General features: G+C 65.3%; 55 protein-coding genes and 1 tRNA gene. 35 read left to right on the top strand and 21 right to left on the bottom strand.

Annotated elements, in window-relative coordinates; translation table 11 throughout:
- Nucleotides 1-45 precede the first annotated feature (45 nt).
- The 10 genes from zapE (at nucleotide 46) to AC3WQZ_RS15690 (ending at nucleotide 9342) form a co-directional block, all read left to right on the top strand.
- Nucleotides 46-1143: a cell division protein ZapE gene (gene zapE / locus AC3WQZ_RS15645; protein WP_010809467.1), complete on the top strand. Its 1098-nt coding sequence runs from the start codon at nucleotides 46-48 to the stop codon at nucleotides 1141-1143.
- 105 nt (nucleotides 1144-1248) lie between these two features.
- The gene (locus AC3WQZ_RS15650; protein WP_492300849.1) at nucleotides 1249-3816 is read left to right on the top strand and encodes a heavy metal translocating P-type ATPase; all 2568 of its coding nucleotides are present in this window, start codon (nucleotides 1249-1251) and stop codon (nucleotides 3814-3816) included.
- 3 nt (nucleotides 3817-3819) lie between these two features.
- Nucleotides 3820-3966 carry a cbb3-type cytochrome oxidase assembly protein CcoS gene (gene ccoS / locus AC3WQZ_RS15655; protein WP_010809469.1) on the top strand — a complete coding sequence of 49 codons (147 nt, stop codon included), beginning with the start codon at nucleotides 3820-3822 and terminating at the stop codon, nucleotides 3964-3966.
- 155 nt (nucleotides 3967-4121) lie between these two features.
- The gene (gene ccoN, locus AC3WQZ_RS15660) at nucleotides 4122-5570 is read left to right on the top strand and encodes a cytochrome-c oxidase, cbb3-type subunit I (RefSeq protein WP_010809470.1); all 1449 of its coding nucleotides are present in this window, start codon (nucleotides 4122-4124) and stop codon (nucleotides 5568-5570) included.
- Between the two features lie 18 nt (nucleotides 5571-5588).
- On the top strand, nucleotides 5589-6251 hold the full coding sequence (gene ccoO, locus AC3WQZ_RS15665; protein ID WP_010809471.1) for a cytochrome-c oxidase, cbb3-type subunit II: 663 nt from the start codon (nucleotides 5589-5591) through the stop codon (nucleotides 6249-6251).
- Between the two features lie 3 nt (nucleotides 6252-6254).
- Nucleotides 6255-6419 carry a cbb3-type cytochrome oxidase subunit 3 gene (locus AC3WQZ_RS15670; RefSeq protein ID WP_010809472.1) on the top strand — a complete coding sequence of 55 codons (165 nt, stop codon included), beginning with the start codon at nucleotides 6255-6257 and terminating at the stop codon, nucleotides 6417-6419.
- Nucleotides 6420-6421: 2 nt separating this feature from the next.
- Entirely contained in the window at nucleotides 6422-7339 is a 918-nt protein-coding gene (gene ccoP, locus AC3WQZ_RS15675) for a cytochrome-c oxidase, cbb3-type subunit III (RefSeq protein WP_010809473.1), read from the top strand.
- Between the two features lie 49 nt (nucleotides 7340-7388).
- Nucleotides 7389-8861 carry a cytochrome c oxidase accessory protein CcoG gene (ccoG, locus tag AC3WQZ_RS15680; RefSeq protein WP_010809474.1) on the top strand — a complete coding sequence of 491 codons (1473 nt, stop codon included), beginning with the start codon at nucleotides 7389-7391 and terminating at the stop codon, nucleotides 8859-8861.
- Between the two features lie 29 nt (nucleotides 8862-8890).
- Nucleotides 8891-9100, top strand: coding sequence for a membrane protein (locus AC3WQZ_RS15685; protein ID WP_011615606.1), 210 nt, complete (start codon nucleotides 8891-8893; stop codon nucleotides 9098-9100).
- Nucleotides 9097-9342, top strand: a complete 246-nt coding sequence (locus AC3WQZ_RS15690) for a hypothetical protein (protein ID WP_010809476.1) — start codon at nucleotides 9097-9099, stop codon at nucleotides 9340-9342. The genes AC3WQZ_RS15685 and AC3WQZ_RS15690 overlap by 4 nt, the downstream gene beginning before the upstream one ends.
- Before the next feature lie 63 nt (nucleotides 9343-9405).
- On the opposite strand, the gene fnr is transcribed toward AC3WQZ_RS15690, so the two are convergent.
- On the bottom strand, nucleotides 9406-10131 hold the full coding sequence (gene fnr / locus AC3WQZ_RS15695; protein ID WP_010809477.1) for a fumarate/nitrate reduction transcriptional regulator Fnr: 726 nt from the start codon (nucleotides 10129-10131) through the stop codon (nucleotides 9406-9408).
- Nucleotides 10132-10209: 78 nt separating this feature from the next.
- Between fnr and AC3WQZ_RS15700 the strand changes: the two genes are divergently transcribed.
- The 8 genes from AC3WQZ_RS15700 to truB all read left to right on the top strand — a co-directional run bounded on the left by AC3WQZ_RS15700 (nucleotide 10210) and on the right by truB (nucleotide 21004).
- Nucleotides 10210-10968, top strand: coding sequence for a sulfite exporter TauE/SafE family protein (locus tag AC3WQZ_RS15700; RefSeq protein ID WP_492300851.1), 759 nt, complete (start codon nucleotides 10210-10212; stop codon nucleotides 10966-10968).
- Between the two features lie 568 nt (nucleotides 10969-11536).
- A complete protein-coding gene (scpB, locus tag AC3WQZ_RS15705) occupies nucleotides 11537-12391 on the top strand; it encodes an SMC-Scp complex subunit ScpB (RefSeq protein ID WP_010809479.1) in 855 nt (284 codons plus the stop codon).
- Between the two features lie 5 nt (nucleotides 12392-12396).
- Nucleotides 12397-14286, top strand: coding sequence for a 23S rRNA pseudouridine(2605) synthase RluB (gene rluB / locus AC3WQZ_RS15710; protein WP_492300853.1), 1890 nt, complete (start codon nucleotides 12397-12399; stop codon nucleotides 14284-14286).
- Between the two features lie 301 nt (nucleotides 14287-14587).
- Nucleotides 14588-15076 carry a ribosome maturation factor RimP gene (gene rimP / locus AC3WQZ_RS15715; RefSeq protein ID WP_010809481.1) on the top strand — a complete coding sequence of 163 codons (489 nt, stop codon included), beginning with the start codon at nucleotides 14588-14590 and terminating at the stop codon, nucleotides 15074-15076.
- A complete protein-coding gene (nusA, locus tag AC3WQZ_RS15720) occupies nucleotides 15073-16548 on the top strand; it encodes a transcription termination factor NusA (RefSeq protein WP_010809482.1) in 1476 nt (491 codons plus the stop codon). Before rimP ends, nusA begins: the two co-directional genes overlap by 4 nt.
- A gap of 91 nt (nucleotides 16549-16639) precedes the next feature.
- The gene (gene infB, locus AC3WQZ_RS15725; RefSeq protein ID WP_010809483.1) at nucleotides 16640-19528 is read left to right on the top strand and encodes a translation initiation factor IF-2; all 2889 of its coding nucleotides are present in this window, start codon (nucleotides 16640-16642) and stop codon (nucleotides 19526-19528) included.
- A gap of 60 nt (nucleotides 19529-19588) precedes the next feature.
- Nucleotides 19589-19957, top strand: coding sequence for a 30S ribosome-binding factor RbfA (gene rbfA / locus AC3WQZ_RS15730; protein WP_010809484.1), 369 nt, complete (start codon nucleotides 19589-19591; stop codon nucleotides 19955-19957).
- A 99-nt stretch (nucleotides 19958-20056) separates the two neighbouring features.
- A complete protein-coding gene (truB, locus tag AC3WQZ_RS15735; protein WP_058697174.1) occupies nucleotides 20057-21004 on the top strand; it encodes a tRNA pseudouridine(55) synthase TruB in 948 nt (315 codons plus the stop codon).
- A 37-nt stretch (nucleotides 21005-21041) separates the two neighbouring features.
- Here truB and AC3WQZ_RS15740 read toward each other — a convergent pair whose 3' ends face one another.
- From AC3WQZ_RS15740 to AC3WQZ_RS15780, 9 genes are all read right to left on the bottom strand, one after another.
- A complete protein-coding gene (locus AC3WQZ_RS15740; protein ID WP_439668031.1) occupies nucleotides 21042-22034 on the bottom strand; it encodes a Bug family tripartite tricarboxylate transporter substrate binding protein in 993 nt (330 codons plus the stop codon).
- An 84-nt stretch (nucleotides 22035-22118) separates the two neighbouring features.
- Entirely contained in the window at nucleotides 22119-22817 is a 699-nt protein-coding gene (locus tag AC3WQZ_RS15745) for an AroM family protein (RefSeq protein WP_010809487.1), read from the bottom strand.
- Entirely contained in the window at nucleotides 22814-23737 is a 924-nt protein-coding gene (locus tag AC3WQZ_RS15750) for a DUF1177 domain-containing protein (protein ID WP_058697172.1), read from the bottom strand. Before AC3WQZ_RS15750 ends, AC3WQZ_RS15745 begins: the two co-directional genes overlap by 4 nt.
- Nucleotides 23738-23797: 60 nt before the next feature.
- Nucleotides 23798-24502, bottom strand: a complete 705-nt coding sequence (gene pepE, locus AC3WQZ_RS15755) for a dipeptidase PepE (protein ID WP_010809489.1) — start codon at nucleotides 24500-24502, stop codon at nucleotides 23798-23800.
- An 18-nt stretch (nucleotides 24503-24520) separates the two neighbouring features.
- The gene (locus tag AC3WQZ_RS15760; protein ID WP_011615600.1) at nucleotides 24521-25303 is read right to left on the bottom strand and encodes an IclR family transcriptional regulator; all 783 of its coding nucleotides are present in this window, start codon (nucleotides 25301-25303) and stop codon (nucleotides 24521-24523) included.
- Nucleotides 25304-25504: 201 nt separating this feature from the next.
- Complete coding sequence (locus AC3WQZ_RS15765) at nucleotides 25505-27118, bottom strand: DHA2 family efflux MFS transporter permease subunit (RefSeq protein ID WP_011615599.1); 1614 nt, start codon at nucleotides 27116-27118, stop codon at nucleotides 25505-25507.
- A 2-nt stretch (nucleotides 27119-27120) separates the two neighbouring features.
- Nucleotides 27121-28377 (bottom strand): HlyD family secretion protein, encoded by a 1257-nt coding sequence (locus tag AC3WQZ_RS15770; RefSeq protein ID WP_011615598.1) that lies wholly within the window; start codon nucleotides 28375-28377, stop codon nucleotides 27121-27123.
- Between the two features lie 44 nt (nucleotides 28378-28421).
- Complete coding sequence (locus tag AC3WQZ_RS15775) at nucleotides 28422-29966, bottom strand: AdeC/AdeK/OprM family multidrug efflux complex outer membrane factor (protein WP_011615597.1); 1545 nt, start codon at nucleotides 29964-29966, stop codon at nucleotides 28422-28424.
- 103 nt (nucleotides 29967-30069) lie between these two features.
- Complete coding sequence (locus tag AC3WQZ_RS15780; RefSeq protein WP_492300855.1) at nucleotides 30070-30558, bottom strand: MarR family winged helix-turn-helix transcriptional regulator; 489 nt, start codon at nucleotides 30556-30558, stop codon at nucleotides 30070-30072.
- Nucleotides 30559-30746: 188 nt separating this feature from the next.
- Here AC3WQZ_RS15780 and typA point away from each other — a divergent pair, with 188 nt between their 5' ends.
- The gene (typA, locus tag AC3WQZ_RS15785) at nucleotides 30747-32567 is read left to right on the top strand and encodes a translational GTPase TypA (protein WP_010809495.1); all 1821 of its coding nucleotides are present in this window, start codon (nucleotides 30747-30749) and stop codon (nucleotides 32565-32567) included.
- A 47-nt stretch (nucleotides 32568-32614) separates the two neighbouring features.
- Here typA and AC3WQZ_RS15790 read toward each other — a convergent pair whose 3' ends face one another.
- On the bottom strand, nucleotides 32615-33478 hold the full coding sequence (locus AC3WQZ_RS15790; RefSeq protein WP_011615596.1) for a sterol desaturase family protein: 864 nt from the start codon (nucleotides 33476-33478) through the stop codon (nucleotides 32615-32617).
- A 237-nt stretch (nucleotides 33479-33715) separates the two neighbouring features.
- Here AC3WQZ_RS15790 and AC3WQZ_RS15795 point away from each other — a divergent pair, with 237 nt between their 5' ends.
- The 6 genes from AC3WQZ_RS15795 (at nucleotide 33716) to AC3WQZ_RS15820 (ending at nucleotide 40730) form a co-directional block, all read left to right on the top strand.
- Nucleotides 33716-35281 (top strand): methyl-accepting chemotaxis protein, encoded by a 1566-nt coding sequence (locus tag AC3WQZ_RS15795; protein WP_058697169.1) that lies wholly within the window; start codon nucleotides 33716-33718, stop codon nucleotides 35279-35281.
- A gap of 110 nt (nucleotides 35282-35391) precedes the next feature.
- Nucleotides 35392-36480, top strand: coding sequence for an enoyl-CoA hydratase/isomerase family protein (locus AC3WQZ_RS15800; RefSeq protein ID WP_492300856.1), 1089 nt, complete (start codon nucleotides 35392-35394; stop codon nucleotides 36478-36480).
- 129 nt (nucleotides 36481-36609) lie between these two features.
- Nucleotides 36610-37170 carry an NADPH-dependent FMN reductase gene (locus tag AC3WQZ_RS15805; protein ID WP_010809499.1) on the top strand — a complete coding sequence of 187 codons (561 nt, stop codon included), beginning with the start codon at nucleotides 36610-36612 and terminating at the stop codon, nucleotides 37168-37170.
- 1049 nt (nucleotides 37171-38219) lie between these two features.
- The gene (gene dusA, locus AC3WQZ_RS15810) at nucleotides 38220-39257 is read left to right on the top strand and encodes a tRNA dihydrouridine(20/20a) synthase DusA (RefSeq protein ID WP_439668027.1); all 1038 of its coding nucleotides are present in this window, start codon (nucleotides 38220-38222) and stop codon (nucleotides 39255-39257) included.
- A gap of 1012 nt (nucleotides 39258-40269) precedes the next feature.
- Nucleotides 40270-40548 carry a hypothetical protein gene (locus AC3WQZ_RS15815; RefSeq protein ID WP_011615592.1) on the top strand — a complete coding sequence of 93 codons (279 nt, stop codon included), beginning with the start codon at nucleotides 40270-40272 and terminating at the stop codon, nucleotides 40546-40548.
- A gap of 106 nt (nucleotides 40549-40654) precedes the next feature.
- A tRNA-His gene (locus AC3WQZ_RS15820) sits at nucleotides 40655-40730 on the top strand.
- 98 nt (nucleotides 40731-40828) lie between these two features.
- Here AC3WQZ_RS15820 and AC3WQZ_RS15825 read toward each other — a convergent pair.
- The 4 genes from AC3WQZ_RS15825 to AC3WQZ_RS15840 all read right to left on the bottom strand — a co-directional run bounded on the left by AC3WQZ_RS15825 (nucleotide 40829) and on the right by AC3WQZ_RS15840 (nucleotide 42361).
- Nucleotides 40829-41011 (bottom strand): hypothetical protein, encoded by a 183-nt coding sequence (locus tag AC3WQZ_RS15825; protein ID WP_010809504.1) that lies wholly within the window; start codon nucleotides 41009-41011, stop codon nucleotides 40829-40831.
- Nucleotides 41008-41319, bottom strand: a complete 312-nt coding sequence (locus tag AC3WQZ_RS15830) for a hypothetical protein (protein ID WP_136227780.1) — start codon at nucleotides 41317-41319, stop codon at nucleotides 41008-41010. Before AC3WQZ_RS15830 ends, AC3WQZ_RS15825 begins: the two co-directional genes overlap by 4 nt.
- 395 nt (nucleotides 41320-41714) lie before the next feature.
- Entirely contained in the window at nucleotides 41715-41933 is a 219-nt protein-coding gene (locus tag AC3WQZ_RS15835) for a DUF2188 domain-containing protein (protein ID WP_081050264.1), read from the bottom strand.
- 185 nt (nucleotides 41934-42118) lie between these two features.
- A complete protein-coding gene (locus AC3WQZ_RS15840) occupies nucleotides 42119-42361 on the bottom strand; it encodes a DUF2188 domain-containing protein (RefSeq protein ID WP_011615591.1) in 243 nt (80 codons plus the stop codon).
- 534 nt (nucleotides 42362-42895) lie between these two features.
- Here AC3WQZ_RS15840 and AC3WQZ_RS15845 point away from each other — a divergent pair.
- A complete protein-coding gene (locus tag AC3WQZ_RS15845) occupies nucleotides 42896-43246 on the top strand; it encodes a hypothetical protein (RefSeq protein ID WP_011615590.1) in 351 nt (116 codons plus the stop codon).
- Nucleotides 43247-43747: 501 nt separating this feature from the next.
- The gene (locus AC3WQZ_RS15850) at nucleotides 43748-44095 is read left to right on the top strand and encodes a hypothetical protein (RefSeq protein WP_011615589.1); all 348 of its coding nucleotides are present in this window, start codon (nucleotides 43748-43750) and stop codon (nucleotides 44093-44095) included.
- Between the two features lie 39 nt (nucleotides 44096-44134).
- On the opposite strand, the gene AC3WQZ_RS15855 is transcribed toward AC3WQZ_RS15850, so the two are convergent.
- Entirely contained in the window at nucleotides 44135-44305 is a 171-nt protein-coding gene (locus AC3WQZ_RS15855; protein ID WP_010809510.1) for a hypothetical protein, read from the bottom strand.
- 110 nt (nucleotides 44306-44415) lie between these two features.
- On the bottom strand, nucleotides 44416-45069 hold the full coding sequence (gene lexA, locus AC3WQZ_RS15860; RefSeq protein WP_013957143.1) for a transcriptional repressor LexA: 654 nt from the start codon (nucleotides 45067-45069) through the stop codon (nucleotides 44416-44418).
- A gap of 255 nt (nucleotides 45070-45324) precedes the next feature.
- Here lexA and AC3WQZ_RS15865 point away from each other — a divergent pair, with 255 nt between their 5' ends.
- The 8 genes from AC3WQZ_RS15865 (at nucleotide 45325) to AC3WQZ_RS15900 (ending at nucleotide 51342) form a co-directional block, all read left to right on the top strand.
- A complete protein-coding gene (locus AC3WQZ_RS15865) occupies nucleotides 45325-46317 on the top strand; it encodes an asparaginase (RefSeq protein ID WP_041687807.1) in 993 nt (330 codons plus the stop codon).
- Between the two features lie 118 nt (nucleotides 46318-46435).
- Nucleotides 46436-46810 carry a 30S ribosomal protein S6 gene (rpsF, locus tag AC3WQZ_RS15870; protein ID WP_010809513.1) on the top strand — a complete coding sequence of 125 codons (375 nt, stop codon included), beginning with the start codon at nucleotides 46436-46438 and terminating at the stop codon, nucleotides 46808-46810.
- A gap of 77 nt (nucleotides 46811-46887) precedes the next feature.
- A complete protein-coding gene (priB, locus tag AC3WQZ_RS15875; protein ID WP_010809514.1) occupies nucleotides 46888-47187 on the top strand; it encodes a primosomal replication protein N in 300 nt (99 codons plus the stop codon).
- Between the two features lie 3 nt (nucleotides 47188-47190).
- Nucleotides 47191-47469 (top strand): 30S ribosomal protein S18, encoded by a 279-nt coding sequence (gene rpsR / locus AC3WQZ_RS15880; protein WP_006163606.1) that lies wholly within the window; start codon nucleotides 47191-47193, stop codon nucleotides 47467-47469.
- A gap of 32 nt (nucleotides 47470-47501) precedes the next feature.
- Complete coding sequence (rplI, locus tag AC3WQZ_RS15885) at nucleotides 47502-47954, top strand: 50S ribosomal protein L9 (protein ID WP_010809515.1); 453 nt, start codon at nucleotides 47502-47504, stop codon at nucleotides 47952-47954.
- A gap of 160 nt (nucleotides 47955-48114) precedes the next feature.
- Nucleotides 48115-49503, top strand: a complete 1389-nt coding sequence (locus AC3WQZ_RS15890; protein ID WP_492300858.1) for a replicative DNA helicase — start codon at nucleotides 48115-48117, stop codon at nucleotides 49501-49503.
- 191 nt (nucleotides 49504-49694) lie between these two features.
- On the top strand, nucleotides 49695-50321 hold the full coding sequence (locus AC3WQZ_RS15895; RefSeq protein ID WP_010809517.1) for a DUF47 domain-containing protein: 627 nt from the start codon (nucleotides 49695-49697) through the stop codon (nucleotides 50319-50321).
- Nucleotides 50322-50334: 13 nt separating this feature from the next.
- Nucleotides 50335-51342, top strand: coding sequence for an inorganic phosphate transporter (locus tag AC3WQZ_RS15900; RefSeq protein WP_010809518.1), 1008 nt, complete (start codon nucleotides 50335-50337; stop codon nucleotides 51340-51342).
- Nucleotides 51343-51402: 60 nt separating this feature from the next.
- Here AC3WQZ_RS15900 and AC3WQZ_RS15905 read toward each other — a convergent pair whose 3' ends face one another.
- The 4 genes from AC3WQZ_RS15905 to AC3WQZ_RS15920 all read right to left on the bottom strand — a co-directional run bounded on the left by AC3WQZ_RS15905 (nucleotide 51403) and on the right by AC3WQZ_RS15920 (nucleotide 55328).
- Nucleotides 51403-52080 carry a C40 family peptidase gene (locus AC3WQZ_RS15905; protein WP_010809519.1) on the bottom strand — a complete coding sequence of 226 codons (678 nt, stop codon included), beginning with the start codon at nucleotides 52078-52080 and terminating at the stop codon, nucleotides 51403-51405.
- A 47-nt stretch (nucleotides 52081-52127) separates the two neighbouring features.
- Nucleotides 52128-52589, bottom strand: a complete 462-nt coding sequence (locus AC3WQZ_RS15910) for a hypothetical protein (protein WP_010809520.1) — start codon at nucleotides 52587-52589, stop codon at nucleotides 52128-52130.
- 157 nt (nucleotides 52590-52746) lie between these two features.
- The gene (locus tag AC3WQZ_RS15915) at nucleotides 52747-54450 is read right to left on the bottom strand and encodes a PhoH family protein (protein ID WP_010810471.1); all 1704 of its coding nucleotides are present in this window, start codon (nucleotides 54448-54450) and stop codon (nucleotides 52747-52749) included.
- 413 nt (nucleotides 54451-54863) lie between these two features.
- Nucleotides 54864-55328 carry a peroxiredoxin gene (locus tag AC3WQZ_RS15920; RefSeq protein ID WP_010810472.1) on the bottom strand — a complete coding sequence of 155 codons (465 nt, stop codon included), beginning with the start codon at nucleotides 55326-55328 and terminating at the stop codon, nucleotides 54864-54866.
- Between the last annotated feature and the right edge of the window lie 46 nt (nucleotides 55329-55374).

Raw genomic sequence — 55374 nt, forward strand, 5'->3', positions numbered from 1 at the left:
GGCGCCCCGTTTTCACTTGCGGCCCGTGCGCAGGAACCCGTCAGCATGAACGTCACCGAGTACTACGAGAAGGAACTGAAGGAGCGCGGCTACCAGTCCGACGAAGCGCAATTGCGTGCCGTGGCCCGGCTGCAGCAGTGCTACGACGAATGGGTGGCCTACAAGAGCCGCCGCAACAATGCGCTGAAGAAGCTGCTGGTCCGTCCCGACGTGCCCAAGGGCGTCTACCTGTGGGGTGGGGTGGGGCGCGGCAAGTCCTTCCTGATGGACAGCTTCTATACCTGCGTGCCGGTGGTGCGCAAGACGCGGCTGCATTTCCATGAGTTCATGCGCGAGGTCCATCGCCAGCTCGAAGAGCTGCGCGGCCGTCCCGATCCGCTGGATGAGCTGGCCAGACGCATCGCGCGCCGCTTCCGGCTGATCTGCTTCGATGAATTCCACGTCAGCGACGTCGCCGACGCGATGATCCTGCATCGGCTGCTGCAGCAGATGTTCGAGAACGGCGTGCAGTTCGTGATGACCTCCAACTACCGCCCGGACCTGCTGTATCCGGATGGCCTGCACCGCGACCGCGTGCTGCCGGCCATCGCGCTGCTGCAGCAGAAGCTCGACGTGCTCAACGTCGACGCGGGCATCGACTATCGCAAGCGCGCGCTGGAGCAGGTGCAGGCGTACCACACGCCGCTCGGCGCCAAGGCCAGTTCCGCGCTGCGCGACGCCTTCACCTCGATCGCCGGCGTGGCCGACGAGTCGCCGCTGCTGCATATCGAGCATCGCGAGTTGCGTGCGCTGCGCAAGGCCAACGGCGTGGTGTGGTTCGACTTTGCCACGCTGTGCGGCGGCCCGCGCTCACAGAACGACTACCTGGAGCTGGCGTCCCAGTTCCACACCGTGATCCTGTCCGACGTGCCGCGCATGACGCCGCGCATGTCGTCCGAGGCACGCCGCTTCACCTGGCTGATCGATGTCTTCTACGACCACAAGGTCAAGCTGCTGATGTCGGCGGAAGTGCCCGCGGACGAACTCTACACCGAAGGCCAGATGGCCAATGAGTTCCATCGGACCGTATCGCGCATCATCGAGATGCAATCGCGCGAATACCTGGAATCCGAGCGCCGCACCATGGATACCACGCTCACCTGAGCGTTGTTTTCCGGCCCGGCGCGACGATTGCCGGGCCGCATTGACCTATATCAAGGTCGATTCGGGGGCCCGCATATACCCTCCATCGGGTAGAAAAAGGTTCCCATGTCGTCGCCCCCAGTCACCAGTCCTTCAGCCAGCTTACTGGCACCGTACCCGCCGTCCGCGCTCCGTGATGCCTTGGGCCCGGCTGCCGACGCCGGTGCGCGGCTGGCCTGCTTCCATTGCGGCCTGCCCGTCACGGACACCGAGCCGCTTGCCGCCGAGCTGGACGGCAGCCGCCGGGTGTTCTGCTGCGGCGGTTGCCAGGCATTGGCGCAGACCCTCCATGCGGCCGGCTTTGCGCACCTGTACGGGAATGAAGCCCGCTTCGCCCGCCCCATCGACGACGACGCCCGTCGCGAGGCCGAACCGATCTGGGCCGCCTACGACACCCCTGAGTTGCGCGCCCAGTTTGTCCGCCCGCTGGACAGCGGCCGCGCCGAGATCACGCTGGCGCCCGAGAACATCCGCTGTGCCGCTTGCGCGTGGCTGATCGAACAGCACCTGAGCCGCCAGCCGGGCGTTGAGTCCGCGGTCGCCAATGTCGCCACGCGGCGCGTGGTGGTGCGCTGGCGCGATGGCGCCCAGACGGTGGCGGGGCTGCTGGCCGCGCTGGCCGGCATCGGCTACATGGCCTGGCCGTTCGAAGTCTCGCGCACCGACCAGCAGGACCGCCGCGCGCGCCGCGGGCTGCTGATGCGCATGGCGGTGGCCATGCTCGGCATGATGCAGGTCATGATGTATGCGTGGCCGATCTACACGCACGAGGCCACCATCGACCCTGGCCAGCTCCAGCTGATGCGCTGGGCCAGCTTCGCCCTGACGCTGCCGGTGGTGTTCTATGCCGCCTCGCCGATCTTTGCCGGTGCCTGGCGCAGCCTGCGCCAGCGCCACATGGGTATGGACGTGCCGGTGGCGATCGGCATCGGCGCCGGCTTTGCCGCCAGCGCGCTGGCCACGGTGCGCGGAGTGGGTGAGGTGTATTTCGATTCGGTGACGATGTTCGTCGCCTTCCTGCTGCTGGCCCGCTACCTGGAACTGCGCGTGCGCCAGGCCTCGCGCAGCGGCGCCGAGATGCTGGCGCGCCAGCTGCCGGCCACCTGCGAACGGCTGGTCGCGACGGGTGAGGCCGGCGAGCGTGTGCCGGTCGCGCGCCTGCGTGCGGGCGATCTGATCCGCGTCAAGGCCGGCGAGATCGTTCCCGCCGATGGCGCCGTGGTGGCGGGCGCGAGCGAACTCGACGAATCCATGCTGACCGGCGAGAGCCGCCCGGTGCGCCGCGCCGCCGGCGAGACCGTGCTGGCCGGCAGCTTCAATACGGCAAGCCCGCTCGAACTGCGGATCACGCGCGTCGGCGCCGGCACCCGCCTGGCCGAGATCGTCGCGGTGCTGGACCGCGCGCTGGCTGAAAAGCCGCGCCTTGCCACGCTGGCCGACCGCGTCGCGGGCTGGTTCGTGGCGACGCTGCTGGGGCTGGCGGCGCTGACCGGGCTGGTATGGGGCCTCTGGATCGATCCGTCGCGCGCCTTGCTGGTGACGATTGCGGTGCTGGTGGTCAGTTGCCCGTGCGCCTTGTCGCTGGCCACGCCGGCCGCGCTGGCCGCGGCCGGTGCGGCGCTGTCGCGCCGCGGCGTGCTGCTGACACGCGGCCACGCGCTGGAGACGCTGGCGCGCGTCACCGACGTGGTGCTCGACAAGACCGGCACGCTGACCGAAGGGCGCTTTGCCGTGGCCGCGGTCGAGCCGCTGGCTGACGCCGATCGGACCCGATGCCAGGCGCTGGCCACCGCGATGGAGCGCGGTGGCGAACATCCGATCGCGCGCGCGCTGGTGGCCGCGGCGCAGGGTAACTCCGGCATGTCGCTCCAGGTGTCCGACATGCGCAACGTCCCGGGTCAGGGCCTGGAGGCGATCGTCGATGGCCAACGCCTGCGGCTCGGCCGCGCCGACTTTGTCGCGGCGCTGGCGCCCGACAGCGGCCAGGCACCGGACACCTGGCGCAGCGACGCGGACCATCCTGGCGCCACCGTGGTGTGGCTGGGCGCGCCAGCGGGTCCGCTGGCGCGCTTCGTCCTGGCCGATGTGGAGCGGACGCAGACGCCGCAGTTGCTCGCGCGGCTGCGTGAACTTGGCGTGCGCTGCCACCTGGTATCGGGCGATCACGCCGAAGCGGTCCACTGGTGGGCGTCGCACTTCGGCATAGCTTGCGTAGCCGGCGCGGTCACCCCGGAAGGCAAGCGCGACTACGTCGCGCGGCTGCAGCAGGGCGGGGCGGTGGTGCTGGCCGTGGGCGATGGCATCAACGATGCGCCGGTGCTGGCGCAGGCCCAGGTGTCGATCGCCATCGGCAGCGGCGCGCCGCTGGCCCAGGCCGGTGCGGACGCGGTGCTGACGCACGGCGGCGTGGCCGAGATCGCCACCGCACTGGCGGTGTCGCGCCGCACGCGCCGGGTGGTGCGCCAGAACCTGGGCTGGGCCTTCTTCTACAACGTCGTGGCCATCCCGCTCGCAGCGACGGGGCTGGTCACGGCCTGGATGGCCGGCATCGGCATGTCGCTGTCGTCGTTGCTGGTAGTGGCCAATGCCTGGCGCCTGCTGCGCGCCGGCAAGCCGCGCCACAAGGGAGTCTGACAGATGGAAACGCTTTACCTGCTGGTGCCGATGAGCCTGGTGCTTGTCGTGGTCATCGCGGGCGCGCTGTGGTGGGCCCTCCATGCCGGGCAGTACGACGACCTGGACCGGCCCGCCGAATCGATCCTGCTGGACAACGACAAGCCATGAACCCGCCGCGCGGCGCGCCCTCCGACCGGGGCCCAGCACGCAGGTTCCATGCATGCCCTGAGCGACTTGATAAAGATCAACGCACACGCAGCATGGTTTTTCTAAAGTCACACTGTCAGTAGGTTTTTTCTTTTCTCTAAGCTTTGGGGGTCTGAATGGATGTCACTGCCGCGTCTTCACGCGTCGACACCTTCAATTACGGCGTCGTAAGACAGTTCGCTGTCATGACGGTAGTCTGGGGGATCGTCGGCATGGCCGTCGGCGTGCTGCTGGCAGCACAGCTGATCTGGCCCGAACTCAACTTCAACACACCCTGGCTGTCGTTTGGCCGGCTGCGGCCGTTGCATACCAATGCGGTGATCTTCGCCTTCGGCGGCAGCGCGCTGTTCGCGACCTCGTACTACGTGGTCCAGCGCACCTGCCAGGCCCGCCTGTTCTGCGGCCCGCTGGCCGCGTTCACGTTCTGGGGCTGGCAACTGGTCATCGTCGCCGCCGCCATCACGCTGCCGCTGGGGATCACCAGCTCCAAGGAATACGCGGAACTGGAATGGCCGATCGACCTGCTGATCACCGCGGTCTGGGTGGCCTACGCGATCGTGTTCTTCGGCACCATCGTCAAGCGCAAGACCCGGCATATCTACGTCGCCAACTGGTTCTTCGGCGCCTACATCCTGACCATCGCGCTGCTGCACATCGTCAACAACATCGAGATGCCGGTGTCGCTGTGGAAGTCCTACTCGGCCTATGCCGGCGTGCAGGACGCGATGATCCAGTGGTGGTACGGCCATAACGCCGTGGGCTTCTTCCTGACCACCAGCTTCCTGGGGATGATGTACTACTTCATTCCCAAGCAGGCCGAGCGCCCGATCTACTCCTACCGCCTGTCCATCGTCCACTTCTGGGCGCTGAACTTCACCTACATGTGGGCCGGCCCGCACCACTTGCAGTACACCGCGCTGCCGGACTGGGCACAGTCGCTGGGCATGGTGTTCTCGCTGATCCTGCTGGCGCCGTCGTGGGGCGGCATGATCAACGGCATCATGACCCTGTCGGGGGCCTGGCACAAGCTGCGCACCGACCCCATCCTGAAGTTCCTGGTGGTGGCGCTGTCGTTCTACGGCATGGCCACGTTCGAAGGCTCGATGATGTCGATCAAGACCGTCAACGCGCTCTCGCACTACACGGACTGGACCATCGGTCACGTGCACTCGGGCGCGCTGGGCTGGGTTGCGATGATCTCGATCGGCTCGCTCTACTACCTGATTCCGCGTCTGTTCGGCGAGAAGCAGATGTACAGCGTCCGGCTGATCGAGTGGCACTTCTGGATCGCGACCATTGGCGTGGTGCTGTATATCGCCTCGATGTGGATCGCCGGGGTGATGGAAGGCCTGATGTGGCGCGCCACGCAGCCTGACGGCACGCTGACCTATGCCTTCGTCGAAGCGGTCAAGGCCAAGTACCCGTTCTACCTGATTCGCTTGCTGGGTGGCCTGTGCTTCCTGTCCGGCATGCTGCTGATGGCCTACAACGTGCTCAAGACCATCGTCGGCAAGCCCGCCGTGGATGCGCCGATTCCGGCCAGCATCACTGCCTCTGCCCACTGATCAATCCAGGATAGAAAGATGTCCGACAAACAACGCTTCTTTTCCCACGAAACGCTGGAGAAGAACATCGGCTGGCTGATCATCTGCACGATCCTCGTGGTCAGCATTGCGGGTCTGGTCCAGATCGTGCCGCTGTTCTTCCAGCACTCCACCACCGAGCCGGATCCGGGCATCACCCCGTATTCGCCGCTGCGGCTGATGGGCCGCGATATCTATATCCGTGAAGGCTGCGTCGGCTGCCACTCGCAGCAGGTCCGCACGCTGCAGGCCGAGACCGAGCGCTACGGCCACTTCTCCACGGCGGGCGAGTCGGTCTACGACCACCCGTTCCTGTGGGGCTCCAAGCGCACCGGTCCCGACCTGGCGCGCGTGGGCGGTCGCTACTCGGATGACTGGCAGCGCATCCACCTGCGCAATCCGCGCGACGTGGTGCCGGAATCCGTGATGCCATCGTACCCGTGGCTGGAAAAGGCCGAGCTGCCCACCAACGACATCCAGGCCCGCATGCGCGCGCTGGTGCGCCTGGGCGTGCCGTACACGGATGCCGAGATCGCCAAGGCGCCGGACGAGCTCAAGGGCAAGACCGAAGAAGATGCGCTGGTTGCCTACCTGCAAGGCCTGGGCACCAACCGCCGCAACGTCCGCGTGGATTCCGCCGCGGCTGCGGCACCCAAGGAGTAAGCCATGGCCATGATCACTGCCATTGCGACCGTCGTGTCGATGGTCGTCTTCCTGGGGATCTGCTGGTGGGCCTGGTCCGCCGGCCGGCAGGCCGCTAACCGGGAATCCGCCATGCTGCCGTTCGCGCTGCCTGACGAAACCACGACAACATCGAGCCGGAACACCTAGCCATGAGCGATTTCATTTCCGAATTCTGGAGTTATTACATTGCCGCTATCGCGCTCATCGGCATCGTCTGGTGCGTGTGGCTGCTGTTCTCGCAACGCAAGGTCGCCAAGACCGCCGGCGGCACTGAAGACACCGGCCATGTCTGGGACGGTGACCTGCGCGAGCTGAACAACCCGTTGCCGCGCTGGTGGATGTGGATGTTCCTGCTGGCCTGCATCTTCAGCCTGGCCTACCTGGTGCTGTATCCGGGACTGGGTTCGTATGCCGGCGTGCTGAAGTTCTCCACGCAGGGCGAACTTGCCGCGCACCGCGCGGCGCAGGAGAAAATGCAGAACGAGATCTACTCCAAGTACCTGAAGATGGACGTCAAGCAGGTGGCGGCGGATCCGCAGGCGCGCGAGATCGGCCAGCGCCTGTTCCTGAACTACTGCGCACAATGCCACGGCTCGGACGCGCGCGGTAGCCGCGGCTTTCCGAACCTGACAGACAGCGACTGGCTCTATGGTGGCGAACCCGACATCATCCAGCAGACCATCACCAAGGGCCGCAATGGCGTGATGCCGCCGTTTGCCGCGGCCATCGACGCCAAGCAGGCGGGCGACGTGGCGCAATACGTGCGCTCGCTGTCGGGCCTGTCGTCGGACCCGATCCGTGCGTCGCGTGGCGAGGGCGCCTTCAAGACGACCTGCGTGGCATGCCACGGCGCCGGCGGCAAGGGCAACCAGGCGCTCGGCGCGCCCAACCTGGCGGACAACGTCTGGCTGTATGGCAGCTCGGAAGGCAGTATCGTCGACGCAATCCTGAAGGGCCATAACAACCACATGCCTGCGCATGAGGAGATCCTGACGCCTGAACGCATCCGGATGCTGACGGCCTATGTCTGGGGTCTGTCCAATACTGGGGGCGGAGCCGGGCAATGACCGACGACTCATGTGAGCGGGCGCTGGCAGCTCGCGGGAGAGCATGCCCATGAACGCACCCGGGACCGAAGAAATGGCCCGGGCGGCCGACCTGCAACGGTCGGCCGCTGCGCCGGGCGAGACCTCTGACGAAACGCTCTACGAGGTCCGCCGCAAGATCTACCCGCGCTCGGTGACGGGCGCATTCTCCAGCTGGCGGGTCTGGCTGGTGATCCTGACCCAGCTGATCTACTACGGCACGCCCTGGCTCCAATGGAATGGCCGCCAGGCCGTGCTGTTTGACCTTGGCGAGCGCAAGTTCTACATCTTCGGGCTGGTGCTGTGGCCGCAGGACGTCATCTACCTGGCGGTGCTGCTGGTCATCTCGGCGCTGGCGCTGTTCCTGTTCACGGCGATCGCGGGGCGGCTGTTCTGCGGCTATGCCTGTCCGCAGACGGTCTACACCGAGATCTTCATGTGGATCGAGCGGCGGGTCGAAGGCGACCGCATCGCCCGCATCCGGCTCGATGGCGATCCGTGGAGCCTGCGCAAGTTCCGTCTCAAGGCGACCAAGCACTTCCTGTGGGTGCTGATTGCGCTCTGGACCGGCTTTACCTTCATCGGCTATTTCGCACCGATCCGCGAACTGGGCGGCGAGGTGCTCAGCCTGTCGCTGGGGCCGTGGCAGTCGTTCTGGATGCTGTTCTACGCGTTCGCCACCTGGGGCAATGCGGGCTTCATGCGCGAGCAGGTGTGCAAGTACATGTGCCCGTATGCGCGTTTCCAGAGCGTGATGGTGGATCGCGATACCTATGTCGTGACCTACGACGTCGGCCGCGGCGAGCCGCGCGGAAGTCGGTCGCGCAAGACCGACCACCACAAGGCGGGGCTTGGCGACTGCGTCAACTGCAGCATCTGCGTGCAGGTGTGCCCGACGGGCATCGATATCCGCGACGGCCTGCAGTACGAGTGCATCGGCTGCGGCGCCTGCATCGACGCCTGCGACCAGGTCATGGACAAGATGGAATATCCGCGCGGCCTGATCCGGTACACCTCGGAAAACGCGATGCGCAAGGGCTTGTCCGCGGCGGCATCACGCAAGCGCCTGCTGCGCCCGCGCGTGGTCATTTATTCCGTGATCTGGGTGGCGTTGCTGGCCGGGTTCATGGCTTCGATCGCGCTGCGCACGCCGCTGAAGGTCGACATCATCCGCGACCGTGGTGCGCTCGGCCGTGAAGTGGAAGGCCGCTGGATCGAGAATGTCTATCGCCTGCAGCTGATCAACACCACCGAAGCGCCGATGCAGATCAGCGTGCGCGCCGACAGCGACGAACTGAAGAACCTGACCGTGGAATACGACAAGCAGGCCGAATCGCTGGCGCCGACGTCCAACCGGTTGCTGCCGATCCGGATCCGCGTGCCGATCGAGGCCGCGGCGCAGGGCACGCACAAGATCAACGTGACGGTGACGAGCGAAGGCACGGAGCGGGGGCATGCCGAAATCCGGCAATCCACCAGTTTCATCGTGCCGCGCGATTTGTGAAGCTAGGTCGTCAAGATGAAGGGGGCAAGATGAGTCAGCAAGGCAATCCGTGGTGGAAGGAGCCGTGGCCGTGGCTGTTGATGAGCGGCCCGCTGGTGGCGATGGTGGCGTGTGGCGTGACGATCTGGCTGGCATCCACGCATCCGGACATGCCGGTGCAGGGTGCAACGCGCCATGGCCTGGTGGTCGAGAAGGCCGACGCCGCGCCGCCCAAGGCTGCCGCTGTGAGGCAGCCATGAGGTTGCGCTGGCTGATGTGGGTACTCTGGCCGGCGTTCCTGATGGCCGGGTTCGCGACCGCGACGGTGTTTTCGGTGGTGGATCCCGGTGACCTGAACTTCTTCGGCCAGCCGATCGAAGCGTCCCGCGAATCGGTCTACACCGTTGGCTTCCTGATGGCCTGGGTGTTCTGCGCGTTGTCCAGCGGACTGACGCTCTACACCATGCCGACGCGGCTCAGCGATACCGACGAACTGGAATAAGCGGATCGGTGTGAGGTCTGCGCTGCCATGTCCGCATGCGGTGCCTGGCAGCGCCTTGGCCGCTTAGCAGGAGCGGCTGTAGAGCTGCTTGATGCCGTCGATGTCCACGAGCTTGACGTGGCGCTGGCGAATCTGGATCAGGCCGGCTTCGGCAAAGCGGGAGAACAGGCGGCTGACGGTTTCGAGCTTCAGGCCCAGGTAGCTGCCGATCTCTTCGCGGCTCATGCGCATCACGAACTCGGACGCCGAATAGCCGCGTGCCGACAGGCGCTCAGAGAGGTTGATCAGGAAGGCGGCAAGCCGTTCCTCGGCGCGCATCGAGCCCAGCGTGACCAGCATCAGTTGGTCATGCGTGATTTCCTTGCCCATCAGGCGCAGGAACTGCTGCTGCAGCGACGGCAGGTCTGCCGACAGGGACTGCAACTCGCTCATGCGGACCACGCAGACTTCCGTGTCCTCCAGCGCGGCGGCATCGGAGGCATGCTGCATCTCGCCCAGCCCGTCGAGACCGACAATTTCGCCGGGCAGGTGGAAGCCGGTAATCTGCGAGCGGCCGTCTTCAGTGGTGACGTGGGTCTTGAGCGTGCCAAAGCGCACGGCATAGACCGCGGTGAGTGGATCGCCCATGCGATACAGGGTTTCACCCTTGTGCACACGGATGCGTTCCTGAACCAGCGTGTCCATCTTGGCGAGGTCTTGCTGCGACATGCCGACCGGAAGGCACAGCTGCCCCATCGCACAGGTGGAGCAGCGTGGTGACATCTCGGTAATGGGAATGGAGGTGAGCAATTGGAACCTGCTAGAAATGGCAGCGAGGGCGCGATAACGGCATTTTACCGTGCGATGTGATGTGGTAGGGAGTGAGAATTGACACTTGGCGTACTGATCAGCGTTTTTCTGCTGGCTTTGCTGGGCGGGGTCCACTGCGCCGCCATGTGCGGCGGCGTGGCGCTGGCCGTGGAGCAGCGTCACGGCGCGGCGGCGACGATCAGTCTGGTGCCCAGCCGTGCCGCCTGGCTCGGCGAGTTGCTGATAATGCACCTAGGCCGGATCTCGACCTATATGCTGCTTGGGGCCGCGCTAGGCGCGGTCGGTGCTTCGGCGTGGAAACAGGACTATCTGCCGGTGCAGCGCTGGCTGTTCGGCGCGGGCAGCGTCATGCTGCTGTGGTCGGGCTGGCGGTTGCTGCGCGGCAACACGTTTACCGTCGACTGGCTGGAGCGGCTGGCGTCGCGTGCCAGCGCAGCGGTGGCGCGCCGGCTGGGTGGCGTGGCACGCGGCATGCCGTCCTTTGTGCGCGCACGCGGCGGCCTGACGCGGCGATACGGCGTGGGCCTGGCGTGGGGGCTGGTGCCGTGCGGCATGGTCTATGGGGCGCTCACGCTCGCGCTGCTGGCGGGCAATGCGGCGTCCGGCGCACTCGTGATGGGCGTGTTCGGGCTCGGCACACTGCCTAACCTGCTGGTGCTCTCCGGCCTGTCAGGCTATTTGCGTACGCTGTCGCGACGTCCCGGCGTGCGCCTGGGGGCCGGCCTGGCGGTAATGGCGTTCGGCGGCCTTGGCATTGCGCGAGCGGTGCTGTTGCCACATTCGCTGGCCGAGCATGGATTCTGCCTGGTGTTCTGAGGCGCCGGCGCTGCGCCGGCAACGGATGATGGTTGCAGGCGGGGGCGGGAATGCCATACAATCGCCAACATTGCGGTATCGCGCGGTGTCTTGTGAGCCGCGGTAAGCAGCGGGCGAGCAGCGCCAGGCGGCCTTCATACCAGAAGGTGAGTTCAGGGCAGGGGAAGCGGAAGGTTTTCGATGCCCGTCCCGTCCCCACAGTCCATCCGGTTCAAAAGATCTGGTTCAAAAGTCCGGCTGGCACTGCGGTGTTGGCGATGCCGGCCTTGCTCCCGATACCCGTTTTTCTTGCGTCCGAGGCCTTCAGTTCGCTGACAGCGACGTCCGGTATGTGCGGACGCGCTACGCAAGAGGTTCGCTGGCTGGCCCATAACGGCATGCGAACGATCTCCTGCCGGAACGCCCGGCAACTCGATGCAAAGATAGGGAAGTGCACGGCTTGGATGCAGCAGGTATCCGGCTAGCTGCGCAATGAGATGGCGGTGGCTTTCGCACCGCTGTATCCAAAATCTCCGGTGCCCCGGATCCGTCCGGGAGCAGGTGCAAAGACAGGCTGCACACCATCAACATGAATACCCAAGAGGCGAAGATCGTCCTCGAGACGGCGCTGATCTGCGCGCAGGAACCGTTGCGCGTCAATGATCTGCGGCGGCTGTTTGACGACGACGTCGGCGCAGACACCATCCGCGTGCTGCTTGATGAACTGCGCCAGGACTGGCGGCCGCGCGGCGTGGAACTGGTGGCCCTGGCCAGCGGCTGGCGCTTCCAGAGCCGGCCGGAAATGCGTGAATACCTGGATCGGCTGAATCCAGAAAAGCCGCCAAAATATTCGCGCGCGGTGATGGAAACACTGGCGATCATTGCCTACCGGCAGCCGGTGACCCGCGGCGATATCGAGGAAATCCGCGGCGTGACGGTCAGCACGGAAGTCATCAAGAAGCTTGAGGACCGCAGCTGGATCGAGGTGATCGGACACCGCGACGTGCCGGGCAGGCCGGCGCTGTATGCGACCACCAAGGCGTTCCTGGACGATCTTGGCCTGCGTACGCTGGATGAGCTGCCGCCGCTGGAAGATGCCCAGGCGCAGGCGCAGGCAACCCTGCTGGAACAGCAGGCCATCAATTTTGAAGACCTGGCTGCAAACAAGGCGGCCAGCGCCGACGAAGAGGCTTTTGCCAACCCCGCCGCGCATGCGGCGGATGTGGCTGAAGCATCCGTCGCAAACGAAGCCGAGACGACCGGCCCGGTCGACCAAGGCGCCAATGGCTTTGACGCGCAACCGCTGCAAGCTGCAGCCGACGATGCCGCTGAGGCCGCTTCCACCGAACCAGCCGCACCCAATCCGGACGGGGCGCGGGGCGATTTGCCGGACAACGGCACCCCGCCGCACCCGAGCGAGCACGACGAGCGCGTGCCGAACTGAACAACATGCAACATCCGATAGTGAATATCTTGTCTGATTCCGTTGAGCAAGACACCCGCAATGCGGGCGCACCCGCCGACACCGGCGCCGCAGAACCCGGATCGGGCAGCGAAGCCGCGCCCCGCCGCAAGGGGCTGCGCCGCGGGCTGAGGAACCTGGTCGCATCGCGCCGCCAGGCACAGGACCGCGGCGAGGGCGCCGAAGGCGCCGGCGGCCAGGCCGATGCCGGTGAAGCGGGCGCCGCACAGGCGGCGGGCGGTGCGCGCGGTGGCCAGCGTGGCCGCGGCAAGCGCAAGACGGGGCAGGGCGAGGGTGGCCAGGGTAGCCAGGGCGGCCAGGGCACCAGCAAGGCAGAAAAGGTCGACCGTGCGGCCAGGGCCGAAGGCACCGACAAGCCTGAGCAGCCCGGCCGCAAGCGCAAGCCGGTCCAGCGCTCAGGCAAGGCGGCAGCGCCGGGCGAGGCGCAGGGTGCCGGTGCGCGGCAGCAGGGCCGCCGCAAGGATGGCGGCAAGCCGCAGGCGCCCCGCAAGGGCCAGGGCGGCGGGGACAAGACCACGGCGAGCAGCGAAGACCTGTTCCGCTTCGTGATCTCTGAGCAGTACGACAACGAAGACACCGTCATTCCGCGCACCAAGGCCAAGCCGGTGCGCGAGCTGTCGGCCGACGACGACGCGCCCAAGCTGCACAAGGTGCTGGCCGAGGGCGGGCTGGGCTCGCGCCGCGAGATGGAAGAACTGATCCTGCAGGGCCGCGTTTCGGTCAACGGCCTGCCGGCCCATATCGGCCAGCGCATCCTGCCGGCGGACCAGGTCCGCGTGAACGGCAAGCTGATCCACCGCAAGGTGTCGACCAAGCCGCCGCGCGTGCTGCTGTACCACAAGCCCGCCGGCGAGATCGTCAGCCAGTCCGATCCGGAAGGCCGTCCGACTGTGTTCGACAGCCTGCCGCGCATCAAGACCGGCAAATGGGTCGCGGTGGGCCGCCTGGACTTCAATACTGAAGGCCTGCTGATCTTCACCACCTCGGGTGACATTGCCAACCGTTTCATGCATCCGCGCTATGGCGTGGAGCGCGAGTACGCGGTGCGCACGTTGGGCGAGCTGGCCGAGGCCGACCGCCAGCGCCTGCTGCATGGCATCAAGCTCGATGACGGCGAGGCCAACTTCCTGCGCATTGCCGACGGCGGCGGTGAAGGCGTCAACCAGTGGTACCACGTGGCCCTGACCGAAGGCCGCAACCGTGAAGTGCGCCGCATGTTCGAGGCGGTCGGGCTGACCGTGTCGCGCCTGATCCGCACCCGCTACGGCCAGTTCCTGTTGCCGCGTGGCCTCAAGCGCGGCCGCTGGCAGGAAGTCGAGCCCAATGACGTCAAGGCGCTGATGGCCGGTGTCGGCCTGAAGGTGCCCGGCAAGGGCGAGCAGGTTCCCAAGGGCGCCACCAAGGTAGGCGGGCGCAAGCAGCGCACCGAAGCCGCGATTGCCGGCATGCCGATGCCCACGGGCATGGACGGCCTGCCGCGCTTCGACCAGGGCGGCGCCCGGGGCGGTAGCGGCGGCCGCAGCAGCCAGCCGGATCCGATGAAGACCTCGATGGGCTATATCACCCACGGGCCCACCTTGCTGACCTCGCACGCGGCCAGCCTGGGCGGCGGGCGCGGCACTGGCGCACGCCAGGGACGTGGTGGCGCCGGCATGGGCGGTATGGGTGGCATGCGCGGTCAGGGTGGCCAGGGCGGCCTGGGTGGCCAGGGTCAGGGCAAGCCGCGTCGCGGCGGCGGCGAAGCCAACGGCAATGTGATGCCGAAGGCGTCGAAGCCGGGCGGCAACCGTTCCCCGCGCGGCGGTAGTGGCGGTGGCGGCGGCAACCGTGGTGGCAACCGCGGCGGCAACCGATAAGCGCTGAATCCGGCGCATGGCGGGTTGAACGCCCGCCGGCGCCGGATTCAGTGCGCGGAAATGTCTGGCTTTTGCCTTTTCGACATAATCCGCGTATAATTCAAGTCTATTCAAAAAGCCATCCTCGTCGAGGATGGGCGAATGATGGGCATTGCGCCCATTTTTTTTTGGTTCGCCCGTTTTTCGGTTCTCTCCGCTGGAGCGGGGGGGTGGCGGACAGGCAGGGCTGCAGCAGGGTCGTCCCGGACGGCACCGGCGGGTTTGCCTGCCACGGTGTTGATGGCCATTACTCGGGATAACAGTGCATCTGGCAGATTTGATCGAAACCACCCTAAGCGGCATGGGATATGAGCTGGTCGAGCTCGAGCGTGCCCCGGCCGGATTGCTGCGTGTCTATATCGATCAGCCTGAAACCGGCATTGCCATCGAGGATTGTGAAAAGGTGAGCCGCCAGCTCACCCACGTGTTCACGGTCGAGAACGTCGACTATGAACGCCTCGAGGTCTCGTCGCCCGGACTGGACCGGCCGCTGAAGAAGCTGGCCGACTACGTCCGCTTTGCCGGCGAGGAGGCGCGCGTGACGCTGCGCCTGCCCGTCAACGGACAGAAGAACTTCACAGGCATCCTGCGCGAGCCCACCGGCGCGGCGGGCGAGGAGAAGATTGGCCTGGAGTTCGAAGGCAAAGATGGCCCGGCGCTGCTGGAATTTGCCGTATCCGATGTCGACAAGGCACGCCTGGTGCCGGTGATCGACTTCAAAGGAAATCAAAGAAAAGGGAACAAGCAATGAGCCGCGAAGTTCTGTTGCTCGTCGATGCGCTTGCGCGTGAGAAGAACGTCGACAAGGATGTGGTATTCGGTGCCCTGGAGGCGGCGCTCGCCTCGGCCACCAAGAAGCGTTTCGAGGAAGACGTGGATATCCGTGTCGCGATCGATCGCGAGTCGGGCGAGCATGAAACCTTCCGCCGCTGGCTGGTCGTTCCCGACGAGCTGGGCCTGCAAGAGCCGGACAAGCAGATCCTGCTGTTCGAAGCCCGCGATGAAAACCCCAGCATTGAGCTGGGTGACTTTATCGAGCAGCAGATCGAGTCGGTCGAGTTCGGCCGCATCGGTGCGCAGGCTGCCAAGCAGGTGATCCTGCAGCGCATCCGCGACGCCGAGCGCGAGCAGATCCTGAACGACTACCTGGATCGCGGCGAGAAGATCATGACCGGCACGGTCAAGCGCGCCGACAAGAAGGGCCTGATCGTCGAGTCCGGCCGCGTGGAAGCGCTGCTGGCCCGCGACCAGATCATCCCCAAGGAAAACCTGCGCACCGGTGACCGCGTGCGTGCGTATATCCTGAATGTGGACCGCGCCGCGCGCGGCCCGCAGATTGAACTGTCGCGCACCGCGCCCGAGTTCCTGATCAAGCTCTTCGAGAACGAAGTGCCGGAAATGGAACAAGGCCTGCTGGAGATCAAGGCGGCTGCCCGTGATCCGGGCGTGCGCGCCAAGATCGCCGTGGTCGCGCATGACAAGCGCATCGACCCGATCGGCACCTGCGTCGGCGTGCGCGGTACCCGTGTCACCGCGGTGCGCAACGAGATCGGCGGCGAGGCCGTGGACATCGTGCTGTGGTCGGAAGACCCGGCGCAGTTCGTGATCGGCGCGCTGGCACCGGCACAGGTGCAGTCGATCGTGGTCGATGAAGAAAAGCACAGCATGGACGTCGTGGTCGACGAGGAAAACCTCGCCGTCTCGATCGGCCGCAGCGGTCAGAACGTGCGCCTGGCGACCGAGCTGACCGGCTGGCAGATCAACATCATGACGCAGGAAGAGTCGGCGCAGAAGCAGGCCGAAGAGAGCGATGTCGTGCGCAAGCTGTTCATGTCCAAGCTGGACGTGGATGAGGAAGTTGCCGACATCCTGATCGAGGAAGGCTTCTCCACGCTGGAAGAAGTGGCTTATGTCCCCATCAGTGAAATGATGGAGATCGAGGCCTTTGACGAAGACACCGTCAACGAGCTGCGCAATCGCGCGCGTGATGCGCTCCTGACGATGGAACTGGCCCGGGAAGAAAAGGTGGAAGAGGTGTCGCAGGACCTGCGCTCGCTCGACGGCCTCAACCCGGAACTGATCGGCAAGCTGGCCGAAGGCGATATCCATACGCGTGACGACCTGGCCGAACTGGCCGTGGACGAGCTGGTCGAGATGACCGGTGTCAGCGAGGAAGAAGCCAAGTCGCTGATCATGAAAGCACGGGAACATTGGTTCAACTGAGGGACACGGCCGGGCCGGCCTACACCTGGCCCGGGCGCGCTTTCCGCAACGATTTGTCCCGACGTAGAAACCAAGCATTGAAAGGGTTTGAATGGCAAGCACAACAGTTGCCCAACTGGCCGCAGAACTGAGTCGCAGCGCAGCTGCCCTGCTGGAACAATTGCAGGCGGCTGGGGTGGGCAAAGCGACGCCAGAAGACATCATCACGGAATCGGATAAGACCAGGCTGCTGGACTATCTGAAGCGTTCGCACGGCCAGGCCGACGACAGCTCCCGCAAGAAGATCACACTGACCAAGCGCGAAACCTCCGAGATCCGCCAGTCGGATGGCACTGGCAAGACCCGCACGGTCCAGGTGGAAGTGCGCAAGAAGCGCGTGCTGATCAAGCGCGACGAGGCTGCGCCCGATGCCCAGGCCGACGCGGTCGAAGCCCAGGCGCCTGTCGTCGATGCTGTCGAGGAAGCTCGCCGCGACGAGGAAGAACGCCAGCAGGCCGAACTGCTGGCGCGCCAGGAAGCTGAAGCCAAGGCCGCCCGCGAGGCAGCCGAGCGCGAGGAAGCCGAGCGCCGCGCCCGCCAGGAAGCGCTGGAGGCTGAACAGCGCCGCCAGGCCGAACTCGCCGCCCGCAAGGCGGAGGAAGAGGCTGCCGCGTCGCGCGCCGTGACCGAGGCCAACGAGGATTCCTCGCGCAAGAAGGCAGAGGACGAGAAGGCACGCGTCACCGCCGAACGCGCCGAGGCGCAGAAGGCTGCCGACGAAGCCAAGGCTGCCGCCGACAAGGCCCGCGCAGAGCAGGAAGTCGCTGCGCGCAAGCGCCGCGAGGCTGCCGAAGCCGAGGCCCGTGCGATCCAGCAGATGCTGAACGCGCCGCCGCGCGTGCTGAAGGCGCCGTCCGAGCGCAAGGCCGAAGAGAAGAAGGCCGAGCAGACCGGTACGCTGCACAAGCCGGTGAAGCCGGCCGGTGCGACCACGGAAGCGAAGAAGGACGAAAAGAAGCCGGCCACCACGACCACGACCACGGCAACCGCCGACAAGAAGGGCAAGGTCGTGAAGGCGGGCTGGCAGGACGACAGCAGCCGCAAGAAGGGCAGCGGCCTGAAGACCCGCGGCGATACTTCGGGTGGCGTGGGCGGCTGGCGCGGTGGCCCGCGTGGCCGCGGCGGCAGGCAGCAGCAGCACGATGACAGCCGCAGCAGCTTCCAGGCGCCGACCGAGCCGGTGGTGCGTGAAGTGCACGTGCCGGAAACCGTCTCGGTGGCCGACCTGGCGCACAAGATGGCCGTCAAGGCATCCGAGGTCATCAAGCAGATGATGAAGCTCGGCCAGATGGTGACCATCAACCAGGTGCTGGACCAGGAAACCGCCATGATCGTGGTGGAAGAAATGGGCCACAAGGCGTATGCCGCCAAGCTGGACGATCCGGAAGCGCTGCTGGTGGTGGGCGGTGAGGAACACACCGACGCCGAGCTGCTGCCGCGTCCGCCGGTGGTGACCGTGATGGGTCACGTCGACCACGGCAAGACCTCGCTGCTGGACTACATCCGCCGCACCAAGGTGGCCGCGGGCGAAGCCGGCGGGATTACGCAGCACATCGGTGCCTACCATGTGGAAACCGACCGCGGCGTGATCACGTTCCTGGATACCCCGGGTCACGAGGCCTTCACGGCCATGCGTGCCCGCGGTGCCAAGGCGACCGATATCGTGATCCTGGTGGTGGCCGCCGACGACGGCGTGATGCCGCAGACCAAGGAAGCCATTGCGCATGCCAAGGCTGCCGGTGTGCCGATCGTGGTGGCGATCAACAAGATCGACAAGCCCGATGCCAACCCGGACCGCGTCAAGCAGGAACTGGTGGCGGAGCAGGTGGTGCCGGAAGAATACGGCGGCGATTCGCCGTTCGTGCCGGTTTCCGCCAAGATGGGTACCGGTGTGGAAGACCTGCTCGAGCAAGTGCTCCTGCAAGCCGAAGTGCTGGAACTGACCGCTCCGGTGGATGCCCCGGCCAAGGGCCTGGTGGTGGAAGCCCAGCTGGACAAGGGCAAGGGCCCGATCGCGACCATCCTGGTCAGCAGCGGCACGCTCAAGCGTGGCGACGTGGTCCTGGCTGGCAGCGCCTACGGCCGCGTGCGTGCCATGCTGGACGAGAACGGCAAGCCGACCAAGGAAGCCGGCCCGTCGATCCCGGTGGAAATCCAGGGTCTGTCGGAAGTGCCTGCCGCCGGTGAAGAAGTGCTGGTGCTGCCGGACGAGCGCAAGGCACGTGAAATCGCGCTGTTCCGCCAGGGCAAGTTCCGCGACGTGAAGCTGGCCAAGCAACAGGCCGCCAAGCTGGAGAACATGCTCGAGCAGATGGCCGAAGGCGAAGTGCAGACGCTGCCGTTGATCGTCAAGGCCGACGTGCAGGGTTCGCAGGAAGCGCTGGTGCAGTCGCTGCAGAAGCTGTCGACCGCCGAAGTGCGCGTGCAGATCGTGCATGGCGGCGTGGGTGGCATCTCCGAATCCGACGTCAACCTGGCGACGGCTTCGAAGGCGGTCATCATCGGCTTCAACGTGCGTGCCGACGCCGGTGCGCGCAAGCTGGCCGAGCACAACGGCATCGATATCCGCTACTACAACATCATTTACGATGCGGTAGACGAGATCAAGGCGGCGATGTCGGGCATGCTGGCGCCGGAGAAGCGCGAGACCACCATCGGCCAGGTCGAGGTACGTCAGGTGTTCCGCGTGCCGAAGATCGGTGCGGTGGCCGGCTGTATGGTCACCGACGGCCTGGTCAAGCGCAACTCGCTGGTGCGCGTGCTGCGCAACAACGTGGTCATCCACGACGGCGAGCTGGATTCGCTCAAGCGTTTCAAGGACGATGTGAAGGAAGTGAAGCAAGGCTTCGAGTGCGGTCTGTCGATCAAGAACTTCAACGATGTTCAGGAAGGCGACCAGCTCGAGGTGTACGAAATCACAGAGGTGGCGCGTACGCTGTAAGGCGTCGCAAGCAACGGCAGGCTTCGGCCTGCCGTTGTCATCTCGACCAGACTGTATTGAATGGCCAAGAAAGGCAGTATCTCCTCCCGCAATCTCCGCATCTCCGACCAGATCCAGAAGGACCTGGCCGAGATGATCCAGCGCGAACTGCGCGACCCGCGCCTCGGCCTGGTCACGCTGCAGTCGGTCGCGCTGACGCCTGACTACGCGCACGCCAAGGTGTACTTCACCGTGCTGGGCGCCGAAGCCGCCGAGGCGGAAGCCATCCTGAACGAAAAGGCCGGCTACCTGCACTCGCTGCTGTACAAGCGCCTGCACATCCATACCGTGCCGACGCTGCGCTTCTTCCACGATACCTCGGTCGAACATGCGATCGAGATGTCCAAGCTGATCAACGAAGCGAACGCCACGCGTTCGAAAGACGACTGAAGCCGGCGCCCATGCCGCCCTGGCATGGGTTTCGCGGCCACTACGTTTACGTTGCCGCCATCCGCGCCGCATCGCCGTCCCGCCTCCCGCTTTCTCCCGATGACCGATTCCAACGCCAACCGTCCGCCGCGCCTGCCGCGCCGCGAGGTCCATGGTGTGTTGCTGCTCGACAAGCCGCTGGGCCTGTCGTCCAACGACGCGCTGGTGCGCGCCAAGCGCCTCTTGCGCGCGGCCAAGGCCGGCCATACCGGCACGCTGGATCCGCTTGCCACGGGGCTGCTGCCGCTGTGCTTCGGCGAAGCCACCAAGTTTTCGCAGGACCTGCTGGAAGCGGACAAGACCTATGACGCCGTAGTGCGGCTGGGCTCGCGCTCGAGCACCGGCGACGCCGAAGGCGAACTGCTCAACGTGCGCGAGGTCACCTGCGATTGCGCCGCAGTGGAGCAGGCGCTGGCAAGCTTCCTCGGCGAGATCGAACAGGTGCCGCCGATGCATTCGGCGCTGAAGAAGGACGGCCGCCCGCTGTATGAATACGCGCGCGCCGGCCAGACCGTGGAGCGCGCGGCGCGCCGCGTCACCATCCGTTCGATTGCGCTGCTGGAGTGCGCCTTGCCCGAAGCCCCGTCGTTCACGATGCGGGTGACGTGCAGCAAGGGCACCTATATCCGCACGCTGGCCGAGGACATCGGCGAAGCGCTGGGCTGCGGCGCGCACCTGACCGGACTGCGCCGGATCGCCGTGGGCGACCTGACGCTGGACGGCGCGGTGACCCTGGAGCAGATCGAGCAGCGCGACGACTCGCAGCGCCCGGCCATGCTGGCACCTGTGGACGCCTTGCTGCAGAAGTGTGCGCCGGTGCATCTGGACGAGGTCTCTGCAGCGCGCTTCCTGCAGGGCCAGCGCATCGCTCAGCGCGACCTGCCGGCCGACACCGGGCTGGCCGAGGATGCGCTGGCGCGCGTCTATGCCGGCGAACCAGCCCGGCTGCTGGGCGTGGCACGCATGCGCGAAGGCGCGTTGCGGCCGGAGCGGCTGGTCAACCTGTAAGTTGCGTGAGGGGCGTAAATGGCCGCCCCGTCAGCAATTACTCGAGCGTGATCTTGGCCGTCTTGATGACATCGGCCCACATCTTGCGGTCCTGGGCGAGGAACCCGGCGAAATGCTCCGGCGTATCGCCCACGGGCTCGGAGCCGAATTCAGCCATCTTCTTCCTGACTTCCGGGTTCGCCAAGGCCTTGACCAGCGCCTGGTTGTAGCGGACCACGATTGCCTTCGGCAGGTCCTTCGGCCCGAAGATGCCTTGCCAGGTCGGCATGTTGAAGTCCTTCAGTCCGCTCTCGGCAAGCGTCGGCACCTCCGGCAACAGGGGCGAGCGTTTGCTGCCGGTGACTGCCAGCGCCTTGACCTTGCCGGTCTTGGCCAGCGTCGCCGCGGTGGTGATGTTGTCGACCGTCATGGCGATATGCCCGCCCATCAGGTCGGTGATCACCGGGGTGGCACCCTTGTACGGCGCATGGACCATGTCGATGCCAAGACGGTGCAGCATGGTTTCGGCAATCAGGTGATTTGACGTGCCGACGCCGGCGGTGCCGTAGGTGACCTGCGGCGTCTTTTTGACGTAGGCGACGAAGTCGGCCATGGTCTTGACCGGCAGGGCCGGATTGACGATCACGACATTCGGCTGGGTGGCCAGCATGGCGATGGGCGTGAAATCATCCGCCTTGTATGGCGTGCCCTTGGGGTTGAGCACGTGGGTCACCGCCATCGCGCCGGCGGCGCCCATGCCGATGGTGTAGCCGTCGGCCGGGGCCTTGGCCAGCTTGTCGGCGGCGATATTGCCACCCGCACCCGGCACGTTCTCCACCACCACCGGAACCCCCAGGCTTTCCGACAGCGGCGCCTGCACCAGGCGCGCCAGCAGATCGGCCGAGCCGCCGGGCGCAAAGCCCACCAGCAGGCGCACCGGCTTGGCCGGCTTCCACTCCTGCGCCTGCGCGCCCGGGATCACCGCCGCGCCCAGGCTCATCCACATCATGCCGCGTGCCAGCGGCCCCATCCACTTCGCCACCTGTTTCATTGTTACTTCCACTCCAGCAGTGTCATGGGCAATCTGTCAGCGGGCTTGCCCTTACCCGAAAATGGATTCGCTTCGTGCCTGGATTCAGGCCGCGGCACCAGCCAGTACCTGTCCCAGCAGCCTTGCCACCATGCGGTTGGAGAGCAGCACCGGCGCGCCGGCATGGCGCGCCACCTCGGCCCGCATGGCTTCGGTGTAGCCCATGCAGTGCATCACCACCAGGTCGCAGCCGCGCAGCGTCTCGCCCGCCTGCGCGAAGCGATCGGTGCTGGCGTCGGTATAAGGCGAGGCATGGGTGACGCGCAGTTCGCAGGGCACCGGCTGGATCAGGTGGAAGCTGCTTACCTGGGCCTCCAGCGGCAATACGATGCCGAGCCGCTTGCAGCCCTGCGCCAGCGCCACGGTCAGATGGTCCACTACCTGCTGCGGTTCGATGACCAGGGTCCGCATCGGCGGCAGGGCGGTGCCGGTGCACAGCGGCACCAGGGCGTCGAAGCGGCCGTCGTCCAGCGAGGTCATCAGCCGGGCCAGCATGGCCTCGGCCACCGGCTTGCCCATCACCGCCTGCGTGCCGTCACGCAGCCGGCTGGCAAAGCGGTACTCGCCGGGCGCGGGCGCCAGCGCGGCAATATCTTGCGGGCCCAGCGCGTCCAGGATGCCGAACTCTTCCACAGTGGCCGGCAGGCCCAGGTCGGCAATCATCTGCGGGACCACGTCTGTCCTGGGCGCCTGCCCGATGGTGACGAAGGCCACGCGTGGCTGGCGTGCGGCAGGCGTGTTCATGCCTCGGTTCCCACGGTCTGCAGATGGGCCAGCGAGCCATAGCGGCGCTGCAGCTCGGCCCACTCGGCCGCGTCGTAGAAGTCGCACTGGCCCTGGCCGAACTGCTTCGCCACCTCGATGCAGAAGCGCGTCGCCACGTCGATGTCGAAGGCGTTGGTGACGCCGGTTGCGCAGCCTGGCACAGTGGTCTGCGCGGTCAGCGCCACGCCCACCACCGGGGCAGGGGTCACGATGGCCGGCTGCATGATCGAGTTGACGTGCCACAGGCCGTTCTCATACGGCGTGATGTCCTGGGTGGTCAATGGCAACACCATCGGCAGTTCGCCGCTGACCCATCCCATCAGGTCCAGCATCCGCTCCGGCAGGCGCAGCAGCCAGCCTTCTTTGGCCACCGGCGTCAGCGCCACGCCGCGGCGGTTGACAAGGCGGTTGCCGCGCGTGGTGTCGACCGACAGGATCGCCGCCATGCGCGGGTGCACCTCATGCGACATCATCGTGCGCATCGCAAAGGGCGATTTCATCATCGGCACCGGATGATGCGGCCGTGTGGCGGCATGCGGGCAGATATGGGTGTGGATGCGCACCGGACCGGCCAGCACGTCGCCGGTGGCGGCCATGTCGGCCAGCTTCAACGCGCTGGCGACGGCCACGATGGCGCCGTCGGCATCGGACACCAGTCCCGTCACGGCCGGGCGTGCACCGACGCCGCCCAGCCGGCCCACCACGCCAAGTGCGGGCGCGTCCGGGTTCTGTCCGGGCACCGTGCAGGCGAGGAAATCGGTGTAGAGGCCGTTCTCTTCCACGCGCGTGACGGTGACATCGTCCAGGCCGCGCGAGCGCAGCAGTGAGGCGACGGCTGCGCCGTCGACATTCGCTGCCGACAGCAGCTCGATCGATTCAATAACCTGCTTGATAGACATCTTGCTTGACTTCCTGGGGCTGGGGTGGGGTTCTGTACGCAGGGACTCAGGCCGGCAAATTCAGCGCGGCAGCGACAGCGCGCCGGGCTGCACGTCGGCAATGTCCGCGCCCCTGAACCAGCGCGCGGGATGGGCGCCGCCCATTTCGAGGCGATCGTCCGAGACCCGCACCCAGTTGCCTTCGGGCAGCCCCAGCACTGGCATGTCGGGCTGCAGCACGGTGAATTCGGCCAGGCGCTGGTCGCGCGTTTCGCCGCGGAAGCCGGGCACGACCAGGTTGAAGTAGTGCGGGTTGATCTGGAAGGGGACCAGCGCCAGCGCGTCCAGGCCGCCCGGGTCGGCCACCGGCATGTCGTTGGTGGTGCTGATGGTCGGGCAGGCCAGGTTGGCGCCAGCGCTCCAGCCGATATAGCGCGCCGCACCGGATCGCACCCGCGCCGAGATCGCCGCCAGCAGGCCGCGCTCGCGCAGGCATTGCAGCAAGCGGAACGTGTTGCCGCCGCCAACGACGATCAGTTCAGCCGCCTCGATGGCGCGCACGGCTGCCGCCGGCTCGGCCTGCCGGTGCAGCGATTGCACCGCGATGCCGACCGGCGCGAAGGCGTCGCGGACCAACGTCTCGTAGGTGTCCCAGTCGCGCGTGACCCCGGCGAACGGGATGAAGCAGGCAGTCTTGCGGCCGGCGGCCAGGTCCCGGATTGCCGCCTGGGCGTGGACCAGGTAGCCGGCGTCGCTGCTGGAGTTGCTGAGTAACAGGAGTTCCATAAGTCGTTGCGGCGAAGTCTAGATAAGTGGGGTGGCGTCGAGCCACAGTGGGTCGCCGATGCGCTGTCCCACGGGTGCCACGGCCTGCACCAGCGTCGCGCGCAGCGCCTGGGCCTGGGCCTGGCTGACCTGCATCGCGGTGAAAGACAGGCACAGCCCACGCACGTCGCCTGAGAGCGGATCTGCCAGCGTGGCGGCCACGGCGCCGATGCCGGGCATGCCTTCATTCACGGCGATGGCGCTGCGCTCGGCGCGGGCCGTCGCCACACGCTCGCGCAGCTCGGCGACCGTGGCGGGACAGCCTGCGGGTGCATCCGGCAGCTTGCGGGTGCCGGCGGCGCCATAGCGCGAGTTGAATTCAGGCTCGGGCAGGCGCGACAGCAGTACCCGGCCCATCGCTGTGGTGAATGCCGGCCGGCGTGCGCCGGGCGGTGACAGCACCTGCACCGGGTTGCTTCCGTTCAGGCGTTGCAGCACGACGGTGTCGGTGCCGTCCAGCATCGACAGGTAGGCGGTGAAGCCGGTGGCATCGGACAGCGTGGCCAGGATCTCGCGGCATTGCTCGTCGAAAGGATGCGCCTGTGCAGCAGCCTGCGCGGCGCGGATCAGCAGCGCGCCAGGGCGGTAGCGCCGCGTGGACGGCTGCAGTTCCAGCAGGCGGTAGCGCACCATCTGGGCGAGCAGGCGCGAGGCCGAGCTCTTGGCAAGGCCAAGTTCGTCCAGGACATCGTTAAAAGTGATCTCGTGCCGGTGATGCCCGAACATGTCCAGGACGCTTTCCACGCCTTCAAGAATGCTCACTCCGCCGCTCCATGCTCCACGTCTTCTTACCTGTTTATGGTTTCATTTTTTGGAACCAAGGTTCCGTAAATTGGTTTGCAAATAATAGAGGCACGAAGACAGGAACACAAGGGGGACATTCCCGGCGCGGCAACGCCGCGGCGAAGCAAAAAAAAACGGCCCCGATCAGGGGCCAAGTTCTTGAAAACCGGAGAGGTGGGGTCAGTGCGCCGCCAACGCATCCGCTGACCCGCCGCCGCCCTTGGCCGGCCGCGTCAGCCAGACAAAGCCGATCAGCACGAAGAACAGCATCCCCGAGATCCAGAAGATATCGTTGGCGCCGAGCATGGCCGCCTGCTGGGTGATATTGCGCTCGATCACGCCGATCGCCTGGGCCTGGCTCATGCCCATCTGCATCAGGTGGTTGAGCTGGTCGTGGTAGGCCGGGTTGTACGGGGTGACCTGTTCCACCAGTTGCGCATGGTGCAGCGCCGTCCGGTTTTCCCAGAGCGTGGTCGAAATCGAAGCGCCGATGGCCCCGAACGTGATCCGGACGAAGTTGGACAGTCCTGACGCCGCCGGAATCCTTTCCGGCGGCTGGCCCGACAGGATGATCGAGGTCAACGGGATGAAGAACATCGCCATGGCTGCGCCCTGGATCAGGGTCGGGATCATCAGCGTGCGGGTGTCCACCTGGGTCGTGAAGCCGGCGCGCATCAGGCTGACGATGCCGAAGGTGATGAACGCGGCCGTGGCCACCCAGCGGGCATCCATTTTCGGCAGGTTCTTGCCAATCAGCGGCGACAGCAGGATCGCAAAGATCCCTACCGGCGCCATCACGATGCCCGCGTCCGTGGCCGTATAGCCGACAATCGTCTGCAGCCACAGCGGCAGGATCACCAGGTTGCCGAAGAACAGCCCGTATGCCACGGAGATGGCGACCACGCCGGCGCTGAAGTTGCGGCCCTTGAACAGGCTGATATCGACGACCGGGTGCTTCTCATGGCTTTCCCAGATCAGGAAGAACAGGAAACCGACAATCGCCACCAGCGTCAGCACCACGATCTCGGTCGAGTGGAACCAGTCCAGTTCCTTGCCCTTGTCGAGCATCAGCTGCATCGAGCCCACCCAGATCACCAGCAGCGCCAGGCCGATGCGGTCGATCGGCAGCACCCTGGTCGGGGTTTCGCGGTCCTTGTAGATGGCCCAGGTGACATAGGCCGTGACGATGCCCACCGGCACGTTGATGTAGAAGATCCACGGCCAGGTCATGTTGTCCGAGATCCAGCCGCCCAGCAGCGGGCCCATGATCGGCGCCACCAGCGTGGTCATGCCCCACAGTGCCAGTGCCATGGTGCTCTTCTGCGGCGGATAGCTCGACAGCAGCAGCGACTGCGACAGCGGGATCATCGGCCCGGCCACCGCGCCCTGCAGGACCCGTGCGGCCAGCAGCGTCTCGAGGTTGGGAGCGACGCCGCACAGCCACGATGCCAGCACGAACAGCAGGATCGAGGTGATGAACAGCCGCACCGCGCCGAAGCGCGTGGTCAGCCAGCCGGTCAGCGGCACCGAGATCGCATTGGCCACCGCAAACGAGGTGATGACCCATGTGCCCTGGTTGGGCGCCACGCCCAGGTCGCCTGAAATCGCCGGGATCGATACGTTGGCGATCGACGAGTCCAGCACGTTCATGAACGTGGCCAGTGACAGCGCGATGGTGCCGACCACCAGCTTGCCGCCGGTCAGCGGCTGCGGCTGCTGCGGTGCCAGCGGCCGGACGGGCCGCGCCGGCGCCTGGCTGCCGCCGGACTGCGCGGCGGAGGGGGAGATGGCCATGGTCAGGTGTTGGCGGGCTTGGCGTTGGCGGCGCTGGCCGAGGGCAGGCCGGTGCTGCGGCCGCCGTTGTTGGCGGCGATGATGCGCGCGATCAGCTGGTCGGCGTCCTGCGCAACCTTGTCGTAGACATCGGTCTGCATCGGCTTGGCCGGCGCGGCAGGGGCCATGGCGGCGCCTTCCTCGCGGCGCACGTCGACCTTGACGGTCATCGACAGGCCCACGCGCAGCGGGTGGTCCTTGAGCTGCTGCGGGTCAAGCGCGATGCGCACCGGCAGGCGCTGCACCACCTTGATCCAGTTGCCGGTGGCGTTCTGCGCCGGCAGCAGCGAGAAGGCCGAGCCGGTACCTGCCGAGAAGCCTGCGACCTTGCCCTGGTATTCCACCTTGGAGCCGTACACGTCGGCTTCCAGCGTCACCGGCTGGCCGATGCGCATATGCGTGATCTGCACTTCCTTGAAGTTGGCGTCGACCCAGACCTGGTCCAGCGGCACCACGGCCATCAGCGGCGCGCCGGCGGCCACGCGCTGGCCGACCTGCACCGAGCGCTTGGCAACGTAGCCGGTGACCGGCGCCGGCATGGCCGAGCGCGCGAACGACAGGTAGGCCGAGCGCAGGCTGGCGGCGGCGCGCTGCACGTTGGGGTGCTTCTCCACCGTGGTCTGGTCGGTCAGCACCTTGTTCGACGCCAGCTGCTCGCGCGCGGCCAGCAGCGCCGACTCCGCACCCTTGAGCGCGGACTGCGCATGCGAGATCTCTTCATTCGAGACCGCGCCCGAGCCGGCGATGGCCTGGCGGCGGCGCAGGTCGTCGCGGGCCTTGGCCACGTCGGCTTCGCGCAGCGCCACGTTGGCGGCGAGCGAGCCGTTGTTGACGTACAGCGTGCGCACTTCGCGCACGGCCTGTGCCAGCTGGGCCTCGGCCTGTTCCAGTGCCACTTGCGAATCGGCGCGATCAAGCTGGATCAGCGGCTGGCCGGCGGTGACCAGCTGCGTGTCGTCGGCGGAGATCGACACCACGGTGCCGCCCACCAGCGGCGTGACCTGGACCACGTTGCCGGCGACATAGGCGTCGTCGGTGTTTTCAAAGTGGCGGGCGTACATGCCCCAGTAAACGCCATAGCCGATGCCGGCGACCACGATTGCCGCGGTCAGCGACAGCAGCATGCGCTTGCGCTTGCCGTTGTTGTTGGTGGTGGCCGGCGCTTGCTGGGCAGGGTGCTGGGGGGCGTTGGTGCCGGCCGCTTGCTGGTTGTTGCTCATGATGTCTTCTGAATAATCGTGTCTTCGATCACTGGGTGCGCGGATCAGCCGCGGGCGCCCGCCTGGGTGTTGTGCTGTTGCTGCGCCGGTCCGTGGCCCGCGCTCTCGTGGCCTTCCGCAGGCTCCTCGTAGCCGCCGCCGAGCGCCTTCATCAGGCCCATCTGCAGGTCCAGCCGGCGCGCCTGCAGGTCGGTCGCCAGGCGGCGCTGCTGCAGCACATTGCTCTCGGCGTTCAGCACGGTCAGCTGCGTGCCCAGGCCGGCCTTGTAGCGGGTGGTGGCCAGCGCATAGGCGTGCTCGGCCAGGTCCAGCGCTTCGCGCTGGGTCTGGATCTGCTTGTCGACGCTGCGGATGCTGGTCATGGTGTCGGCGGTCTCGCGCAGCGCATCGACCAGGGCCTGGTTGTAGTTGGCCACGGCGATGTCGTAGCCGGCGTACTTGCCCTTCAGGTTGGCGCGCAGCTTGCCGCCTTCGAAGATCGGCAGGCGGATGGTCGGGCCGATGCCGAAGGTGCGGCTGACGCCCATCAGCAGGTTGGACGGATCCAGCGCGGCCAGGCCGGCAAAGGCGGTCAGGCTGACGTCAGGCAGGAACTCTTTCTTGGCGACACTGATGTCCTTGGACGCCGCCTCCACGCGCCAGCGTGCCGCCACCAGGTCCGGCCGGCGGCCCAGCAGGCCGATGGTCAGGTTGTCGGGCAGCGTCGGCGTGGCCTGCGCCAGCAGCACCGGGCGCTGGATCTGCAGGCCGCGGTCCGGGCCCTTGCCCAGCAGCGCTGCAAGCTGGTTGCGCGCCAGGGCGATTTCCTCGTCGACGCGCTGCAGGTCGGTGCGCGAAGCAGCCACCGTGCCGCGCGCCTGCGTGGTCTCGACCTGGGTGTCGAGGCCGGCGGCCAGGCGCTGGCGCGACAGCTCGGTCAGGTCGCTGCGCTGGGCGATGGCGCGCTCTGCCACGTCGTGCTGGGCATACAGCGCAGCCAGGCGGGCGTAGTTGCGGGCGATCGAGGTGGCCAGGATCAGGCGCGAGGCCTGGCTTTCCGCCTCGGCGGCGCGGTCGTCGGAGAGCGCGGCTTCGAGCGCGTCGCGGTTCTTGCCCCAGAAATCGAAGTCATAGGACAGGCCCACCTGCAGGCGCGACTGGTTCTGCCACGATCCCGCCAGCGGGGTGCCTTCGAACAGGTCTTTCTCGGAGAAGCGCTGGCGGATCAGGCTGCCTTCGAACTCAAGGTGCGGATAGAGCGCGCTGCGGGTGGCATCGGCCATGGCGCGCGAGGCTTCCACGCGGGCGAACGCGGCCTGCAGGCTCGGGTTGTCCTTGACCGCCTCATCGACCAGGGCGCTCAGCTGGGGGTCCTTGAACTGCGCGACCCAGTCCTGCGAGGGCCACTGGCCATGCTCGTCGGGCAAGGTCTGCGAGGTGGCCATCGTGGCCGGGTCGGCCACGGTCTGCGTGCTGTGCGAATTGCCAAGGGCCGCGCAGCCGGCCAGCACCGCCACGGCCACGGCGGTCAGCGCCAGTGTGCCGGCGCGGCGCACGAGCGCACTTGTGCGGGCTGGCTGGGAGGCTTGGGGAGTGAGAGCTGGTTTCATGATGACGCTCCGTTGCCGGAGCCATGCTGTTTTTTTCTACGGGCTGTTGCGGGGTCCGGTTGACCGGACGTTCTGGCTTGCCGGAAGCCGGCAGGCACGCCCGCTACCCGCTGTTGTTTTCGATGATCCGTCGCAGCATGCTGCGCAGCAGTTGGATCTCATCCTCGGAAAAACCGCGGAAGTGGTGGGCAAGTACCTTGCAGAAGATGGCGGGCAGCCGTTCCACCAGTTCCTGGCCCTGTGGCGTGACCGACAGGTCGACCACGCGGCGGTCGGCGTCGCGGCGCCGGCGTTCGATCAGCCCGCGCTTTTCCATGCGGCTGAGCAGGCGCGTGACCGAGCCCATGTCGGTATTCAGTTCGCGGCCCAGGTCGGTGACGGTCGAGGCGCGGCCGGTGGCCAGCATCATCAGGCAGCTGGCTTGTGCCTGCGTGATGTCCAGGCTGCTGACTTCCTGCTCGACCCCGTGCGCCAGCATGTTCCTGGCGCGCTGCATCAGGTAGCCGACGCTGTCGCACATCTGGTACTGGGCGGGATCGAACAGGCCGGCCGTGGATTCGGCTGGTTGATCGGAGGAAGGGGGCCGTGACATCTTTGCCTTTGCAATCTTTGCTGAGGCAAATATATGTTCACGTTTAACGATAAGCAAGAACGGAAATTGGTTATTCCACTTTTCGCAATGATATTCATTCGGTAAGTGGCGGTTCCGATCAACGCGTCTTGCGCTGCAACATGCTAGAATGTTGGGTTACCTCAGATTCTCCAAAGCGAGACGCAGCAATGACCCGCGCCATCCGAAATATCGCCATCATCGCCCACGTCGATCATGGCAAGACCACCCTGGTCGACCAGCTCCTGCGCCAGGCAGGCACCTTCCGCGACAACCAGCAAGTCGCCGAGCGGGTGATGGACTCGAACGACCTGGAAAAGGAACGCGGGATCACGATTCTCGCGAAGAACTGTGCCGTCGAGTACAACGGCACCCATATCAATATCGTCGACACCCCGGGCCACGCCGACTTCGGCGGTGAAGTGGAGCGCGTGCTGTCGATGGTCGACGGCGTGCTGCTGCTGGTCGACGCGGTCGAGGGCCCGATGCCCCAGACCCGCTTCGTCACGCGCAAGGCGCTGGCGCTGGGCCTGAAGCCGATCGTGGTGGTCAACAAGATCGACCGCCCGGGCGCGCGCCCGGACTGGGTCATCAACCAGACCTTCGACCTGTTCGACAAGCTGGGCGCCACCGACGAGCAGCTCGACTTCCCGGTGATCTACGCCTCGGGCCTGAACGGCTTTGCCGGCCTGACCGAAGACGTGCGCGACGGCGACATGAAGCCGCTGTTCGAGACCGTGCTGGACAAGGTGCCGGTGCGTGACGACGATCGGGACGGCCCCCTGCAGCTGCAGATCATCTCGCTGGACTACTCCAGCTACGTCGGCAAGATCGGCGTGGGCCGCATTTCGCGTGGCCGCGCCCGTCCGCTGCAGGACGTGGTGGTCAAGTTCGGCCCGGAAGGCAACCCGATCAAGGGCCGCATCAACCAGGTGCTGAAGTTCCAGGGCCTGGAGCGCGAGATCGTGTCCGAGGCCGAAGCCGGCGACATCGTGCTGATCAACGGCATCGAAGAACTGGGTATCGGCTGCACCGTGTGCGCGCCGGAGGCCCAGGACGCGCTGCCGATGCTGAAGGTGGACGAGCCGACGCTGACCATGAACTTCTGCGTCAACACCTCGCCGCTGGCCGGCCGTGAAGGCAAATTCGTGACCAGCCGCCAGCTGCGCGAGCGCCTGGACCGCGAACTGAAGTCCAACGTGGCGCTGCGCGTGGCCGATACCGGCGACGACACCATCTTTGAAGTGTCTGGCCGCGGTGAACTGCACCTGACCATCCTGCTGGAAAACATGCGCCGCGAAGGCTACGAGCTGGCCGTGTCGCGTCCGCGCGTGGTGTTCAAGGAAATCGACGGCGTCAAGTGCGAGCCGTACGAACTGCTGACCGTGGACGTCGAAGACAGCCACCAGGGCGGCGTGATGGAAGAGCTGGGCCGCCGCAAGGGCGAACTGCTCGACATGGCGTCGGACGGCAAGGGCCGTACCCGCCTGGAATACCGCATCCCGGCCCGTGGCCTGATCGGTTTCCAGGGCGAGTTCATGACGCTGACGCGCGGCACCGGCCTGATCAGCCATATCTTCGACGACTACGCGCCGGTGCGCGAGGGCGGCCTGGGCGAGCGCCACAACGGCGTGCTGATCTCGCAGGACGACGGCGACGCCGTGGCTTACGCGCTGTGGAAGCTGCAGGACCGTGGCCGCATGTTCGTCAAGCCGGGCGATGCGCTGTACGAAGGCATGATCATCGGCATCCACAGCCGCGACAACGACCTGGTGGTCAACCCGATCAAGGGCAAGCAGCTGACCAACGTTCGTGCTTCGGGTACAGACGAAGCCGTGCGCCTGGTGCCGCCGATCCAGATGTCGCTCGAATATGCGGTGGAATTCATCGCCGACGACGAACTGGTCGAGCTCACGCCCAAGAGCATCCGCCTGCGCAAGCGCCACCTGAAGGAGCACGAGCGCAAGCGTGCTTCCCGCGAAGGCGCATAAGCGCTGACGCCGGCAATAAAAAAACCGCGCCCCGAAGGCGCGGTTTTTTATTGCGTGCCGGGCAGCGGCTCCAGTGCCGGTGCGCGCGGGCTGCGCCACTCGGGCGGCTTCCACAGGTAGCGCAGGTCGCGATCGCGCCAGGCATCGGCGAACATGTCACGCCATTCGTGGAAGGTCAGCGTCAGCGGGTTATGGGTGCGCACCTGGCGGGTGATGCCGTACACCGGGGCCTCATGCTCGGGGACGAAGGTGCCGAACAGGCGGTCCCAGATCGTCAGCACACCGGCGTAGTTGCGGTCGATGTACTGCGGGTTCTTCGCATGGTGGACGCGATGGACCGATGGCGTATTCAGTAGCGACTCGATCAGCTGCCAGCGTTGCCCCAGCCGCGTATGCACGAAGAACTGGAAGGCCAGGTTCACGCCGACCGCCAGGATCACCCAGTCCGGCGTGAAGCCGATCCATGCCAGCGGAATCCAGAACAGCCACATGCCTGAGAGCGGATACGTCAGGCTCTGCCGGAACGCCGTCGAGAAATTCATGCCTTCCGACGAATGGTGCGTCACGTGCGAAGCCCACAGCCAGCGCACGCGGTGGCTGGCGCGGTGGAACCAGTAATAGAGAAAGTCCTGCAGCAGCAATAGCAGCGCGAATGACCACAGGGTCTCGGGCATGGCGCGCAGGCCGTGCTGGTAGCACCAGGTATAGACCGTGCGGATCATCAGCCAGAGGAAGAACGCATCCGAGGCCTGGTGCATCAGCGCCAGCGCTGCGTTGGATACGGTGTCGCGCAGGCTGTAGACGGTCGGGTCGCGGCGGGCCCAGTACCATGCCTCGGCGCCGATGGTCAGCAGGAACACTGGCGCAAAGGCCAGCAGCACCAGTCCGGGATCGAGCGATTCAGTGTTCATGCCGCCAGTTTGCATATTCCGCATGGAATTGCCACGAGGGGTTCCTCCAAACGGCGCTGCGCGGGGTCTCGCGGCGCATCCGCCACATGGTGGATTGCTGTACTGCCACGCAATTCTGTCACGCGTGTGAAGGTGGTGAATACCGGTAAAGGACGCAGCCAGCGTGCCGTAGTTGAACAGGGCGGCGGCGCGGCTCGCGCTCCCGATTTCCCCGATTCCTCTTCCCCCGGAGCCTTCATGTTCAAGAACACTACCATCGGAGCCAGATTGTGGTTCCTCACCATCGTCACAAACTTGTTGTTGTTGATTGTCGGCGCAGTGGGTTGGCTCGGCATGTCGCGCAGCAACGAGGCGACGCACCAGATCTATGGGCAGCAGCTGTCGGCCGCGGTCAACCTGGCCGAAGCGCGTTCGAACCAGCTGCTGGTGCGCGTACTGCTGGACCAGGCGACCTTCGCCACGGACCCCGCCGATGCCAAGGCGCGCGCTGCGACCGCGGAAGGCTTTGCGCGCGATTCAGAGAAGGCCTGGCAGGCCTATCTCGCCTTGCCGCGCTCGGCTGACGAAGCCAGGGCGGTGGAGGATGTCACCGCCAGGCGCGATGCGCTCTTCAAGCAGGGTGTCGCGCCGATGATCACTGCGCTGCATGCCGGCGACCGCGATGGCGTGATGAAGGCCGTGCTCGAAACCATCCCGCAGCTCGACATCGCCTTCACCGCCGTCAATGCCGAACTGAACAAGCTGCAGGTGGCCAGCGCCAAGCAGGTCTACGAGGCATCGCAGCAACGCTATCGCAACCTGTTCGCGCTGTCGGCATGCGTGCTGGCAGTGGGCCTGGCATTCAGCACCGTGGTGGCATGGCGCCTGCGCCGTTCGATCGTGCAGCCGCTGGATACTGCGATCGGGCGTTTCGAGAAGATCGCGGGTGGCGACCTGAGCGTCGCCGCTTCCGGCGGCGAGGTGCTGGCCGATGAGTCGGCGCGCAACGAGACCGCGCGCATGCTCGGCATGCTGGGACGGATGCAGGCCAGCCTGGTGGCCATGGTGGGCGACGTGCGTGGCGGCGCGGACTCGATTGCCTCGGCCAGCAAGCAGATCGCCAGCGGCAACGCCGACCTGTCGCAGCGTACCGAGCAGCAGGCGGCCTCGCTGGAAGAGACCGCCTCCAGCATGGAGGAACTGACCAGTACCGTGCGCCAGAATGCCGACAGCGCGCGCGAGGCCCGCGGGCTGGCAACGGATGCCGCGAGCCTGGCCGAGCGCGGCAGCGAGGCCGTGCTGCGCGTGGTCAACGTCATGCAATCTATCGATGCCAGCTCGGGCAAGATCGTCGACATCATCGACGTGATCGAGAAGGTTGCGTTCCAGACCAATATCCTGGCGCTGAACGCGGCCGTGGAAGCCGCGCGTGCCGGCGAGCACGGCCGGGGGTTTGCCGTGGTGGCTGGCGATGTGCGCGACCTGGCGCAGCGCTGCGCCGGCGCATCGAAGGAGATCCGCGCGCTGATCGGCGCCTCGGTGGCCAATGTGCGTGAGGGCTCGGGGCTGGTCGATGACGCCGGCCGGGCGATGCAGGACATCGTCGACGCGGTGCAGCGTGTCAGCGCCATCATCGGCGATATCAGCGCGGCCTCGGACGAGCAGTCCAACGGCATCGAGCAGGTCAACGTGGCGGTGTCGCAGATGGACAGCATGACGCAGCAGAATGCGGCGCTGGTGGAGCAGGCGGCCGCCGCGGCGGCATCGCTCGAAGACCAGGCGCAGCGCCTGACCTCGCTGGTGGCGACGTTCCGGCTGGCCTGACGGTGCCGGGCGCATGCGCAGTGACTGCACATGCGCAGCAAGCTGCCCACAGGGGTGCGCTTGCCGATGCGACTGGCGTAAAATCGCGAGTTGTATTGGAGGAGTACGACATGACTGAATTCGTCACGACCGAGGTCCGCGGTGGCATCGGATACCTGACGCTGAACCGCCCGCAGGCGCTCAACGCCCTGTCGCTCGACATGATCCGCGCCATCACCCAGGCGCTGCAGACCTGGGCCGCCGCACCCGAGGTGGCGGCCGTGGTGGTTACCGGTGCCGGCGGCAAGGCCTTCTGCGCCGGGGGCGATATCCGCTATTTTCACAAGGCTGCGCACGAAGGCGATCCGCTGCTCGACCAGTTCTTTGTCGAAGAATACGCGCTGAACTTCCTGGTCCACCGCTATGCCAAGCCCTATATCGCACTGATGGACGGCGTGGTGATGGGCGGCGGCATGGGCATCTCGCAAGGGGCGCGGCTGCGCCTGGTCACCGATCGCACCAAGATGGCGATGCCGGAAACCAATATCGGCCTGTTCCCGGATGTGGGCGGCGGCTGGTTCCTGGCGCGCACGCCGGGCCGCATCGGCGAGTACCTGGGGCTGACCGGCACCGTGATCCATGCCGCCGACGCACTCTACGCCGGGCTGGCCGACGCCTATCTGCCGGGCAACCGGCTGGCCGAGCTGGTCGATTCGCTGCGCACGCAGCAGTTTGCCAGCGGCGACGCCGTGCTGGCGCACATCGAAGGCTTTACCGCTGCGCACCGCGATGACTGCGTGCCGGCGCAAAGCACGCTGGCCGGGTTGTCGGCGCAGATCGACAGCCTGTTCGCGGGCAACACCATGCCGGACATCCTCGCCGTCGTCAGCGACGCCCCGGGCGACTGGGCCGCGCAGACCGCCGCCATGCTGCGCAGCCGCTCGCCACTGATGCTGTGCGTGACGCTGGAGCAGATCCGCCGTGCGCGCAGCATGTCGCTCGAAGACGAGCTGCGCATGGAACTGGACATGATGCATTACGTGTTCCGCAACGGCGACGGTGTCGAGGGCATCCGCGCACTGGCTGTCGACAAGGACCACAAGCCGCGCTGGCAGCATGCGCGGCTTGATGATGTCAGCCGCGAGAAGGTGCTGTCGTTCTTCGACAGCCCGTGGCGCGCCGAGGAACATCCGCTGGCGTCGCTCGGCAAGACTGCCTGACATCCGCTGCGCAGGACGTGGCGGCGCCGACTCGGGTAGAGTGACGGCTGGACCGGCGCACGCGGCCAGGCCAACCCTGGCCGCGTGCGCCGTCCGCGTCATTCCGTCCACACAGTCAAAGGAGCCGCAATGAGTAATCCTCGTGATGTCGTTGTACTGGTGGGAAGCCTGCGCAAGGAGTCATACAACCGCAAACTGGCCAAGGCGCTGATCGCGCTGGCGCCGCAGCAACTCAAGCTGGAGATTGTCGAGATCGGCGAGCTGCAGCTGTACAACCAGGACCTGGACGACAAACCTACCCAGGCCTGGACCACGTTCCGCGACCGCGTCCGCCGCGCCGACGCCGTGTTGTTCGTGACCCCGGAATACAACCGCTCCGTGCCCGCGCCGCTAAAGAACGCCATCGACGTGGGCTCGCGGCCCTACGGCAGCAGCGTCTGGGACGGCAAGCCTGGCGCCGTCATCAGCGCTTCGCCCGGCGCCATCGGTGGCTTCGGTGCCAACCAGCACCTGCGCCAGTCGATGGTGTTCCTCAATGTCCCGATGCTGCAGCAGCCTGAGGCGTATATCAGCGGCGTCGACAAGCTGTTTGATGAGCAGGGCGGGATCGCCAATGAATCGACCAAGGGCTTTCTCGGCAAATTTCTGACGACGTTTGCAGGCTGGATCGAGCGGACTGCGCCGCGGTGATACTGCGGGGGCCGGGCGCTGTGAACCTCGACGCGGTAGCCTGTAACCGCGGTTTGGGGGGACGTGTCAGGTTACGAAGGCGTGCGCATCCGCCCCGGCTCCTGTCAGCGAACGTTCAGAGGTCGAGTCGAGAACCATCGAGTGCCATCCATGCCCAGAGGAGAAGCACCGGCATCCCGGCCAGCCAGCGCAGCCAAATGCTGCGGTTCATTGCCAGCAACGCCCAAATTGCAAGTGAGCAACCAAGCAGGAGTGCGAAGCACGACAGCAGGTAGTTCGCCTGTGATTGATATGCCCACATCGCCGCAGATGGTCCTTGGCCGCCGAACGGATAGTTCTCAGGGCCTGTTCAGGCTCCCCGTATCTCTACCAGCATCAGCATGGCGACGAGACCGAGGATGATGGAACCGACAGCCTTAATAGCGAACTTCCAGTTCCATGTCTTTCGCTTAGTACAAAAACTCCTTGGCAAAGGAATTCATTGAACTGGTGAGGTCGATGCAACCTGCAGAGCCAGGGTAGCTTCCGCCGTGGATCGTGAAATTGCTTCGGCCAAACACGTTTGTCCCCGGGCGTGGCTGCAACCCAATGCGCCGGGTTCCCCAGGCTGTCGTACAGCCCGGCCATCGCCCGGCCTTTGATGTTGATGAGCCTGAGAATGCAGGCAGCTCTGTTGAAGATGCTTGTAATTTCCCAGCGTTGAAAATCATCCTGCCGCGCGGTGGTGCGGGGCCCCTGTCAGGGGCGGGCGCGCACGTTCCCATTTGCACGCAGAGGGCTTCGGGAATCAATCAGCGCAGTCCGAATGTGCATGTTATCTGTGCTGCACGTCTTCTATAGCCCAGTTAAGCCGTGCACGCGGAGTGATGCCAAGGAGCCGTTTCAGCATCGCGAGTGCACCTGTGTTGCTTCGATCGATCTCGATCTGCCCTCGATGGTAAACTCAAGCGCTTCCGCTCATCAGCGAACTTGCCGTTTCCCGGCAGGCTGACGAGGCAGTTTTTGAGTTTTTCTAAGTAGGAATATCGGTCCAGGCGGATCGTTGTGAAATGACTGATTATCAAGGGAAGATCGCTGCTGCAAGCCCGCGCCGGGTATCCGTGGCCCCGATGATGGACTGGACCGACCGCCATTGCCGCATGTTCCACCGCCAGCTCAGCCGCCACACCTGGCTGTACACCGAGATGGTGACCACCGGCGCGCTGCTGCATGGCGACGTCCCGCGCCACCTGGACTTCGATGCGGCCGAACACCCGGTCGCGCTGCAGTTGGGCGGCAGCGAGCCGGCAGATCTTGCCATGGCGGCCAAGCTGGGGCAGCAGTGGGGCTATGCGGAAGTCAACCTGAACTGCGGCTGCCCGTCCGAGCGCGTGCAGCGCGGGGCCTTCGGCGCGTGCCTGATGGCCGAGCCGCAACTGGTGGCCGACTGCGTCAAGGCGATGCGCGATGCGGTGGATATCCCGGTCACCGTCAAGCATCGCATCGGCATCGACAAGATCGAGCACTACGATTTTGTTCGTGATTTCGTCGGCCGGGTGGCCGAGGCGGGTTGCGGCACGTTTATCGTCCACGCGCGCAATGCGATCCTGAAGGGCCTGAGCCCGAAAGAAAACCGTGAGATTCCGCCGCTGCGCTATGAGGTGGCGTACCAGCTGAAGCAGGAGTTTCCTGAGCTGGAGATCCTGATCAACGGTGGCATCGTCAGCTATGACGAGGTGGCGGCCCACCTCGAGCACGTCGATGGCGTGATGATCGGTCGCGAGGCATACCATCAGCCCTATGTATTGGCCGAAATAGATGCGCGCTTCTATGGCGATGCGAGTGCGCCGGCGCCGTCGCGGCTCGATGTCGAGCTGGCGATGCAGCGCTATATCGGCGACCTGGTGGAGCGGGGTGGCTATATGGGCGCGGTCACGCGCCACATGCTTGGCCTGCATCGTGGCATCGCGGGCGGGCGTGGCTGGCGCCGCGTGCTGTCGGATGCCAAGCGCATGAATGCGGCACGCACGCGAGCCGATGTGGATGCACTGTTCGAAGAGGCGCGCGCGCACTTGCGGCCGCAGGCACAAGAGCCTCTGGCCGCGTAAGCGAGCGTGGGCTGCGCGTTCTGCCGAGGCCGCGCTCTAACTCCGAATCGTGAAAATGTGCATGGCTGCGCGGGGGTACCGCGCGCCGCACTTGCAATGCCTGATCGCCCGGAAACCGGCGCCAGGAAAGGGATTCCCCTAATTCGCTGAGGCAGGGCACTTTCATACACTGTGCCTGCCCTCGAATACAGGGCTTTCTTCAACTGATTATTAGCCCGCTTCGGCGGGCTTTTTTTTCGTCGCAGTACTCTTGTTGCTACGCCAGGCTTGTTGCTCTTCGTTTACCCGAATGGTGCATTCCCAGCATGACAGTTACAGTGCAACCGCCTTCAGGGCATTTGAGATCGCTAAATTTAAGAGTCCGCGCTGCGGACTCTTTTTTTGCGCGCTCGCTTTGCTTGCGCCGACGAGGGGATTAGACGGTTGTCCCCGTAAAGAGTTCCATCGGTCACGCCAGCAGGCTAGCGCGTATGGCTGATGCCTACGTCCAGCGTGCCGTACGTCGTGATGCTCGATTCCCTGCCGTCGACCCCGCCGCCAGCGCATCCGCCGAGCAAGGCCGCCAATGCCGTCAGCGCAAGAATCCGCGCTGGCCATCTACACTTGATTTGCATTCCCGTTTCCTGCCGTTCGTAGACGTGTCGATTTTGTCGATGACGTCGATTGGGCTCTCAGATGCTCGTGAGGTTCCTTCGCCAGGTGCTGGCGCCACGACAATGAGAAGGCAGGGTGGCCAAAAAGAGGCAGGCGGCCCGATGGGGGGGGCCGCCTGACGGGAAGGTCGAGGGGGGTCAATGTCCCTCAGGCACAAGTATCGCTTCGCGCATTTGCGGCATGAACCCTGCAGAGGTAGGGGCTGTGCACAGCATATTTCCGCGAGCGAATCAGCGGCAGGCGCGAAGGTGCCAGCGCGCCGGGCGGACGCCCTGGTCGGCGGCCGTGATACGATCCCTCGCATAGCCCCAGGCGAGACAAGGCATGGCACGCGGACCGAGCCGGCAGGGGGAGCAGCGTGGAAAAAGAAAACGTGGAAAACGAAGCGCCGTTCGGCGTTGTCTATGAAGACTTCCGGGTGATCTGGGTTGCCGAGCAACTGCAGGACGGCAAATGGACGGCACGCTACTGCTGGCATCCCGGCACTTCGGAAGCTGCTGGCAAGGCGTTGCAGGAAGCTGTGCTGAACGGCAAGTCGCGCCGCCTGTTGGGGCAGTTCGATACCGAAGCGGAGACCGTCGAAGCCATCAAGCAGGCAGTGCTGCTTGAAGCAAAGTGGAGCCCGTCCAGAACCTGAGCTTTTCTCTCAAAAAAATTGTGCGGAATACTAGCCATTCCGGCAAACTGTTTGTATAATCTTGGTTTTCGTCGATCAGCAACGTAACGCGCTGATGACCTCTACGGTGGCTGTAGCTCAGTTGGTAGAGTCCAGGATTGTGATTCCTGTCGTCGTGGGTTCGAGTCCCATCAGCCACCCCAAATTTTCTTTCGCATCAAGGCCTTACGGGCTTTCTAACCGTCCCATGATGCGGAATTTCCCCACGGCGCCACTGGCGCCGTTTCTGTTTTCTGCTCCCTTATTCTGTTGCTGCTGCCCGTTTGACCTTGCGCCGATCGTAGTGACGGTGGGTGGTCGATGGGTTGGCGTGCGCCGCGAAGTCGTAGGCGTCGGCGGACCTGCGCTCGAGCTTCGTGGTGATCGCTGCGGGGCGGATGTCCATGGCGGCGAAGTGGACCTCGTATGCCTTCAGGGTTGTCATGCTGCCTCCCTAGCGGCGAGCATGGCGTCGGCCTCGATGTAGCGGAGGCGGGCGCGCGCATCAGCCCAGAAGATCGCGTTGGCTAGCGGGTGGGCGGCGTAGTCAGGCATGGCGCGGCCGAGCAGTTGCTCCGCATAGCGGACGCCGATTTCATCGCCAACGACAACCTTCGCGGCGAAGTAGTCGCGAAGGGTCATGCCGCCAACTATCTCGTTCGGGTAGTCCCTGTTGAACGACGTGGGAAATGCCGAGCCGCCGTTGTCGATGTCGGTACTCACCCGCCGCCGCATGCCGACGCGCCAGGACATCGCCCGGGTGCAGAAGACGCAAGCCGACATCCTGGATCTCTGGTCGCGCGGCCTGGCCGAGCGCGACAAGGGCATTCAGGACCGGGCGTCAGCCTGGCTGCATAGCTGGAACGAAAAGAACCCGGAATCACCCATCCTGATCAACGGGCGCCAGTTGCAGAGCCGCGTCAAGCAGATGGCGACGCCGAGCGCAGATCGGATGTTGAAAGGGGCGCCGAAGGGTCTGCGCGGCCGGGTGGCCGGCGAGTTCGCTGCTGGCCGCCCCGCGAAGGAGGGGAGTGATGAAGCGCTACTTCTGAAACGTGCTGATCGCCGTCGACCAACTCGGCAACGCGCTAGCCGCCGGCGACCCAGACGAGACGATCAGGCGTTTCTTCCCAGCAAGCATGCCGGCGCTATTCTTCGTCGCGCTCTGGATTGGTTCCATCGACCCGGCTCAAGTACCGGTGCATTGTCCCGTCTAGCCTGTGAACGTAGAGATCGACGCGTTCGGCACAGGCGGCTGTCCAGCCGTCACGGACGGCGTCCGCTTTCGTAGTGAACGGGATATTCGGACTGCCGTCTCGACAGATGTCCCAATGGCCGAGATGCGGCATGATGTGAACGTGTCGCATTTTGGGACCCCCGCATCAGTATGCAATTCGAGTCTAGGGCCTACACATGAGCAATCAATGTTGGACAGATGCTCAATCGGGCCTGTCTGGCAAAAGAAAAGCCCTCGACCAGGGTGGCGAGGGCCCGAAGTGGAGGCAGGCGTGTCGCAGGACCGCCCACTTAGAATCCAACTGAGGGCATGACCTTAATCGGCATCACGGATGCAAGTGAGCGCGCTCGCGTCGCAATCGCGAAAATCGATCTCACTTGGCTCGTTTTCCACGCCATGGATCGTGAGGACGGCATCCTGCGCCATTGCCATTTGAACGCCTGCGGCAATCGCTGCGCCGCGGGAGGGATAGGTTACACGCGTGCCGCTTGGATCATCGGTTTCTACGGCCCATCGGGATTCTTCGGTCAGCACAACCTGGACGGTATTGACAGACATTAATGCACCTCCTTGGTTGGGGCATGTCTTCGTTGTAGGCGCGATGAGTCGAACTCGATGTCGGGCAACCTCCTACCTTCGTGGATGGAGATGGCAAATAGCTGGTCAGAGGCGCATTCGTGTCAGGAAAGCGCGCTATACGTTGTGCAAAACCGCCGATCCGTGCACAAAAAAGCCCTCGGTCGGGTCGAGAGATCGAAGGGAGGGTGTATTCGAGCCGTCGTCAGGCGCCGGTGCCAACATGGCGTTCCTGTTCTCAGAGGCCTATGCTTAACTCAGTCTTCTGCACGCTAACCGCGATGAAGCGCCACGTTTCTCACCTACCCGGCCACCCAGAACTCCCCGTGCACGGCGCGCGCTATTACTTCGCGCTGGTTGCTGGGCTGATCATTCTGGGCGGGCTGTACCTCGCCGTCGCAGTGTAGCGAGCTCGATGCATTGCAGTCAAAGCGCAGGAACAAGCGGTCCCACGCCTGTCGTGGATGTCCCGGTTGCCTCTGCAGTTTGGGGCGATGCGCTCAGCGGGAGCGAAAAATGCAAGCGATATTCGCCAGAGGCTACACGCAACGGCCCGTGATAGTCGTGGCCCGAGAATACGCGGTTGACGGTATTCAAGTTGACGTGGGAGATCTAGTGACCGTTCGCGTCCTTGATCAGGATGTCGAGTTTGGCATCCGCCTATCCGGTCCCGGGGACGGCGTGGACAGCTGGCGGGGCACGATTTTTCATATTGCGCGCGGTGAAGAGGCGCTTACGTATGCAGAAGGGCTTGAGCTTGACGACATCGTGGATGTCTCGCGCGCGGAGATGGCCGAGATCATTAAGCACAACGACGATTCCCGATCTGTTTCGGCTCGCTCGATCCCGGATGGCGGCGTGGTGTAAGCCATGACGCCGGCGGTCTCCGGCACGCTTTAGAGATCACTGCTTCTTTCCGCCAGATCTCGGCCACAGTGGTCATCCCCTCCTTGCTCCGCCATGCAAAAATCATGCAAAAAAGCCGCGTACAAGGCGGGCTACGGAAAGTTTGCGCCGGTGGTGGTCGGGTATGTCTCGGGGGTTGCTGCAGGCAAGGGGCGCCGTTTGCGGGCCAAAAATTGAGGTGGCGCATGGGGCTCGCACGGGTTACAATTTTTCCCACGGCACCCGTAGAAGCCGCATGAATGCTTGTGAAAAATTGAGCGTTCATGGGAAAAAAACGAGGCCGAAAGCGTTGATTCCAAAGGGGAAAATGGCGATTGATGCGGGGATTGAGATTCCTGTCGTCGTGGGTTCGAGTCCCATCAGCCACCCCAAAGCATTTCCCAGAACGGCGCCTCGCGAGGGCGCCGTTCTGCATTTCCCGGGGGCGGTATGTCTGTTCGAGCGGCAGCGGTTGGCGTAGCGATGGCAGCCATGGTGGCAGGGTGTGCCACCGGCACTTCTGAAAAGGACATTCGCGCGCGTGCGCCGATGCGCTTGTTCACGCCCGCCAAGATGGGTGAGGTTGCGAAATGCCTGCGCAACAATCTGGGCGATGACGCCGCGGTCGTCAACTATCCGGCGAAGAGCCAGACCGAGATCCGCATCGGCCAGACCACGTCTGGCGGTGAATACCAATACGCCTATCTGATTTCGCTGACGGCGAAGCCGGATGGTACGGCGCTGGAGCTGCGCAAGAGCGATACGTGGTTCCCGCAGCTGACGCCGACGGAGCTGGAAGCCGAAGCCAAGGCGTGTGCGCCGCGTAGCTGAGGGCGGCGCCCGCAGCTGCTAGGAGACAGCCGGCAGATTTCAGGCGGCCAGCTTTTCGGCGGTTTCGAGTTCAAGCATGCGGCAGATCGCCGCCATGCTGCCGACCATGGTGCGGCGCTGCGTACCCTGGTAGACGCGTACGCCCTTGCTCTGGCGGAACGGCACGGGCTTGACCGGGCGACGGGCGGCGACTTGGTGGATTTGCGGCATGGTGGCACCTCTTTTAGGCAAAGCGGGGTCAACACCCGGCAAGCCGGGCGGCGTCTGCAAAGCAATGGAAGCGGGTGGGCCCGCGCAGGCGGTTGGCCTGCGGTGCCCGGCTAGAAGCCGGAAGATCGGATCAGCCCGACGGCGATGCCTTCCAGCGAGAACTCCTCACCAGGCTCCACGATGATGTTGGTGAAGTCCGGGTTTTCTGCGATCAGTTCGATATGGCCACCGCGCCGCTGCAGGCGCTTGACGGTCACGTCATCACCCAGGCGCGCCACCACGATCTTGCCGTTGGCGGCTTCGCTGGCGCGGCGCACGGCCAGCAGGTCGCCGTCGAGGATGCCGGCATCGCGCATGCTCAGGCCGCGCACTCGCAGCAGGTAATCGGGGCGTTCGTCGAAGACCGAGGCGTCGACCTGGTACTGGCGGTCGATATGCTCGGCGGCGAGTATCGGGCTGCCGGCAGCAACGCGGCCCACCAGCGGCAGCGTCAGCTGCATCACGCCGGCCATCGGCAACGAAAACTGGTCGGGCATTTCCGAATCGCTGCGTGCCACCTTCAGGCGGATGCCGCGTGAAGCGCCCGGGGTCAGTTCGATCACGCCCTTGCGTGCCAGCGCCCTCAGGTGTTCTTCCGCGGCATTGGGCGAGGAGAAGCCAAACTCTGCGGCGATTTCGGCGCGCGTGGGCGGAAAGCCGGTGCGGCGGATCGTGTTGCGGATCAGATCGAAAATCTGCTGCTGCCGGGGTGTCAGGGTCGCCATGGGATCGCCGTTCCGTGCGGGGTCGCGGGGTTTCGGGTAAGAGGATCGGTCGATCCTTTATCCTGCATCCGTCTGACCGGGCACTGTATGTTTAAACAGTATGCTGTGATTTTATACAGTATCGGCCTGAGCGCAAGCAGAATTTTTGGGGCGTGTCTCATGGACGGAATGCGGATCACCGGCGAGAGCCGCGGCGAGGCGGGGCGCGCCCGTTACAATCGCCATTCCTGCCTTTCCACTTTCTTTGCACGCTCCATGACCCAATTGCCTCGCATCGTCGTACTGGCCACCGGCGGCACCATTGCTGGCGCGGCCGGAAACTCTGCCAGCAGCGCACGCTACCAGGCGGCGACCGTGCCGGTGTCGTCGTTGCTGGCAGCGGTGCCCGCGCTGCAGTCGGCGGCTCGCATCGAGGCCGAGCAGGTGGCCCAGGTCGACAGCAAGGACATGACCTTCACGCTCTGGCAAACGCTGGCGGCGCGGGTTGAGCACTGGTCCGCGCAGCCCGACGTGGCTGGCATCGTGATCACCCACGGCACCGATACGCTGGAAGAAACTGCGATGGCGCTGCACCTGACGCAATCGTGTCCGGTGCCCGTGGTGATGACAGCGGCAATGCGGCCGTCGACGTCGCTGTCGGCCGATGGGCCGCTGAACCTGCTGGATGCGGTGCGCGTGGCCGCTCATCCCGATGCGCGCGGCAAGGGTGTGCTGGTGGTGCTGAACCAGCAGATCCACGCTGCGCGGGATGTGGCCAAGGCCCACACGTCGGCGGTGGACGCCTTTGTCTCGGCCTGCGGGCCGCTGGGTTTCGTGCAGGACGACTACGTGCGCTTCGCCCGCGCGCCACGCGCGGCCTGGGTGATCGGGCCGATGCCGGCGGCGTGGCCGATGGTGGAGATCGTGGCGAGCTACGCGCAGCCGGGCAGGGTGGCAGTGGATGCGCTGGTCCGCGCGGGTATAGCCGGGCTGGTGGTGGCTGCCGCCGGCAATGGCTCGGTGCATGAGGTGCTGGCCGGGGCGCTGGCCGATGCCGCTGCCGCGGGGGTGGCCGTGGTGCGCAGTTCCCGCACCGGGGCCGGCCATGTGGCGATTCCGCCCCAGCTCAGCCCGACGGATGGAGCTTTTGTTTCCGCAACGGACCTCAATCCCTATAAGGCGCGCGTGCTGCTGGCCCTGGCGCTGGCAGCCGACTCAGGCCTGGCGCGGGATCCGGCAAGGCTGCAGGCCGTGTTTGCCAACGCCTGATTTGCCTGTGTAATCAGCGGCTTGCGCACTTGCTGCCATGCGCGCTATAATGTAAGGCTATTCAACCTTGCCACACCGGACTCGTGACGCCCGGGTGGCTAATCCAAAAGGAGCGTCAATGCGTCATTACGAAATCGTCTTCATCGTCCATCCGGACCAGAGCGAACAAGTGCCGGCCATGATCGAGCGCTACAAGCAGCTCGTGACCTCGCAGAACGGCAACGTTCACCGCGTGGAAGACTGGGGCCGTCGCCAGATGGCTTACATGATCCAGAAGCTGGCCAAGGCTCACTACGTTTGCCTGAACATCGAATGCGGCAAGGAAACGCTGGCTGAACTGGAACACGCGTTCAAGTTCAACGACGCCGTCCTGCGCCACCTGATCGTGCAGACCAAGAAGGCCGAGACCGCACCTTCGCCGATGATGAAGGAAGTGCAGCGCGAAGAAGCCCGCAAGGCCGCGCAAACGACCACCGAAGGCCAGGCCGCCTGAGTGCGGACTGCGGTGCGCGCCATGGCTGACAGCGTCGGCCACGGCAGCATGGATTGCAACCAGCAAGAGGTCCCGCGTTGAACCAGCTTCGGCTTGCCGCCACCCTGGCGGAACGCGATGCCCTGCGCTATACCCCGGCCGGGGTCCCCGTCGTGAACTGCATCCTGCAGTACAGCGGCGAGGCCGTCGAGGCGCAAACGCCGCGGCAGGTCGAGTTTGCAATCTCAGCGATGGGGGTCGGACAGGTTGGCCAGCGTCTGGAGCGCTTACCGCTCGGCACGCTGCTCGACTGCGAAGGATTCCTGGCCCGCAGGCACCGCAACAGCAAGGCTCTCGTCTTTCACATCACTGGATGTAAAGCATTCGAAAAGGATTGAATCATGGCATTCGTCAAACGTGACAACAAGAACAAGAAGCGCTTCCAGCAACAGAACCCGCTGTTCAAGCGCAAGCGCTTCTGCCGCTTCACCGTGGCTGGCGTGGAACAGATCGACTACAAGGATCTGGACACCCTGAAGGACTTCATCGGCGACAACGGCAAGATCACGCCCGCCCGCCTGACCGGTACCAAGGCTCACTATCAGCGTCAGCTGGATACGGCCATCAAGCGTGCGCGTTTCCTCGCGCTGATGCCGTACACCGACCTGCACAAGAACTGATCAGGCCATAGGTCCGTTAAGGAGAGAATACGATGCAAATTATTCTGCTGGAAAAAGTCATCAACCTGGGCAACCTGGGTGACATCGTCAAGGTGAAGGACGGTTACGCCCGTAACTTCCTGATCCCGGGCAAGAAGGCCCGCCGTGCTACGCAAACCGCGATCGCTGAATTCGAAGTCAAGCGCGCCGAGCTGGAAAAGGCCGCTGCCGAGAAGCTGGCCGCCGCGCAAGCCGAAGGCGAGAAGCTGAGCGGCCTGAGCGTCCAGATCAGCCAGAAGTCGGGTGTGGACGGCCGCCTGTTCGGTTCCGTGACCAATGCCGACATCGCTGAAGCCCTGGCTGGCCAAGGCTTCAAGCTGGAAAAGGCCCAGGTTCGCATGCCGAACGGTCCGCTGAAGATGGTGGGCGACCACCCGGTCAGCGTTGCGCTGCACACGGACGTCGTGGTCGACGTGACCGTGTCGGTCGTGGGTGAGAGCGTCTAAGGACGTGCCGCCTTGCCGGCGCGCTGCGCCGGCTGAAGCACCGCAAGCAAAAAAGGCAGGAGCCCCGGCTCCTGCCTTTTTTTGTTGCCCGCTTGTCTTTGCCTGCCCGGTCGCCAAATGTCCGGCGAAGTGCGTCCTCCCGCCGTTATAATGCCTCCCCATGAACGCGCCCGTCGCCGACCCCCAACTCGAGAACCTCAAAGTCCCGCCGCATTCCATCGAAGCCGAGCAATCGGTGCTGGGTGGCCTGCTGCTGGACAACGCCGCCTGGGACCGCATTGCGGACTTCATTTCCGAGGCGGATTTCTATCGTTTTGACCACCGGATGATCTTCCAGAGCATCGCCCGGTTGATCTCGGCCACCAAGCCGGCCGACGTGATCACGGTCTATGAAATGCTGCAGGTCGCCGGCAAGGCCGAGGAGGTGGGCGGGCTGGCCTACCTGAATTCGCTGGCGCAGAACACGCCCAGCGCGGCCAATATCCGCCGCTACGCGGAGATCGTGCGTGAGCGCTCGGTGCTGCGCAAGCTGGTGACGGCGGCCGACGATATCGCCTCGGCCGCGTTCGCGCCCAAGGGCCGCGAGGTGCGCGAGCTGCTGGATGAGGCCGAGTCCAAGGTTTTTGCGATTGCCGAAGAAGGCTCGCGCGGCCAGAAGGGTTTCCAGGAAATCCAGCCGCTGCTGACCCAGGTGGTCGAGCGCATCGACGAGCTGTACCACCGCGATTCCACCGACGTCACCGGCGTGCCGACCGGCTTCATCGACCTGGACAAGATGACCAGCGGCATGCAGCCGGGCGACCTGATCATCGTGGCCGGCCGCCCGTCGATGGGCAAGACCGCGTTCTCGCTGAACATCGGCGAGCATGTGGCAGTGGAGCAGGGCCTGCCGGTGGCAGTGTTCTCGATGGAAATGGCGGGCACCCAGCTGGCCATGCGTATGCTCGGCTCGGTAGGCCGCCTCGACCAGCACCGGCTGCGCACTGGCCGCCTGCTGGATGAAGACTGGCCGCGGCTGACGCATGCGATCCAGCGCATGAACGACACCCAGCTGTTCATCGACGAAACTCCGGCGCTGAACCCGATGGAGCTGCGTGCCCGTTCGCGGCGCCTGGCGCGCCAGTGCGGGCAGCTTGGCCTGATCATCATCGATTACCTCCAGCTGATGTCAGGTTCGGGCGGCGGCGAGAACCGCGCCACGGAGATTTCAGAAATCTCCCGTTCGCTCAAGGGTCTGGCCAAGGAACTCAACTGTCCGGTGATTGCACTGTCGCAGCTGAACCGAAGCCTGGAACAGCGTCCCAACAAGCGTCCGGTGATGTCCGACCTGCGCGAATCCGGCGCTATCGAACAGGATGCCGACGTGATCCTGTTCATCTACCGCGACGAAGTCTATAACGCAGACTCCCAGGACAAGGGCACGGCCGAGATCATTATCGGCAAGCAGCGTAACGGCCCGATTGGCACGGTGCGCCTGACCTTCCTGGGCCAGTTCACCAAGTTCGACAACTTCAGCGGCGGCCCGGCTTTCTTCGACAACGATACCTGACGAAGTCAAGCCAGCCTGCAATCGTCCGTGCGGCGCCGTCTTGTTTGCGCCAAATTCGCGGGCAATGTCCCAGTAACCCTGTAAAATATTGCGCTTTGATGACAGTCGCCACCCGCGACTGTCATGCAACGCGTCCGCTCAATCCTGCAACACAATCAGCGGCGTCACCACGCTGCCACAAGGAACATTCCATGTTCGGCCGATTCATGCCCACGGAGGGCAAGTTCTTCGAATATTTCAACCAGCATGCCGACTGCGCGGTGACCGCCGCCCATGAGCTCCAGGCACTGGTCAACGACTTGCCCAACGCCGAGGCCCATGCCCGCCGCGTCCAGGCCACTGAAAAGAAGGCCGACCGGATCACGCACGACACCATCGACCTGCTGCACAAGACCTTCATCACGCCGCTGGATCGCGACGAGATCCACAAGCTCATCACGACCATGGACGACATCCTGGATCTGATGGAAGACGTGGCCGAGACTATCTCGCTGTACGACGTGACCAACCTGACCGACGAAGCGCTGCGCCTGGCGGCCATCTGCGTGCAGTGCTGCGACCAGGTCAAGATCGCGGTGGGCCTGCTCGAGGACATGGGCAATGCCAGCACCATCCTGAAGACCGCCCAGCAGATCGACCAGCTTGAATCTGAAGCCGACCGCGTGATGCGCTCGGCGATGTCCAAGCTGTTCCGCGACGAGACCGACGTCAAGCGCCTGATCAAGCTGAAGGCCATCTACGAACAGCTCGAGACGATCACCGACAAGTGCGAGGACGTCGCCAACATCATCGAAGGCATCGTCCTGGAAAACGCCTGAGGCGGCAATCGGCATGCAGACCATACAAATGAGCCTGTGGGTGATCGCCTTGCTGGTGGCGCTCGCGCTGCTGTTCGACTTCATGAACGGCTTCCACGACGCGGCCAACTCGATCGCCACGGTGGTGTCCACCGGCGTGCTCAAGCCGCACCATGCGGTGGCAATGGCGGCGATGTGCAACGTCGTCGCAATCTTTGTCTTTCACCTGAAGGTGGCGGCCACGGTGGGGACCGGCACCATCGACGTCAATATCGTCGACCACTACGTGATATTCGGGGCCCTGGTCGGGGCGATCGCCTGGAACGTCATCACCTGGTATTACGGCATCCCGTCGTCGTCGTCGCATGCGCTGATCGGCGGGCTGGTGGGTGCGGCGGTGGCCAAGGCCGGCACGGGCGCGCTGGTGGGCAGCGGCCTGCTGAAGACCGTGGCGTTCATCCTGGTCTCGCCGTTGCTGGGCTTCCTGCTCGGTTCGCTGATGATGGTGATGGTGGGCTGGACCTTCTTCCGCACGCCGCCGTCGCGGGTGGACCGCTGGTTCCGCCGGCTGCAGCTGGTTTCGGCCTCGCTGTACAGCCTGGGCCACGGCGGCAATGACGCGCAGAAGACCATCGGCATCATCTGGATGCTGCTGATTGCCAGCGGCCATGTGGTCGCCGGCGGCCAGCCGCCGACCTGGGTGATCGTCAGCTGCTACGTGGCCATCGGCATGGGCACGCTGTTCGGCGGCTGGCGGATCGTGCGCACCATGGGCCAGAAGATCACCAAGCTCAAGCCGGTCGGCGGCTTCTGCGCCGAGACGGGCGGGGCGATTACGCTGTTCTTTGCCTCGGCGCTGGGCGTGCCGGTATCGACCACGCATACCATCACCGGCGCCATCGTCGGCGTCGGCTCGGCGCAGAAGATGTCGGCGGTGCGCTGGGGCGTGGCCGGCAATATCGTCTGGGCCTGGGTGCTGACGATCCCGGCGTCGGCCTTCATGGCGGCGATCGCATGGTGGATCGGGCGGCATATCCTGTAAGGCAGGGGCCGCCGTACCAACAAGAAGCCAGGCTGATGCCTGGCTTTTTGTTTGGGCGCTTCACTGGTTGGCGAAGGCCGCGATGGGATCGTCGTCTACCCCAAGCGGTGCCGAGGCCGGCGCCGGCTCAGGCAGCGGTGGCGCGGCCGGGGCTGCCACTGGCGCGGGCGGCTGGTTGACCGCCGCGACCACGCGGCGCGCGCCGTTGTAGCGCGAGGCCCAGTAAGGCTTGCCCATGTCTTCGAGACGGACCGTGCCGCCGGACGACGGTGCATGGACAAAGCGGTTCTGTCCGACGTAGATGCCCACGTGCGAATTGGCGCGGCCGGTGGTGTTGAAGAACACCAGGTCGCCGGATGCCACTTCGCTGCGGTCCAGCGAGCTGCCGCGGACGCCCATCGCCTCGGTGGTGCGCGGCAGGTTCACATTGGCCGCGCGCGACACCACGTAGCGCACCAGCCCGCTGCAGTCGAAGCCGGAGTCCGGTGTATTGCCGCCGTAGCGATAGGGTGTGCCGACCAGGGACATCGCCTGGATCGAAATCTCTTCCAGTCCGGCGCTGGGGTCGATCATGGGTTTGCCCGGCGTCCGCGGCAGGCCGGCGTGGCGCGAAGACGGGGAACTGGCGCAGGCCGCCAGCAGCAGGGCGGTGGCGCAGAGCAGCGGCAGCCGGACCTGGGCAAGCAGGCCCTGCGCACGCAGTGGATGGGTAGGGATTCGGGTACGGCGCAATGGCATCCTGGGTTTCCGGTCGCCGGCCTGCCGGCGCACCGGAAGCCTTGCCGCTACCAGCGTAGCTGGGCGTTGCGCGTACCGGTGCTGACCTTGATGGACTTGGCCTGGCCCTTGTAACTGGCCTCGATATTGTAGCTGCCTTCGGGCGCACGTATCAGGCAGCGCGGGCCGGCGGCGCGGAAGCTGGCGACTTCCTGCCCGTCGCGCATCAGCCGGACTGCCACGTCCGACAGGAATTCACCGTTCGCACCCTGGGTGAACAGGATGCCCATGTTGAAGTCCTTTTCCTTCGCGGCCAGCGCCTGGCGCTCGTCCTCGGCGACACCGCCGCAGACGTAGCTGACCGGGCCCATGGTGCGGATCACCATTTCTTCGGCGGCGGCATGGGCCGGGCGCCAGCTGGCGGCCAGCGCCATGCCGGCGGCTGCCAGCATGGCCAGTGCAAGGCGCTGCCTGTGCTGGCTGCGGGCGACGGCAGGCGCATGCCCGCCGGGCAGATGCTGGGTATTCATCGACGCCTCCAGTGGGGATGCGGGGCAACGGCAAACATGGGGCCATCATAGCCCCAAAGTGCTTGCCGTTGACGACGGCGCTCAGGCGCTGCGGGGGGCCCCCCCCCCCCCCCCCCCCCCCCCCCCACCGGCAGGGCGCGCCCGCAGGTTGCCGGTGTCAGAGCACGTCGCCGGCGTGGTCGGCCAGGCGCGAGCGTTCGCCGCGCGCCAGCGTGATATGGCCGCTGTGGCTCCAGCCCTTGAAGCGGTCGACCACGTAGGTCAGGCCCGACGAACCCTCGGTCAGGTACGGCGTGTCGATCTGCGCGATATTGCCCAGGCAGATGATCTTGGTACCCGGGCCCGCGCGCGTCACCAGCGTCTTCATCTGCTTGGGCGTCAGGTTCTGTGCCTCGTCGATGATGACGAACTTGTTGACGAAGGTGCGCCCGCGCATGAAGTTCATGCTCTTGACCTTGATGCGCGACCGGATCAGCTCCTGCGTGGCGGCGCGTCCCCAGTCGCCGGCGCTGTCGTCGCTCTTCTGCAGCACCTCGAGGTTGTCGTCGAACGCGCCCATCCAGGGCTGCATCTTCTCTTCCTCGGTGCCGGGCAGGAAGCCGATGTCTTCGCCCACCGGCACCGTCGCGCGCGTGACGATGATCTCGTTGTACTGCTTCTGGTCCAGCACCTGTTCCAGCCCGGCTGCCAGCGCCAGCAGGGTCTTGCCGGTGCCGGCCTGGCCGAGCAGCGTGACGAAGTCGATGTCCGGGTTCATCAGCAGGTTGAGCGCGAAGTTCTGCTCGCGGTTGCGGGCGGTCACGCTCCACACATTGTTCTTGTGGTGCGTGTAGTCCTTGAGGGTCTGCAGCAGCGCGGTCTTGCCGTTGATCTCCTTGACCTGCGCGTACAGCGGCAGGCTGCCGTCGACCGGTTCCAGGTAGACGAACTGGTTGACCAGGAACGACGGCACCAGCGGCCCGGTGAGCCGGTAGAACATGGCGCCTGACTTCGGGTCCTGCCAGCTTTCCACGCCCTTGCCGTGCCTGGTCCAGAAGTCGCCGGGCAGCTGCAGCACGCCGGCATAGAGCAGGTCCTTGTCTTCCAGGACCTGGTCGTTGAAGTAGTCTTCGGCCGGCAGGCCCAGTGCGCGCGCCTTGATGCGCATGTTGATGTCTTTCGACACCAGCACGACCTGGCGCTCGGGGTACTGCTGCTGCAGCGCGCTGACCACGCCCAGGATCTGGTTGTCGGCCTTGCCCTGCGGCAGGCCTTCAGGCAGCTTGATGTCGTTCAGGCGCGTCTGGAAGAACAGCTTGCCCTGCGCGTCGCGGTTGCCCAGCTTGGCCAGCGGCAGGCCTTCGTCGAGCACGCCGTCGGTGCCGCCCACCAGCGAATCGAGCGTGCGGCTGACCATGCGCGCGTTGCGCGCGACTTCGCTCATGCCCTTCTTGTGGTTGTCCAGCTCTTCGAGCGTCATCATCGGCAGATAGATGTCGTGTTCCTCGAAGCGGAACAGCGAGGCCGGGTCGTGCATCAGCACGTTGGTGTCGAGCACGAACAGCTTGCTCGGGCCTTCGGACTTGCGGGCGCGGCGCGTGGGGCCGGTGGACGGCTTGACCAGGCTGACCGGTGCGGCATTGACGGCAGGCGTCGATACGGCCGGGGTCTCGGTGCTGCGGGCACGGGTGCCACCGGCGGCGCGGGCCTGGACCTCAGGCACCTCGGTGTCGCCGGTTTCCAGCAATGCCACGCGCTCGAGCGCCGGCACAGGTTTCTTGCCCTGTGTGGCGGCTTTGGCCTTGGGCACCGCGGAGACCGGAGCAAACTCGCTCGGATCCAGCAATTGGGCAGGCTTGGCGGGCATGGTAGGCAGCGGCATGCTTGGCTTTCCTTTCAGGGGGACAAGAAGGGGGCGAGGGTGTCCGTGCCGCGACGCCGCGATACGTCGGAGACGGCGTGGCGGCCGATGGCCGGGGCATGCATGCGCGAGGCTCCCGGCGCGGACAGGCATGAGGACAGACGCGGTTGCAAACAAAAAAGCCGCCATGCCTGCATAACAGGATTGGCGGCTCTTTTGCGGACTGCCGACACGGCAGGTCCGCTACCGGCCTGTGGCGCGAACCGCCTGGGCCGGGGAGTCGAAACAGCGTGGCATCCGGAATCTGAACTCATTACGGGCCAATGTATCCGAAGGTTTTGGGTTTGGCAATTGGGTTTGCCAACGGCGTGTTGCGACACAGCACGGCCGGGCTGGCGTCCGTGTCGTGGCAAGGCCGATACCGACGCGATACCTCAGAGCCCGCGCACGATTTCCAGGACTTCGTCAACATGGTTCGGCACCTTGATGCCGCGCAGCTCGTGGCGCAGGATGCCCTTGCCGTCGATGATGAAGGTGCTGCGCTCGATGCCCCGGTGCTCCTTGCCATAGAGCTTTTTCAGCTTGATGACATCGAACAGCGTGCACACGGCTTCGTCGGCGTCGGAGATCAGCTCGAAGGGCAGCTCAAGCTTGGCCTTGAAGTTCTCGTGCGAGCGGATGCTGTCGCGCGAGATGCCGAACACCTGCACGCCGGCCTTTTGGAAGTCCTCATACTGGTCGCGGAAGTTCATGGCCTCCGTGGTGCAACCCGGCGTGTTGTCCTTCGGGTAGAAGTACAGCACCACCGTCTTGCCGCGGTAGTCGGCAAGGCGGAAGGTGGCGTCGCCGGTCATCGGCGCGCTGAAGTCGGGTACGGCCTTGTTCAGACTGACGGTCATGCTTGTGGCTCCTGGGGGAGGGGCAGGGGATCGGGAGAATCGGGTG

Source organism: Cupriavidus sp. FW305-26 (assembly GCF_058787975.1).

Bases quoted from the DNA above. Each gene is read 5' to 3' on its own strand.
- zapE (WP_010809467.1), top strand. From the start codon at position 46: ATGAACGTCACCGAGTACTACGAGAAGGAACTGAAGGAGCGCGGCTAC.
- AC3WQZ_RS15650 (WP_492300849.1), top strand. From the start codon at position 1,249: ATGTCGTCGCCCCCAGTCACCAGTCCTTCAGCCAGCTTACTGGCACCG.
- ccoS (WP_010809469.1), top strand. From the start codon at position 3,820: ATGGAAACGCTTTACCTGCTGGTGCCGATGAGCCTGGTGCTTGTCGTG.
- ccoN (WP_010809470.1), top strand. From the start codon at position 4,122: ATGGATGTCACTGCCGCGTCTTCACGCGTCGACACCTTCAATTACGGC.
- ccoO (WP_010809471.1), top strand. From the start codon at position 5,589: ATGTCCGACAAACAACGCTTCTTTTCCCACGAAACGCTGGAGAAGAAC.
- AC3WQZ_RS15670 (WP_010809472.1), top strand. From the start codon at position 6,255: ATGGCCATGATCACTGCCATTGCGACCGTCGTGTCGATGGTCGTCTTC.
- ccoP (WP_010809473.1), top strand. From the start codon at position 6,422: ATGAGCGATTTCATTTCCGAATTCTGGAGTTATTACATTGCCGCTATC.
- ccoG (WP_010809474.1), top strand. From the start codon at position 7,389: ATGAACGCACCCGGGACCGAAGAAATGGCCCGGGCGGCCGACCTGCAA.
- AC3WQZ_RS15685 (WP_011615606.1), top strand. From the start codon at position 8,891: ATGAGTCAGCAAGGCAATCCGTGGTGGAAGGAGCCGTGGCCGTGGCTG.
- AC3WQZ_RS15690 (WP_010809476.1), top strand. From the start codon at position 9,097: ATGAGGTTGCGCTGGCTGATGTGGGTACTCTGGCCGGCGTTCCTGATG.
- scpB (WP_010809479.1), top strand. From the start codon at position 11,537: ATGAATACCCAAGAGGCGAAGATCGTCCTCGAGACGGCGCTGATCTGC.
- rluB (WP_492300853.1), top strand. From the start codon at position 12,397: ATGCAACATCCGATAGTGAATATCTTGTCTGATTCCGTTGAGCAAGAC.
- nusA (WP_010809482.1), top strand. From the start codon at position 15,073: ATGAGCCGCGAAGTTCTGTTGCTCGTCGATGCGCTTGCGCGTGAGAAG.
- infB (WP_010809483.1), top strand. From the start codon at position 16,640: ATGGCAAGCACAACAGTTGCCCAACTGGCCGCAGAACTGAGTCGCAGC.
- rbfA (WP_010809484.1), top strand. From the start codon at position 19,589: ATGGCCAAGAAAGGCAGTATCTCCTCCCGCAATCTCCGCATCTCCGAC.
- truB (WP_058697174.1), top strand. From the start codon at position 20,057: ATGACCGATTCCAACGCCAACCGTCCGCCGCGCCTGCCGCGCCGCGAG.
- AC3WQZ_RS15740 (WP_439668031.1), bottom strand. From the start codon at position 22,034: ATGAAACAGGTGGCGAAGTGGATGGGGCCGCTGGCACGCGGCATGATG.
- AC3WQZ_RS15745 (WP_010809487.1), bottom strand. From the start codon at position 22,817: ATGAACACGCCTGCCGCACGCCAGCCACGCGTGGCCTTCGTCACCATC.
- AC3WQZ_RS15750 (WP_058697172.1), bottom strand. From the start codon at position 23,737: ATGTCTATCAAGCAGGTTATTGAATCGATCGAGCTGCTGTCGGCAGCG.
- pepE (WP_010809489.1), bottom strand. From the start codon at position 24,502: ATGGAACTCCTGTTACTCAGCAACTCCAGCAGCGACGCCGGCTACCTG.
- AC3WQZ_RS15765 (WP_011615599.1), bottom strand. From the start codon at position 27,118: ATGGCCATCTCCCCCTCCGCCGCGCAGTCCGGCGGCAGCCAGGCGCCG.
- AC3WQZ_RS15770 (WP_011615598.1), bottom strand. From the start codon at position 28,377: ATGAGCAACAACCAGCAAGCGGCCGGCACCAACGCCCCCCAGCACCCT.
- AC3WQZ_RS15775 (WP_011615597.1), bottom strand. From the start codon at position 29,966: ATGAAACCAGCTCTCACTCCCCAAGCCTCCCAGCCAGCCCGCACAAGT.
- AC3WQZ_RS15780 (WP_492300855.1), bottom strand. From the start codon at position 30,558: ATGTCACGGCCCCCTTCCTCCGATCAACCAGCCGAATCCACGGCCGGC.
- typA (WP_010809495.1), top strand. From the start codon at position 30,747: ATGACCCGCGCCATCCGAAATATCGCCATCATCGCCCACGTCGATCAT.
- AC3WQZ_RS15790 (WP_011615596.1), bottom strand. From the start codon at position 33,478: ATGAACACTGAATCGCTCGATCCCGGACTGGTGCTGCTGGCCTTTGCG.
- AC3WQZ_RS15795 (WP_058697169.1), top strand. From the start codon at position 33,716: ATGTTCAAGAACACTACCATCGGAGCCAGATTGTGGTTCCTCACCATC.
- AC3WQZ_RS15800 (WP_492300856.1), top strand. From the start codon at position 35,392: ATGACTGAATTCGTCACGACCGAGGTCCGCGGTGGCATCGGATACCTG.
- AC3WQZ_RS15805 (WP_010809499.1), top strand. From the start codon at position 36,610: ATGAGTAATCCTCGTGATGTCGTTGTACTGGTGGGAAGCCTGCGCAAG.
- dusA (WP_439668027.1), top strand. From the start codon at position 38,220: ATGACTGATTATCAAGGGAAGATCGCTGCTGCAAGCCCGCGCCGGGTA.
- AC3WQZ_RS15825 (WP_010809504.1), bottom strand. From the start codon at position 41,011: ATGACAACCCTGAAGGCATACGAGGTCCACTTCGCCGCCATGGACATC.
- AC3WQZ_RS15830 (WP_136227780.1), bottom strand. From the start codon at position 41,319: ATGTCCTGGCGCGTCGGCATGCGGCGGCGGGTGAGTACCGACATCGAC.
- AC3WQZ_RS15835 (WP_081050264.1), bottom strand. From the start codon at position 41,933: ATGCGACACGTTCACATCATGCCGCATCTCGGCCATTGGGACATCTGT.
- AC3WQZ_RS15840 (WP_011615591.1), bottom strand. From the start codon at position 42,361: ATGTCTGTCAATACCGTCCAGGTTGTGCTGACCGAAGAATCCCGATGG.
- AC3WQZ_RS15845 (WP_011615590.1), top strand. From the start codon at position 42,896: ATGCAAGCGATATTCGCCAGAGGCTACACGCAACGGCCCGTGATAGTC.
- AC3WQZ_RS15850 (WP_011615589.1), top strand. From the start codon at position 43,748: ATGGCAGCCATGGTGGCAGGGTGTGCCACCGGCACTTCTGAAAAGGAC.
- AC3WQZ_RS15855 (WP_010809510.1), bottom strand. From the start codon at position 44,305: ATGCCGCAAATCCACCAAGTCGCCGCCCGTCGCCCGGTCAAGCCCGTG.
- lexA (WP_013957143.1), bottom strand. From the start codon at position 45,069: ATGGCGACCCTGACACCCCGGCAGCAGCAGATTTTCGATCTGATCCGC.
- AC3WQZ_RS15865 (WP_041687807.1), top strand. From the start codon at position 45,325: ATGACCCAATTGCCTCGCATCGTCGTACTGGCCACCGGCGGCACCATT.
- rpsF (WP_010809513.1), top strand. From the start codon at position 46,436: ATGCGTCATTACGAAATCGTCTTCATCGTCCATCCGGACCAGAGCGAA.
- rpsR (WP_006163606.1), top strand. From the start codon at position 47,191: ATGGCATTCGTCAAACGTGACAACAAGAACAAGAAGCGCTTCCAGCAA.
- rplI (WP_010809515.1), top strand. From the start codon at position 47,502: ATGCAAATTATTCTGCTGGAAAAAGTCATCAACCTGGGCAACCTGGGT.
- AC3WQZ_RS15890 (WP_492300858.1), top strand. From the start codon at position 48,115: ATGAACGCGCCCGTCGCCGACCCCCAACTCGAGAACCTCAAAGTCCCG.
- AC3WQZ_RS15895 (WP_010809517.1), top strand. From the start codon at position 49,695: ATGTTCGGCCGATTCATGCCCACGGAGGGCAAGTTCTTCGAATATTTC.
- AC3WQZ_RS15900 (WP_010809518.1), top strand. From the start codon at position 50,335: ATGCAGACCATACAAATGAGCCTGTGGGTGATCGCCTTGCTGGTGGCG.
- AC3WQZ_RS15905 (WP_010809519.1), bottom strand. From the start codon at position 52,080: ATGCCATTGCGCCGTACCCGAATCCCTACCCATCCACTGCGTGCGCAG.
- AC3WQZ_RS15910 (WP_010809520.1), bottom strand. From the start codon at position 52,589: ATGAATACCCAGCATCTGCCCGGCGGGCATGCGCCTGCCGTCGCCCGC.
- AC3WQZ_RS15915 (WP_010810471.1), bottom strand. From the start codon at position 54,450: ATGCCGCTGCCTACCATGCCCGCCAAGCCTGCCCAATTGCTGGATCCG.
- AC3WQZ_RS15920 (WP_010810472.1), bottom strand. From the start codon at position 55,328: ATGACCGTCAGTCTGAACAAGGCCGTACCCGACTTCAGCGCGCCGATG.